At 74.3% G+C, this 52652-nt stretch carries 44 protein-coding genes (1 of these 44 only partly in view); 31 read left to right on the top strand and 13 right to left on the bottom strand.

From position 1 onward, the window contains the following. Nucleotides 1-87: 87 nt before the first annotated feature. Both serC and ACQRUO_RS01715 read right to left on the bottom strand, forming a co-directional pair. Nucleotides 88-1209, bottom strand: a complete 1122-nt coding sequence (gene serC / locus ACQRUO_RS01720) for a phosphoserine transaminase (protein ID WP_428313836.1) — start codon at nt 1207-1209, stop codon at nt 88-90. Between the two features lie 110 nt (nt 1210-1319). After that, on the bottom strand, nt 1320-2420 hold the full coding sequence (locus ACQRUO_RS01715) for a citrate synthase 2 (protein WP_428313835.1): 1101 nt from the start codon (nt 2418-2420) through the stop codon (nt 1320-1322). Nucleotides 2421-2826: 406 nt separating this feature from the next. On the opposite strand from ACQRUO_RS01715, the gene pdxH reads away from it, so the two are divergent. The 7 genes from pdxH to fxsT (ACQRUO_RS01680) all read left to right on the top strand — a co-directional run bounded on the left by pdxH (nt 2827) and on the right by fxsT (ACQRUO_RS01680) (nt 16774). Then, nucleotides 2827-3450, top strand: a complete 624-nt coding sequence (gene pdxH / locus ACQRUO_RS01710; RefSeq protein WP_428313874.1) for a pyridoxamine 5'-phosphate oxidase — start codon at nt 2827-2829, stop codon at nt 3448-3450. Between the two features lie 111 nt (nt 3451-3561). Beyond that, nucleotides 3562-7059, top strand: a complete 3498-nt coding sequence (gene fxsT, locus ACQRUO_RS01705) for an FxSxx-COOH system tetratricopeptide repeat protein (protein ID WP_428313834.1) — start codon at nt 3562-3564, stop codon at nt 7057-7059. A gap of 384 nt (nt 7060-7443) precedes the next feature. After that, a complete protein-coding gene (locus ACQRUO_RS01700; protein ID WP_428313833.1) occupies nt 7444-7617 on the top strand; it encodes a hypothetical protein in 174 nt (57 codons plus the stop codon). Between the two features lie 94 nt (nt 7618-7711). Beyond that, complete coding sequence (locus tag ACQRUO_RS01695; RefSeq protein WP_428313832.1) at nt 7712-10153, top strand: FxsB family cyclophane-forming radical SAM/SPASM peptide maturase; 2442 nt, start codon at nt 7712-7714, stop codon at nt 10151-10153. An 11-nt stretch (nt 10154-10164) separates the two neighbouring features. Beyond that, on the top strand, nt 10165-11019 hold the full coding sequence (locus tag ACQRUO_RS01690; RefSeq protein ID WP_428313831.1) for an aminoglycoside N(3)-acetyltransferase: 855 nt from the start codon (nt 10165-10167) through the stop codon (nt 11017-11019). A gap of 189 nt (nt 11020-11208) precedes the next feature. Beyond that, nucleotides 11209-12714: a TIR-like protein FxsC gene (locus ACQRUO_RS01685; protein ID WP_428313830.1), complete on the top strand. Its 1506-nt coding sequence runs from the start codon at nt 11209-11211 to the stop codon at nt 12712-12714. Further along, the gene (fxsT, locus tag ACQRUO_RS01680; protein ID WP_428313829.1) at nt 12704-16774 is read left to right on the top strand and encodes an FxSxx-COOH system tetratricopeptide repeat protein; all 4071 of its coding nucleotides are present in this window, start codon (nt 12704-12706) and stop codon (nt 16772-16774) included. The genes ACQRUO_RS01685 and fxsT (ACQRUO_RS01680) overlap by 11 nt, the downstream gene beginning before the upstream one ends. A 33-nt stretch (nt 16775-16807) precedes the next feature. Here fxsT (ACQRUO_RS01680) and ACQRUO_RS01675 read toward each other — a convergent pair whose 3' ends face one another. The 3 genes from ACQRUO_RS01675 to ACQRUO_RS01665 all read right to left on the bottom strand — a co-directional run bounded on the left by ACQRUO_RS01675 (nt 16808) and on the right by ACQRUO_RS01665 (nt 19626). After that, nucleotides 16808-17671, bottom strand: coding sequence for an alpha/beta fold hydrolase (locus ACQRUO_RS01675; RefSeq protein ID WP_428313873.1), 864 nt, complete (start codon nt 17669-17671; stop codon nt 16808-16810). Nucleotides 17672-17762: 91 nt separating this feature from the next. Further along, nucleotides 17763-18689 carry a DUF4231 domain-containing protein gene (locus tag ACQRUO_RS01670; protein ID WP_428313828.1) on the bottom strand — a complete coding sequence of 309 codons (927 nt, stop codon included), beginning with the start codon at nt 18687-18689 and terminating at the stop codon, nt 17763-17765. A 187-nt stretch (nt 18690-18876) separates the two neighbouring features. Then, a complete protein-coding gene (locus ACQRUO_RS01665) occupies nt 18877-19626 on the bottom strand; it encodes a sugar isomerase domain-containing protein (RefSeq protein WP_428313827.1) in 750 nt (249 codons plus the stop codon). 175 nt (nt 19627-19801) lie between these two features. Here ACQRUO_RS01665 and ACQRUO_RS01660 point away from each other — a divergent pair, with 175 nt between their 5' ends. Continuing rightward, nucleotides 19802-20494: a metal-dependent transcriptional regulator gene (locus ACQRUO_RS01660; RefSeq protein ID WP_428313826.1), complete on the top strand. Its 693-nt coding sequence runs from the start codon at nt 19802-19804 to the stop codon at nt 20492-20494. Continuing rightward, nucleotides 20491-21060 carry a hypothetical protein gene (locus ACQRUO_RS01655; protein WP_428313872.1) on the top strand — a complete coding sequence of 190 codons (570 nt, stop codon included), beginning with the start codon at nt 20491-20493 and terminating at the stop codon, nt 21058-21060. Before ACQRUO_RS01660 ends, ACQRUO_RS01655 begins: the two co-directional genes overlap by 4 nt. Here the strand turns inward: ACQRUO_RS01655 and ACQRUO_RS01650 are convergent. Next, nucleotides 20963-21691: a bifunctional DNA primase/polymerase gene (locus ACQRUO_RS01650; RefSeq protein ID WP_428313825.1), complete on the bottom strand. Its 729-nt coding sequence runs from the start codon at nt 21689-21691 to the stop codon at nt 20963-20965. The two genes, ACQRUO_RS01655 and ACQRUO_RS01650, sit on opposite strands and share 98 nt — an antisense overlap. A gap of 491 nt (nt 21692-22182) precedes the next feature. On the opposite strand from ACQRUO_RS01650, the gene ACQRUO_RS01645 reads away from it, so the two are divergent. After that, entirely contained in the window at nt 22183-23559 is a 1377-nt protein-coding gene (locus ACQRUO_RS01645; RefSeq protein WP_428313824.1) for a transcriptional regulator, read from the top strand. Nucleotides 23560-23842: 283 nt separating this feature from the next. Then, nucleotides 23843-25075: a hypothetical protein gene (locus ACQRUO_RS01640; protein ID WP_428313823.1), complete on the top strand. Its 1233-nt coding sequence runs from the start codon at nt 23843-23845 to the stop codon at nt 25073-25075. 54 nt (nt 25076-25129) lie between these two features. Here ACQRUO_RS01640 and ACQRUO_RS01635 read toward each other — a convergent pair whose 3' ends face one another. Next, entirely contained in the window at nt 25130-26470 is a 1341-nt protein-coding gene (locus ACQRUO_RS01635; protein ID WP_428313822.1) for an ABC transporter substrate-binding protein, read from the bottom strand. Nucleotides 26471-26626: 156 nt separating this feature from the next. On the opposite strand from ACQRUO_RS01635, the gene ACQRUO_RS01630 reads away from it, so the two are divergent. Both ACQRUO_RS01630 and purU read left to right on the top strand, forming a co-directional pair. Beyond that, nucleotides 26627-27145: an SCO4402 family protein gene (locus tag ACQRUO_RS01630; RefSeq protein WP_428313821.1), complete on the top strand. Its 519-nt coding sequence runs from the start codon at nt 26627-26629 to the stop codon at nt 27143-27145. 92 nt (nt 27146-27237) lie between these two features. Continuing rightward, nucleotides 27238-28116: a formyltetrahydrofolate deformylase gene (gene purU / locus ACQRUO_RS01625; protein ID WP_428313820.1), complete on the top strand. Its 879-nt coding sequence runs from the start codon at nt 27238-27240 to the stop codon at nt 28114-28116. Nucleotides 28117-28184: 68 nt separating this feature from the next. On the opposite strand, the gene ACQRUO_RS01620 is transcribed toward purU, so the two are convergent. Continuing rightward, the gene (locus ACQRUO_RS01620; RefSeq protein WP_428313819.1) at nt 28185-29324 is read right to left on the bottom strand and encodes a zf-HC2 domain-containing protein; all 1140 of its coding nucleotides are present in this window, start codon (nt 29322-29324) and stop codon (nt 28185-28187) included. Nucleotides 29325-29361: 37 nt separating this feature from the next. Further along, entirely contained in the window at nt 29362-29859 is a 498-nt protein-coding gene (locus ACQRUO_RS01615) for a sigma-70 family RNA polymerase sigma factor (RefSeq protein ID WP_428313818.1), read from the bottom strand. A gap of 220 nt (nt 29860-30079) precedes the next feature. Between ACQRUO_RS01615 and ACQRUO_RS01610 the strand changes: the two genes are divergently transcribed. From ACQRUO_RS01610 to ACQRUO_RS01595, 4 genes are all read left to right on the top strand, one after another. Continuing rightward, complete coding sequence (locus ACQRUO_RS01610) at nt 30080-30520, top strand: ATP-binding protein (protein ID WP_428313817.1); 441 nt, start codon at nt 30080-30082, stop codon at nt 30518-30520. A gap of 337 nt (nt 30521-30857) precedes the next feature. Further along, the gene (locus ACQRUO_RS01605; protein ID WP_428313816.1) at nt 30858-31424 is read left to right on the top strand and encodes a GNAT family N-acetyltransferase; all 567 of its coding nucleotides are present in this window, start codon (nt 30858-30860) and stop codon (nt 31422-31424) included. A 130-nt stretch (nt 31425-31554) separates the two neighbouring features. Continuing rightward, nucleotides 31555-31920, top strand: a complete 366-nt coding sequence (locus tag ACQRUO_RS01600) for a DUF4229 domain-containing protein (protein ID WP_428313815.1) — start codon at nt 31555-31557, stop codon at nt 31918-31920. Between the two features lie 5 nt (nt 31921-31925). After that, nucleotides 31926-32939 (top strand): LacI family DNA-binding transcriptional regulator, encoded by a 1014-nt coding sequence (locus tag ACQRUO_RS01595; protein WP_428313814.1) that lies wholly within the window; start codon nt 31926-31928, stop codon nt 32937-32939. Nucleotides 32940-33010: 71 nt separating this feature from the next. On the opposite strand, the gene ACQRUO_RS01590 is transcribed toward ACQRUO_RS01595, so the two are convergent. Continuing rightward, complete coding sequence (locus tag ACQRUO_RS01590) at nt 33011-33862, bottom strand: alpha/beta fold hydrolase (RefSeq protein WP_428313813.1); 852 nt, start codon at nt 33860-33862, stop codon at nt 33011-33013. Nucleotides 33863-33966: 104 nt separating this feature from the next. Here ACQRUO_RS01590 and ACQRUO_RS01585 point away from each other — a divergent pair, with 104 nt between their 5' ends. The 3 genes from ACQRUO_RS01585 (at nt 33967) to ACQRUO_RS01575 (ending at nt 38149) form a co-directional block, all read left to right on the top strand. Then, nucleotides 33967-34242, top strand: a complete 276-nt coding sequence (locus ACQRUO_RS01585) for a hypothetical protein (RefSeq protein ID WP_428313812.1) — start codon at nt 33967-33969, stop codon at nt 34240-34242. Then, a complete protein-coding gene (locus tag ACQRUO_RS01580) occupies nt 34239-34667 on the top strand; it encodes a PIN domain-containing protein (protein WP_428313811.1) in 429 nt (142 codons plus the stop codon). Before ACQRUO_RS01585 ends, ACQRUO_RS01580 begins: the two co-directional genes overlap by 4 nt. A gap of 92 nt (nt 34668-34759) precedes the next feature. After that, the gene (locus ACQRUO_RS01575; protein WP_428313810.1) at nt 34760-38149 is read left to right on the top strand and encodes an SdrD B-like domain-containing protein; all 3390 of its coding nucleotides are present in this window, start codon (nt 34760-34762) and stop codon (nt 38147-38149) included. A gap of 165 nt (nt 38150-38314) precedes the next feature. On the opposite strand, the gene ACQRUO_RS01570 is transcribed toward ACQRUO_RS01575, so the two are convergent. Beyond that, complete coding sequence (locus ACQRUO_RS01570) at nt 38315-39532, bottom strand: MFS transporter (RefSeq protein ID WP_428313809.1); 1218 nt, start codon at nt 39530-39532, stop codon at nt 38315-38317. Between the two features lie 417 nt (nt 39533-39949). On the opposite strand from ACQRUO_RS01570, the gene ACQRUO_RS01565 reads away from it, so the two are divergent. Both ACQRUO_RS01565 and ACQRUO_RS01560 read left to right on the top strand, forming a co-directional pair. Further along, nucleotides 39950-41287: a dicarboxylate/amino acid:cation symporter gene (locus ACQRUO_RS01565; RefSeq protein WP_428313808.1), complete on the top strand. Its 1338-nt coding sequence runs from the start codon at nt 39950-39952 to the stop codon at nt 41285-41287. 131 nt (nt 41288-41418) lie between these two features. Next, nucleotides 41419-41697 (top strand): hypothetical protein, encoded by a 279-nt coding sequence (locus ACQRUO_RS01560; protein ID WP_428313807.1) that lies wholly within the window; start codon nt 41419-41421, stop codon nt 41695-41697. A 299-nt stretch (nt 41698-41996) separates the two neighbouring features. On the opposite strand, the gene ACQRUO_RS01555 is transcribed toward ACQRUO_RS01560, so the two are convergent. Then, entirely contained in the window at nt 41997-42200 is a 204-nt protein-coding gene (locus ACQRUO_RS01555; RefSeq protein ID WP_330338421.1) for a cold-shock protein, read from the bottom strand. Nucleotides 42201-42631: 431 nt separating this feature from the next. Here ACQRUO_RS01555 and ACQRUO_RS01550 point away from each other — a divergent pair, with 431 nt between their 5' ends. The 7 genes from ACQRUO_RS01550 (at nt 42632) to ACQRUO_RS01520 (ending at nt 50187) form a co-directional block, all read left to right on the top strand. Then, entirely contained in the window at nt 42632-43483 is an 852-nt protein-coding gene (locus tag ACQRUO_RS01550; RefSeq protein ID WP_428313871.1) for a menaquinone biosynthetic enzyme MqnA/MqnD family protein, read from the top strand. Between the two features lie 136 nt (nt 43484-43619). After that, entirely contained in the window at nt 43620-45299 is a 1680-nt protein-coding gene (locus ACQRUO_RS01545; protein ID WP_428313806.1) for a serine/threonine-protein kinase, read from the top strand. Nucleotides 45300-45412: 113 nt separating this feature from the next. Next, nucleotides 45413-46633, top strand: coding sequence for a cyclic dehypoxanthinyl futalosine synthase (gene mqnC / locus ACQRUO_RS01540; RefSeq protein ID WP_428313805.1), 1221 nt, complete (start codon nt 45413-45415; stop codon nt 46631-46633). Between the two features lie 13 nt (nt 46634-46646). Then, nucleotides 46647-47246, top strand: coding sequence for an imidazolonepropionase-like domain-containing protein (locus ACQRUO_RS01535; protein ID WP_428313804.1), 600 nt, complete (start codon nt 46647-46649; stop codon nt 47244-47246). A 206-nt stretch (nt 47247-47452) separates the two neighbouring features. Next, nucleotides 47453-48016, top strand: a complete 564-nt coding sequence (locus ACQRUO_RS01530) for a hypothetical protein (RefSeq protein WP_428313803.1) — start codon at nt 47453-47455, stop codon at nt 48014-48016. Between the two features lie 104 nt (nt 48017-48120). Further along, the gene (locus ACQRUO_RS01525; RefSeq protein WP_428313802.1) at nt 48121-48819 is read left to right on the top strand and encodes a demethylmenaquinone methyltransferase; all 699 of its coding nucleotides are present in this window, start codon (nt 48121-48123) and stop codon (nt 48817-48819) included. Nucleotides 48820-48903: 84 nt separating this feature from the next. Continuing rightward, complete coding sequence (locus ACQRUO_RS01520) at nt 48904-50187, top strand: geranylgeranyl reductase family protein (protein WP_428313801.1); 1284 nt, start codon at nt 48904-48906, stop codon at nt 50185-50187. A gap of 67 nt (nt 50188-50254) precedes the next feature. On the opposite strand, the gene ACQRUO_RS01515 is transcribed toward ACQRUO_RS01520, so the two are convergent. After that, on the bottom strand, nt 50255-50701 hold the full coding sequence (locus ACQRUO_RS01515; protein ID WP_428313800.1) for a MarR family winged helix-turn-helix transcriptional regulator: 447 nt from the start codon (nt 50699-50701) through the stop codon (nt 50255-50257). 81 nt (nt 50702-50782) lie between these two features. Here ACQRUO_RS01515 and ACQRUO_RS01510 point away from each other — a divergent pair, with 81 nt between their 5' ends. Together ACQRUO_RS01510 and ACQRUO_RS01505 are read left to right on the top strand one after the other, a co-directional pair. Next, the gene (locus tag ACQRUO_RS01510) at nt 50783-51226 is read left to right on the top strand and encodes a hypothetical protein (protein WP_428313799.1); all 444 of its coding nucleotides are present in this window, start codon (nt 50783-50785) and stop codon (nt 51224-51226) included. Beyond that, on the top strand, nt 51223-52652 hold the 5' portion of the coding sequence (locus tag ACQRUO_RS01505; RefSeq protein ID WP_428313798.1) for a multicopper oxidase family protein. 133 nt of this gene lie beyond the right edge of the window; the window shows 1430 of its 1563 coding nt (coding positions 1-1430); the start codon lies at nt 51223-51225; the stop codon falls past the right edge of the window. Before ACQRUO_RS01510 ends, ACQRUO_RS01505 begins: the two co-directional genes overlap by 4 nt.

Below are 52652 nucleotides of genomic sequence, written 5' to 3'. Positions count from 1 at the left end.
CCCCCCCCCCCCGACACCGATCAGGCCCTCTTCCCCGCCTCCCCCCCCCCTTCGCCCTTCTCCCGGGAGCGGTCCCGGGCGGGTTCGTCAGAGCTGCTCGACCACGTGGTCGATGCAGGCGGTCAGCGCCTGCACGTCGGCCGGGTCGATCGCCGGGAACATCGCGATCCGCAGCTGGTTGCGGCCCAGCTTGCGGTACGGCTCGGTGTCCACGATGCCGTTGGCCCGCAGCGCCTTGGCCACCGCGGCGGCGTCGATCGCGTCGTCGAAGTCGACGGTGCCGACCACCTGGGAGCGCATCGAGGGCTCGGCGACGAACGGGCGGGCGTACCCGGACTTCTCGGCCCAGCCGTAGAGGTGGCCCGCCGATTCAGCCGTACGAGCGACGGCCCAGGAGAGCCCGCCGTTGCCGTTCAGCCAGTCCAGCTGGTCCGCCAGCAGGAACAGGGTGGACAGCGCGGGGGTGTTGTAGGTCTGGTCCTTCGAGGAGTTGTCGATCGCGGTCGGCAGGTCGAAGAACGGCGGGACGTACCGGTCGGAGCCGGCGATCTCGGCGGCCCGCTCCAGCGCGGCCGGCGAGAAGGTGGCCAGCCAGAGCCCGCCCTCGGAGGCGAAGGACTTCTGCGGCGCGAAGTAGTACACGTCGGTCTCGGCGATGTCCACCGGCAGGCCGCCGGCGCCCGAGGTGGCGTCCACCAGGACCAGCGAGCCGTCGCCCGCGGTGCCCTCGGGGCGGCGGATCGGCATCGCCACGCCGGTGGAGGTCTCGTTGTGGGTCAGCGCGTAGACGTCCACGCCGGCCTCGGCGACCGGCAGCGGGTGGGTGCCCGGCTCGGTCTTGATGACGCTCGGCTCGTCCAGCCACGGCACGGCCTTGACCGAGGAGGCGAACTTCGAGGAGAACTCGCCGAAGCTCAGGTGCTGCGACTTCTGCCGGACCAGGCCGAGGGCGGCGATGTCCCAGAAGGCGGTGGAGCCGCCGTTGCCGAGCACCACCTGGTAGCCCTCGGGGAGCGAGAAGAGCTCGGCGACGCCCTCGCGGACGCGCTTCACCAGGTTCTTGACCGGTGCCTGCCGGTGCGAGGTGCCGAGCAGCGAGGTACCGGTGGCGGCGAGGGCACTGAGGGCCTCGGGGCGCACCTTGGACGGGCCGCAGCCGAAACGGCCGTCGGCGGGCTTGAGGTCAGCGGGGATCTGAATCTGGGCCACCCGCGCAGCCTACTGGGTCCGGATGCCCGCCGTCCGCCCCCGTCCGGCCGCTGAGATGCTGCTGGGGCGGCATGTCGGGGGCCGGACGGCGGGCGTGGGATGACGGTCGGTCAGTGCGCGATCGACTCGTAGCCCTCGACCTCGCGCGGGCTGCGCGGGCCGGGACCGATGTAGCGCGCGGACGGGCGGACCAGGCGGCCGGTGCGCTTCTGCTCCAGGATGTGCGCGGACCAGCCGGCGGTGCGGGCGCAGGTGAACATCGAGGTGAACATGTGCGCGGGGACCTCGGCGAAGTCCAGCATGATCGCGGCCCAGAACTCGACGTTGGTGGCGAGCACCCGGTCGGGGCGGCGGTTGTGCAGCTCCTCCAGGGCGGCCTTCTCCAGCGCCTCGGCGATCTCGAAGCGCGGCGCGCCGAGCTCCTTGGCGGTGCGGCGCAGCACCCGGGCGCGCGGGTCCTCGGCGCGGTAGACGCGGTGGCCGAAGCCCATCAGGCGCTCGCCCTTGTCGAGGGCGTTCTTGACCCACGTGACGGCGTCGCCGGTGCGCTCGATCTCCTCGATCATGCCGAGCACCCGGGAGGGCGCCCCGCCGTGCAGCGGGCCGGACATCGCGCCGACCGCGCCGGACAGCGCGGCCGCCACGTCGGCGCCGGTGGAGGCGATCACCCGGGCGGTGAAGGTGGAGGCGTTCATGCCGTGCTCGGCGGCCGAGGTCCAGTAGGCGTCGACGGCCTTGACGTGCTTCGGGTCCGGCTCGCCGCGCCAGCGGATCATGAACCGCTCGACCACGGTCTCGGCCTTGTCGATCTCGCGCTGCGGGACCATCGGCAGCCCCTGGCCGCGGGCCGACTGGGCCACGTAGGACAGCGCCATCACGGCGGCCCGGGCCAGGTCGTCGCGGGCCTCCTCGGCGGAGATGTCGAGCAGCGGCTTGAGGCCCCAGACCGGGGCGAGCATGGCGAGCGCGGACTGCACGTCGACCCGGATGTCACCGGAGTGCACCGGGATCGGGAACGGCTCGGCCGCGGGCAGGCCGGGGTTGAACTTGCCGTCCACCAGCAGGCCCCAGACGTGGCCGAAGGAGACGTGGCCGACCAGCTCGTCGATGTCCACGCCGCGGTAGCGCAGCGCACCGCCCTCGCGGTCCGGCTCGGCGATCTCGCTCTCGAAGGCGACGACTCCCTCAAGCCCGGGTACGAAATCGGACATCACGCGCTCCTCAGTGACGTGGCGGCCCGCCGCCTGGGTGGGGCGGAGCGGGCCGTTGACCGTTGTGGTGTTTGGCACTCGGTGCCAGAGTGACAGGCACTGGGTGCATTTCGCCATACACCACCGCGGTGATGTTTCCCCTATCGGGCCGCTCGACCTTACGTCGTACCCGGAGAAATCCGTGGACCTTCCGGTGGGTTCCGGGTGTTTCCGGACAAACCGTTGGACTGCTTCGGGCAGAGCGTGGCGAGCCACCATATCTCTCGACGTCGAGAATTCCAGCAGGTGCGGGCCCGGTCACGGCGTCCGGCACCGCCCGCCGCTTGTCGTACGGGATGATGTTGGCGTGCAGACTCCGGAACGCGCCCAGCCCGCGCACCAGACCGCCGTCCCCGATCTCGCCCGGATGCGCCGGCAGTACGCCGAGGAGGGCCTGGCCGAGCCGGACCTGGCCCCCGACCCGGTGACCCAGTTCTCGCGCTGGTTCGCCCAGGCCGAGCGGGCGGGGGTGGCCGAACCCAACGCCATGGTGCTCTCCACCGCCGACGCGGCCGGCCGGCCGAGCGCCCGCACCGTGCTGCTCAAGGGCTTCGACGAGCGCGGCTTCGTCTTCTTCACCAACTACGGCTCCCGCAAGGGCAGCGAACTGACGGCCAATCCGCACGCCGCGCTGCTCTTCCCGTGGCATCCGATCGAGCGTCAGGTGATCGTCACCGGCACCGTCGAGCGGACCGGCCGGGACGAGACCGCCGCCTACTTCCGCACCCGCCCGCACGGCTCCCAGCTGGGCGCCTGGGCCAGCGAGCAGTCCAGCCCGGTCGCCTCCCGCGCGGTGCTGGAGCAGCGTTACGCCGAACTCGCCGCCCGCTACCCGGAGGGCGAGGGGGTCCCGGTGCCGCCGTTCTGGGGCGGCTTCCGGGTGGTCCCGACCAGCGTGGAGTTCTGGCAGGGGCGCCCCAACCGCCTGCACGACCGGCTGCGCTACACGGCGCAGGAGGGCGGCTGGACGGTGCAGCGCCTCTGCCCGTGACGGCACCGCCGGCGCACGCGGGTGCGCGCGCCGGCTCCGTGGTGCGCCGGTCGAAGCTCTACGCAAAAGCGGTGCGCACGCGGCACACTGGTCGCTCGACCGCTCGACCGCATGTGCGGGGGTGCCGTGGAGTCGTACTTCTTCCTCAGCTACGCCCGGGTGGACGACGGCCCGCAGGTGGCGGCCTTCTACCGTGACCTGGCCGCCCGGCTGGTCGTCCGCGACCCGGCCGCCGCCGAGCTGCCGCCCTTCCGGGACGTCGAGCGGATCCGGCTCGGCGCGGACTGGGCCCGGGTGCTGGCCGAGGCGATCGCCGGCTGCCGGGCGCTGGTGGCGCTCTACTCGCCCGGCTACTTCGCCAGCAGCTACTGCGGCAAGGAGTGGACCGCCTTCCACCGCCGGCTGACCGCCTTCCGCGCCGAGACCGGCTGGGACCCCGGGGCCCTGGTGCCGGTGCTCTGGCGGCCGCTGCCCGGCGCGCTGCCCGCCGCGGTGGCCGAACTCCAGTACCGCGAGCCGGCGATGGGCGAGCGGTACGCCCGGATCGGGCTCTGCGCCCTGCTCGCGGAGGACCCGCAGGGGGAGGAGTACCAGCGGGTGCTCGACGTGCTGGCCGCCCGGATCGCGCTGGCCGCCGGGCGGGCCCGGCTGCCCGGCCTGCCGGGGCTGGACCTGCGTGAGGTCCCGGGCGCCTTCCCGCAGCCGGTGACCGAGCCGCCGCCGGTCCGCCTCAGCTACGCCCCGGCCGACCGCCTGTGGGCCGAGTGGACGGCCGCCGAACTCGCCGCCGCGGGCCGCCCCGCCGCCCTGCACGGCCTCGGCACCGCCGGCTCCGAACTGACGCTGCACCGGGCGCTGGACGGCCGGGCCCGGGTGCTGGCGCTGCTCTCCCCGCACTACCTGGAGCACCCGGAGGGGGCGGCGCTGTGGAGCGCGCTGGCCGGGCACGAGTGGGCCCCCGGGCAGCGCGTGCTGCACGCCGTCCGGATCGCCGACCCCACCGGGCCGCCGCCCGCGCCCTTCGCCGACCAGCCGCTGGGCGAACCGCTCGCCGCCACCGCCGCGGCGGCGGCCGAGCAGCTGGCCGCCCTGCTGCCCGGCCCCGCGGCGGCGCCCCGGACCGGCCGGGGGCCGCGTCCGCGCTTCCCCGCGCAGCCCCCCGCGGTCTTCGCGGCACCGGCGCCCACCTCGCACTTCACCGGGCGGGACGAGGAGCTGGAGTGGCTGCGCGCGGGCTTCCTGACCGGCGGCGGGTCGGCCGTCCAGGTGCTCCAGGGCCTGGGCGGGGTGGGCAAGACGCAGACCGCCGCCGAGTACGCCCGGCGGTTCGCGGCGGGCTACGACCTGGTCTGGTGGATCACGGCCGAGCAACCCGAGTTCATCGCCCCGCGGTTGGCCCGGCTGGCCCCGCAGCTCGGCCTGGCCGCCACCGACGACAGCGCCGACACGGCGGCCCGGGTGCTGGCGGCGCTGCGGGCCGGGCAGCCCTACCCGCGCTGGCTGCTGGTGTTCGACAACGCCGGTGATCCGGCCGCGCTGCGCGGCTGGCTGCCGGAGGGGGCGCCCGGCGGCCACCTGCTGGTCACCACGCGCGATCCGGCCTGGGCCCGCCGCGACCGGGTGGTCGAACTCGGCGTGCTGCGGCGCCCGGAGAGCCTGCGGCTGCTGGCCCGGCTGAACCCGGAACTGCCGCCGGGCGCCGCGGCCGAGCTGGCCGCCGCACTGGGCGACCTGCCGCTGGCGCTGGTGCCCGCGGCGGCCTGGCTGCGGGAGACCGGCATGCCGGTCGCCGGCTACCTGGAGCTGCTCGCGGCCACCGCCACCGAACTGCTCGAACGCAGCTGGCTGCCGGGCGGGGACTACCCGCGCTCGGCCGCCGCGACCTGGCTGCTGGCCCTGGCCGAGCTGCGCCGCGGCAACCCGGCGGCGGCCGAACTGCTGGAACTGTGCGCCCACTTCGGCCCCGCGCCGATCCCCACCCGGCTGCTCTTCGCGCCGCCGCAGGCGCCGCTGGCGGTCGGCGAGCTGATCAAGGCGATCCACCGCAGCGGGCTGGCCCGGGCGGGCACCGGCACCGGGACGCTCACCGTGCACCGGCTGGTCCGGGAGGTGATCCGCGAGCAGGTGGCGGCGGAGCGTCGGGAGGGACTGGCCGGCACGGTGCAGACGCTGCTCGCGGGAGCCGGTCGGCCGGCCAGCGAGTCGGTCGACGGCTGGCCGGTCCACCAGGAGCTGCTGCCGCACCTGGGGCCCAGCGGTGCGACCCGCAGCACCGACCCCGCGGTGCGGCGCTGGTTGACCGACTCGGTCCGCTACCTGGGTCAGCGCGGGCTCAACCAGGCGGCGTGCGACCTGGCCGAGCGCATCCTGGCCCGCTGGTCGGAGCCGGGCGCGAGCCCGGACGGCACCGCGCAGCTCCAGTTGCTGCGGCTCCGGCTGCAGTACGCCAACTCGCTGCGCGTGCTGGGGCGCTACCGGGAGTGCCAGGAGCTCGACCGCGCGGTGTTCACCGAGCTGACCAGGGAGTTCGGCGAGGACCACCCGCAGACCCTGGCGGCCGCCAGCAGCCTGGCGGCGGACCTGCGCACGCTGGGCCGGTTCGGTGAGGCGTGCGCGTTGGACCGGAACACGCTGCGCGCCGCCGAGCGGGAGCTGCCGCCGGGGAATCCGCAGCGGTTGGCCTGCGCCAACAACCTCGCCGTGGCGCTGTACACGGTCGGCGACCGGGCGGGTGCGCTCGACCTGCACGAGCGCACCTGGCGGCACCGGACCCGGACGGCGCCGACCAGCCTGTACACCCTCAGCTCCGCGGACAGTTACGGCAAGGCGCTGCGCGAGGCGGGCCGGCCGGCCGCGGCCCTGCAGGTGGTGGAGGAGGCGGTGCGCCGCTTCGGCGACCTGGTCGGGGAGCGGCACCCGGTGATGCTGCGGGCCCGGCAGGGCCTGGCGGCGACCCACTACCGGCTCGGCCGGCCGGGCCGGGCCGGGGAACTGGCCGAGGAGGTGCACCGGAGCACCGCGGAGGTGCTGGGCGCGGACAGCCCCGAGGCGCTGACGGCGGCCGCCACGCTGGCCGCCGTCCGGCACGCGCTGGGCGAGCACCTGCGGGCGGTGGCGGTCGGCGAACGGGCTCACCGGGCGGGCCGGGCCAGGTTCGGCAGCCGCCACCCGATGGTGGTGCTGCTGGCCGGCAACCTGGCCCCGCTGCTGCGGGCCGCGGGGCGCGCCGAGGAGGCGGCGGTGCTCGGGCGGGAGGCGGTCGAGCGCTTCGAGGCCGCGGTCGGCCCGGACCACTGCGACCTGGGGGCGCTGCTGCTGAACCGGGCCACCGACGAGGCCGCCGCCGACCCCGCGGCCGCGGTGCACACCGGCACCCGGGCGCTGGAGCTGCTCACCGGGACGGTCGGGGCGGGCCACCACCACGCACTGGCGGCCGGCGCCAACCTGGCGCTCGACCTGGCCGCCCTCGGACGGCGGGGGCCGGCCGCGGAGTTGGCGGGGCGGTGCGCGGAGCTGGCCCGGGCGGCGCTGGGGGAGGGCCATCCGCTGACCCGCGCGGTGCTGGCCCGCGACCGGCTGGACGCCCAGGTCGAGTTGTACTCGCTCTGAGGCGCCGCAGCGCACGCCCCGGGCCGCGTGTTCGAGCGGGCGCACGCTCGAGGGGACGTGGGCGCGCGGGGCGCACAGTGCGGACACACAGCGGACGCAGTGTCAACATGCCGTGAAAATCACTACGCCGAACGGCGGATGGGCAGTTCACTGCAACAGGTGAAACCGATCACCGGGGGGTCCCGAGATCGGGTGGTGGGCCGGGAGATCGAGCAGATCGTGCCGGTCCGAACGACCGGGTGGCCGGAAACGGCTCCCGCGCTGACTGGAAATAGCCAAGCCAGACACTAGGTTGGTGCAAAGGCGCCGTGGGACCCTCCCCAGTGCCCTACTACCCCCGCCCGGCCCGGTTCAACCGCGCCATCCCCGGAAGGATCGTCAGATATGCAGACCGTGATGGACGTCGTCGACGTCGCCCCAGACCAGCCGGCCCGACGGCTCTCGCTGGAGGAACTGTCCGCGCAGGACACCGACCGGCTGCTCGCCCCGCTGTACCGCTCGCTGGCGGGCACCGAGGGTGAGTCCGGTGTCGAGAAGGGCTTCAACTCCTCGATCTGAGGGGGTGGGGAGGCGACGCCCGGTTGACAGCTCCGCCCTGCCGGTACTCCAGTTGTTTCTGGCGGAGTGTCATCTCTCGACAGCAGGAAAGAACATGACGCACCAGCTGGTGCCATTCTCACAGTTCGTGCTGAAGGTCCACAGTCGCTGCGACCTGGCCTGTGACCACTGCTACGTCTATGAGCACGCCGACACCAGCTGGCGCGGCAGGCCGCGGGCGATCAGCGAGCCGGTCCTGGCCCGCACGGCCGAGCGGATCGCGGAGCACGCGCGCACCCACCGGTTGCCCGCCGTCCACGTGGTCCTGCACGGCGGCGAACCGCTGCTGGCCGGGCCGCGGCTGCTGCGCCGCGCCGCCGAGCTGCTGCGCGCCGCACTGCCCCCGGGCTGCGAGCTGGACCTGCGGATCCACACCAACGGGGTGCGGCTGGACCGCGCCTTCTGCGCGCTCTTCGACGAGTTGGACATCAAGGTCGGCATCTCGCTGGACGGGGACGCGGCGGCCAACGACCGCCACCGCCGGTTCGCCGACGGCCGCAGCAGCCACGCCAAGGTGCTCGCCGCCGTGGCGCTGCTGCGCTCGCCCGAGTTCCGCCACCTGTACGCGGGGCTGCTCTGCACGATCGACGTGGCGAACGACCCGATCGCGGTCTACGAGGCGCTGCGCGCGCTGGAACCGCCGCGGATCGACTTCCTGCTCCCGCACGCCACCTGGGACCAGCCGCCCAAGCGCCCCGCCGAGCTCGGCGAACACCCCTACGCGCACTGGCTGCTGGCGATCCACCGGCGCTGGGAGCAGCAGGGCCGGCCGTTCCCGGTGCGCACCTTCGACTCGGTGCACCGCACCCTGCACGGCGGGGCCAGCCTCACCGAGGCGCTCGGCCTCGACCCCGCCGACCTGGTGGTGATCGAGACCGACGGCAGCTTCGAGCAGGCCGACAGCCTCAAGACGGCCTACGACGGCGCCCCGGCCACCGGCTTCGACGTCTTCACCGACACCCTCGACGAGGTCGCCCGGCACCCGGGCATGCAGGCCCGGCAGTCGGGCCTGGCCGGCCTGAACGCGACCTGCCGGGCCTGCCCGGTGGTCCGCAGCTGCGGCGGCGGCCTCTTCGCCCACCGCTGGCGCACCGGCGCCGGCTTCGACAATCCGTCCGTCTTCTGCGGAGACCTGATGCGCCTGATCACCACCATCCGGGATCGGATCGCGCCGACCGCCACCGCCCCCCTCGGCGGCCCCAGCACCGAACAGTCCGGTACCGAACAGCCCGGCACCGAACAGCCCGGTACCGAACTGCCCGGCACCGACCGGCTCGGCCCCGACCAGCTGGGGCAACTGGCCCGCGGCCACGGGGACGCGGCCACCGTCGCGGCGCTGGCCGCCGGACAGCTGGACCTGACCCGACGCCTGCTGGCCGCGGTCGGCCGGCAGGCGGGGGAGGCCTGGCAGCTGCTCACCGAGCTGGACGCCACCGCGCCCGCCGCGGTGGACGCGGTGCTCGCCCACCCGTACGTCCGCAGTTGGGCGGTCGGCCTGCTGCGCGCCGAGCCGGGCGACCCGGCGGCGGAGCCGGACACCCTGGCGGAGATCGCCGCGGCGGCGCTGATCCGCGCCGGGCGGGACGCCGAGCTGCCGGTCCCGGTGCGCGGCGGGGCGATCCAGCTGCCCACCCTCGGCCGGGTGCTGGTCGGCGGGGCCGGGCCGGCCGTGCTGCGCGGCGGCGCGGACCGGTTCACCGTGCGCAGCGCGGCCGGGGTGACCCGGGTGGTCGGCTTCGACCAGCCGACCGACCCGGGCTGGCTGCCGGTGCGCCGGCTCGGCTTCGCCGGCGGCTGGTCGGTGGCCGTCGAGGACACCGACCCGCAGCGCGACTGCCACCGGTGGCCGGCCGAGCAGCGCCTGACCGAGGCCGCCTTGGGCGACTGGACCGGTGCACTGCGCGAGGCCTGGGAGCTGCTGCTGCGCGACCTGCCGCAGTACGCGGCCGGGATCGCCGCCGGGCTGACCACGATCACCCCGCTGCGTCCGGGCCCGGGCGGCCGGCAGCTGGGCAGCACCGCCCGGCAGGCCTTCGGCGCGGTGGCCCTCGCCCGCCCGCGGACCGCGCCGGACCTGGCGCTGCTGCTGGTGCGGGAGTTCCAGCAGGTGAAGCTGGGCGCGGTGGTGGACTTCCACGACCTGTACGACCGTGCGGACCGGCGCCTTCACCCCGCCCCCTGGGCGGCGGACCCGCAGTCGGTGGCGGAGCTGTTCCCCGGGGCCTACGGCCGGCTCGCAGTGACCGAGTTCTGGGGCAGCCGGGTGGCGGCCTACGCCGGGGTGGGCGGCGAGGCGGCCGAGCACGCGCGCGAGCGGTTCCGGGTGGAGCGCGAGCGGACCGACCGGGCGATCGACACGCTGCTCGGCTCCGGTTCGCTCACCCCGCTCGGCGAGCGGTTCGCCGCGGGGCTGCGGGAGTCGCTGCCGGACGGGGGCGCCGAGGCGCCCGCCGACCGGCCGCTCGGCGCGGACCGGCCCGCGCCCGCCGGACGCTGAGGAGGCCCGTCATGCCCGCCATGCCCGCCGTGCCCGGCTCCGCGGAACTCGGCGTCGCCGAACTCACCGACCGGCTGCGCCGGCTCGGCCTCTCCCCGCGCACCGGAACCCTGCTGGTGCACGCCGCCCTGCGCACGCTCGGCCCGGTGCAGGGCGGTTCGGCCGGCGTGCTCGACGCCCTGCGGGCCGCGCTCGGCCCGGACGGCACGCTGCTGGCCTTCACCGCCACCCCGGAGAACTCCGACACCTCCCGGCTGGACGCGGCGGCCACCGCCGGGCTCGACCGGGCGGACCTGCAGGCCTACCGCCGGTCCATGCCGCCCTTCGACCCGGCCACCACCCCCGCCTCGCCCACCATGGGGCGGCTCTCCGAGGAGCTGCGCAACACGCCGGGGGCGCTGCGCAGCACCCACCCGCAGACCTCCTTCGCCGCCCTCGGGCCCAAGGCCGCCGCCCTCACCGCGGACCACCGGCTGGACTGCCACCTGGGCGAGGAGTCCCCGCTCGGGCGGCTGTACCGGGAGCGCGGCTGGGTGCTGATGCTGGGGGCCTCGCCGGAGCGCTGCACCGCGCTGCAGCTGGCCGAGTACCGGGTGCCCGACGGGCCGGTGAAACGGTACGGCTGCATGGTGCGCGGCCCGGGCGGGCACCCGAGGTGGGAGCGGTTCGACGGGCTGGACCTGGACGACCAGTACTTCCGGCAGATGCTGCCCGAGATCCTGCCGGGGCTGTTCCGGCTGCCGGGGCCGGTCGCGGCCCGCACCGCCCGGATCCGCGGCGCCGACTGCCTGCTGCTGCCGGTGGTCCAGGCGGTGGACGCGGCCCTGGGCTGGCACCAGCGCCGGCCGGCGGGCGCGCTGCGCTGACCTCCGCCGGTCCGTTTCGGGGTCAGCCGTCCCGATTCGGGTAAACCGCTGACACCGACCCGACAACTGACGCATGATCAGAGGGCCGGGTGGCAGAGGTATTCCACCGGGGTATTCCACTCGGGAAGCGGAGCTTCCTACACTGTGGGTGCCCTGAGCGGGGCGGCACAGGCCCCTGGGGAGGCGCGTGTGAACGACGCTGCGGGCAGGCAGAAGGCCACGGCGAAGCCGCATTTCTTCCTCAGCTACGCGCACATGCCCGCAGTCGGCTCGCGCAACCCCAACCTGCGGGTCAGCCAGTTCTACGAGGACCTCTGCGAGGCGGTGCTGCAGCTCACCCCGCTGCCCACCGCCGACCCGGTGGGCTTCATGGACCAGACCATGCACCAGGGCGACAACTGGGCGGCCAAGATCTCCGAGGCGCTGGCCACCTGCCGGGTCTTCGTCCCGCTCTACCACCCGCGGTTGTTCCGCAGCACCCCGTGCGGCCAGGAGTGGTACACCTTCGCCCAGCGCGCCAACAGCTCGCCCGGCGGCCCGGCGCAGAACAGCGCGATCGTGCCGGTGCTCTGGGTGGGCATGCAGGACAGCGCGCTGCCGCCGGTGGCCCAGGCGGTGCAGTACAACCACCCGACCTTCCCGCAGGCCTACGCCGAGGACGGGCTGTACGCGCTGATGGCCCAGCGGCACCACCAGGGGCTGTACGAGAAGGTGGTCTACAAGCTGGCCCGGCGGATCGTCGAGGTGGCGCTGGAGACCGTGGTGCCGGTCGCGGAGCCGGTCGACTTCACCACCAACCCCTCGGCCTTCCCGGGCCGTTCGCCCGCCGACGAGCTGACCATCGCGGTGCTCGCGTACAAGCGCAGCGAGGTGCCGCCGCACCGCGACCGCAGCTACTACGGCGCCGGCCGCACCGACTGGCAGCCCTACGACCAGGACGGCGAGGGCGCGCTGGCCGAGAAGGCGATGCAGCTCGCCCGCCAGTGCGACCTCAACCCCACCGTGCACGAGTTCGACCTGGCGGCCGGCCGGCTGATGGAGCTGGAGCGGCCGCAGGGGCCGGGCGTGGTGCTGTTGGACCGCTGGGTGCTGGAGGACACCGCCCGGCGCGAGCTGGTGCGCGAGTTCGCCCGCCGCAACCCGGCCTGGGTGACCATGGTGGAGCCGTGGAGCCGGGACGACCCGCAGTGCGTGGCGCGCGCGGCCGAACTGCTGCTGCTGGCCAACCAGGTGCTCGGCCGCGGCCGGGGGAGCAGCCGGCCCTCGTTCCGGCCCACCGCCGGCGGCCTCGCCGACCCGGACGGGGTGCCCACCGAGCGCGAGTTCGGGGTGACCTTCCAACTGGCGGCGCTGCGCGCGCAGAAGGCCTTCAAGGAGCGCGGCCTGACCCGCCCGCCCGGCACCGGCGAGGTCCGGCCGCGGCTGACCGCCGCCTTCGAGGACCCGCAGCCGCCGGGCGGCCGCCGCCACGACTTCGACCCGGCTCCCAGGGAGCCCGACCAGCCACCCGACCAGCCACCGGACCAGTCGCCGGACCAACAGTCGCCGGACCAGTCGCCGGCCCCGCAGCCTGACCGCCCGGTCGACCCGCGCCTGGACCTCGGCTTCGGCCCGGGGTCCGGCCGCCGGGCCGACCCCCCGCTCGACCGCTCGACCGACCCCGAGGACGACGAAGGAGGAGACCATGGCCGCTGACACGACGCGCAACCTCCGGCAGGGTGGCCGCAGTGCGGCCGAGCCGGTGACCGAGGGCGAGCGGGCCGCCGGCCGCCTCGCGGACGAGGACCGGCAGGGCCGGATCGTCACCTTCTACTCCTACAAGGGCGGCACCGGGCGCACCATGGCGCTGGCCAACACCGCCTGGATCCTGGCGGCCAACGGCTTCCGGGTGCTCACCGTGGACTGGGACCTGGAGGCCCCGGGCCTGGCCAAGTTCTTCCACCCGTTCCTCGACGCCAACGAACTCGCCAACGCCTCCGGCGTGATGACGCTGATCAACGACTACCGCGAGGAGGCGCTGCGGGAGACCGAGCTGCACGCCGACGCGCTGCTCGAACCCGAGCTCTATCAGGAGGAGCTGCGCGAGATCGGCCACCACCCGGGCTGGCACCTGGACTTCGCCAAGGTGGCCGGGCACGCGCTGCCGCTCTCCTGGAACGGCTTCCCGAGCGGCGGCAGCATCGACTTCCTGGCCGCCGGGCGGCAGGACCGGGACTACTCCGGCACCCTCAGCAGCCTGGACTGGGACCTGTTCTACGAGCGCTTCGAGGGCGGCCAGTTCTTCGACGCGCTGCGGGCCGACATGCGCCGGCGCTACGACTACGTACTGATCGACAGCCGCACCGGGCTCTCCGACACCGCCGAGATCTGCACCGTGCAGATGCCCGACGACCTGGTGGTCTGCTTCACGCTGAGCGATCAGAGCATCGACGGCGCCTCCCGGATCGCCCAGCACATCGCGGACCGCTACCGGGACCGCGGCATCCGGATCCTGCCGGTGCCGATGCGGATCGACGACTTCGAGAAGGACAAGGCCGACGCCGGGCGCTCGCTGGCCCGGGTCAGGTTCGACGGCCTGCCCTCCGAGCTGAGCGGCGAGGAGACCGCCCGCTACTGGGGCTCGGTGGAGATCCCGTACCGGCCGTTCTACGCCTACGAGGAGATCCTGGCCACCTTCGGCGACAAGCCCGGCACCCCGACCAGCATGCTCGCGGCCTGCGAGCGGCTCTGCGAGATGATCACCCAGAGTCGGGTGGGTTCGCTGCCGCCGATGGAGGAGGAGGTCCGGCTGCGCTACGTGGAGGCCTTCACCCGGCGCCGGCCCACCGTGCCGGCCGACATCTACCTCAGCTACGTGCCCGAGGACCGGATGTGGGCGGACTGGATCGAGTACGTGCTCACCGCGGCCGGCTTCCGGGTGCTGCCGCGGGACGTCGGGGCCGGCACCGACGCCCGGCTGGAGACCGAGCGCTCGGTGGACGCGGCCTACCGCACGGTGGCCGTGCTCTCCCCGGCCTACCTGCGCTCCCCGCAGGCCCGTGCGCTCTGGGAGTCGGTGGCCGGGTCGGACCCGTCCGGCACCCGGCGCCAGTTGATCCCGGTGCGGGTCGGCAACACCCCGCTGTCCGCGCCGTTCAGCAGCCGCAACCCGGTGGACCTGGCCAACCTCAAGGAGCCGCAGGCGCTGGCCGCGCTGGTCCGGGCGCTGGGCCGGGAGGAGACGCCGAGCGTGGACCCGACCAACGGGCCGCGCTTCCCCGGTACCCAGCCGGAGATCTGGAACGTGCCGCCGCGCAACAGCTACTTCACCGGCCGGGCCGAGATGCTGGAGCGGCTGCGCAACCAGCTCGGCGGCGGGGCCACCGCGGTGCTGCCGGTGCCGCAGACCCTGTACGGCCTCGGCGGGGTCGGCAAGACCCAGGTGGCGCAGGAGTACGCGCACCGCTTCATGGCCGACTACGACCTGGTCTGGTGGGTCTCGGCCGAGCAGGAGGAAGAGATCCAGGGCCAGCTGGCCGAGCTGGCCCGCCGGATGGGCCGGGCCACCAGCGAGCCGGTGGCGCTGGCCGCCGAGATCGCGCTGGAGGCGCTGCGCCGCGGCGAGCGGGCCAAGCGGTGGCTGCTGATCTTCGACAACGCCGACGAGCCGGGCGAGATCCGCCGCTACTTTCCGGGCGGCAACGGGCACATCCTGGTCACCTCGCGCAACCAGGCCTGGGCCACCCAGGCCGAGGTGCTGGCGATGGACGTCTTCACCCGCGGCGAGAGCATCGACCACCTGACCCGGCGCACCGGCGGCGCGCTCAGCCGCCCGGACGCGGACGCGGTGGCCGAGGCGGTGGGCGACCTGCCGCTGGCGGTCGAGGTGGCCGGCGCCTGGCTGAAGGCCACCGGCACCCCGGTCGCGGAGTACGTGGCGGCGCTGCAGACCGAGGCGGCCCGGGTGCTGGAGCTCGGCCGCCCGGTGGACTACCCGATGACGGTCGGCGCCACCTGGCGGGTCTCCATCACCCGGCTGCGCCAGCAGTCCCCGGCCGCCGCCCGGATGCTCCAGCTCTGCGCCTACTTCGCGCCCGAGCCCATCTCGATGAACCTCTTCTACAGCGACCAGATGATCCGCGCGCTGGTCCCGTACGACCCGGGCCTGAGCGACAAGTTCCTGCTCGGCCGGGTGATCCAGGCGATCGGGCGGTACGCGCTGGCCAAGGTGGACGCGGGGGCGAACAGCATCCAGGTGCACCGGCTGGTCCAGGAGGTGATCCGCTCGGAGATGACCGTCGAGGAGCAGACCGACACCGCGCACGAGGTGCACCGGATCCTGACCGGCGCCCGCCCGGTGGTCGGCGACACCGACGACCCGGCCAACTGGCCGGCGTTCGAGGAGATCTGGCCGCACCTGTCGCCCTCCCGGGCGCACGACTGCGACGAGTCGGACACCCGGCAGCTGATGATCGACCGGGTCCGCTACCTGTGGAAGCGCGGCGAGTTCGGCCAGGCCCGCCGGCTCGGCCACCTGCTGGACGAGGCGTGGACCGCCAAGCTCGGCGGGGACGACCGGCAGACCCTGCTGCTGCGCTTCCAGCTCGCCAGCGTGATGCGCTCCCAGGGCCAGTACGCGCTCGCGGTGGAGCTGGACCAGGACACCCTGGAACGGCAGCGGCTGCTGCTCGGCGACCACCACCCGTACACCCTGATGACGGCCGGCTCGCTGGCTGCCGACCTGCGCGCGGTCGGCGAGTTCGGGCGGGCGCTGGAGCTGGACAAGGAGGCGCTGGACCGGTTCCGCGAGCAGTTCGGCGAGGACAACCCGCGCACCCTGTCCTGCGCCAACAACCTGGCCATCGACTACCGGCTGGCCGGGAACAGCCGGGCCGCCCTGGAACTGGACCGGGACACCCTGGACCGGCGCGCCCAGGTGCTCGGCCCCAAGCACCCCTACACCCTGACCACCAAGTCCCAGCTGGCCCGCGACCTGCGCGAGATCGGCGACTACGAGGCCTCGGTGGCGCTGCACCAGGAGGTCACCGAGGCGTTCGCCGAGGTGCTGGACATCGACGTGCCGGAACTGCTCCGCAACGCCAAGTCGATGGCCGTCTCACTGCGCAAGGCCGGCCGCCAGTCCGAGGCCCGGCGGCTCACCAAGGAGACCTACGAGCGCTACCTGGAGCGCTACGGCGAGAACGCCCCGGACACCCTGGCCTGCGCGCTCAACCTGGCCGCCGACTACAGCGCGGGCGGCGACAAGGACGCGGCCCGCGACCTGGCCCGCCAGGTGCACATCGGCTTCCAGCGGCTCTTCGGCCCCTCGCACCCGTTCACCCTGGCCTGCGCCAACAACCTGGTGATCTACCTGCGCGGCAGCGGCGGGGTGGTGGAGGCGGCGGAGCTGGGCCGGCAGACCGTGACGAGCCTGGGCCAGGCGCTCGGCCCCGAGCACCCGTACACCCTGAACGCGCAGATCAACCTGGCCAACGCGCTGGCCGACCTCGGCGAGGTCGAGGAGGCGGAGCGGCTGGAGCAGAGTGCCTACCGGGGCCTGCGCGAGCGCTTCGGGCCCCGGCACCCGGACGTGGTCTGCTGCCAGGCCAACCTCGCCATCACGCTGCGCGCGGCCGGCCGGGTCGGCGAGGCCGCCGAGCTGCGGGCCCAGGTGGTGAACGAGCTGATCCGCCAGTTCGGCGAGGAGCACCCCAACACCATCTCGGCCCGCGGCTGGAAGCGGATCAACCGCGACCTGGAGCCCCAGCCGGTCTGAGCGACCGGCCAGGGCCCGGGCCCCGGGAACCGGCTAGGCCGGCTCGGCCGCCGCCCACTTCAGGGCGGCGGTCATCACCCGGAAGGCGCCGAAGTGCGCCGCGCCCGGCTCCAGGAAGAGGGTGGCGCCCGGGACGTGCTCGGCCAGCCAGCGGGAGTGGTCGACCGGCGAGAACATGTCGTCGGTGCCGTGCCAGAGCCAGGTGGGCACGGCCACGTCCTGGGCCTTGAAGCCCCAGTCGGTGGTGAAGGCGAGCACGTCGTCGATCCAGCCGTCGGCGTTCTGCCGGAAGGCCTCGCGGTAGTTGCGCTGCAGGATCCGGCGCATGCCGGCGTCCGAGACCACCACCCGGTCGGCGCCGGACAGCTCCCGGCGCAGCCCGGCGAGCAGGGTGGCCGGGTCGTCGCGGATCCGGCGGGCCCGCTGCGCCATCGAGGCGGCGATCCGCAGGTGGTCGCGCTCGGCGGCCTTGTAGTCGCGGATGTTGGACGGGGTCATGCCCGCGTACCAGTCCAGGCCCTCGGCCCCCCAGGGCGCCAGGCAGACCAGCACCGCCACCCGGTGCACCCGGCTCGACAGCAGCGCGCCGCAGGCGAGTGCGTGCGGGCCGCCGCCGGAGCGGCCCACCACGGCGAAACGTTCCAGCCCGAGTTCGTCGGCGATGGTCTGCACGTCGACGGCCGCGGCGGCGACCTGCCGGCCGGGCAGCCGCTCCGAGGCGCCGTAGCCGGGGCGGTCGAAGGAGATCAGGTGGACGCCCAGGTGGTAGAGCACGGTGCTGCGGGGCAGCGGGCCGAGCCGGCTGCCCGGGGTGCCGTGCAGCAGGAAGACGGGGCGGCCGGCCGGGTCGCCGAAGGTCTGCACCGCGAGCTTCCGGCCGTCGGCGGTCTTCACCATTCGGGGCTGCACGCGGGAACCTCCAGTGATGTCGGGCGGATGCGTCCGGGACGGACGTCGGCCGCCGCCGGCGGCCGCCGACGGGGTGGGGCTACAGGGCCGGACCGCGGACCTCGCGGCGGGCCTGCCAGGTGGTGTGCTCGCGCGAGACGGCGTCCTCGGCGTCCCGGGCGAGCCTGGCCCAGAGCTCCTCGGAGTCCGCGGCGGCCAGGTCCAGCCGGGTCAACTGGGCTCTGATCAACTCCAGCTCGTCGGCGGCCAGCCGGTAGGCGGCGGCCAGCGGCCGGTACTGGCGCAGCTGGGCCCAGGCCGCCACCGAGGCGCCGACCGCGGAGACCGTGCCGAGCGCGTCGTAGGAGTGCCAGCCGAGCGCCCGCAGCACGGCCAGCAGCAGGCCGATCGCCGGCACCACCATGCCGAGCACCTCGGTGGCCCGCCCGGCCCGCTCGCAGTACGCCGCCTTCTCCCGGTACCAGCCGTGCTGCACCTCCACCCGCTCGCGCAGGTAGACCTCGCGCCGCACGCTCAGCGGCTGCTCGCGCAGGCGGCGCATCGCCGCGGTCACCTCCGCGCTGCGCTCGGCGTCGCCGGGCAGCACCGCGCTGTCCCGGAAGCCGCGCAGGATGCCGCCCAGCTGCAGCCGGTAGAGGCCCTCGGCGTCCGGCAGGGTGGTCGGCGGTGGCTGATAGGCGTCGGCCCGCACCGCGAACTTCCAGGCCAGGGTCTTGACCGACTCGGCGGCGGCCCGCCCCTCGTACCAGCGGCCCTGCGGGTTGTGCCGGCTGATCTGGGCGGCCAGGCAGACGGTGGCCAGGTAGCCGGCGGCGGCCGCCCAGGCCCAGGGCCGGCCGGTCGCGGCCCCGCACGCCGCCGCCGCGACCAGCAGCAGCAGCTCCCAGCGGAACAGCTGGACCGAGCGCTGCTGGGCGCGCAGCGAGGCGGAGTCGGCCTGTCGGAACAGCTCGGGGAGCAGCTCGGTCTCGCGCACCGGGCTGGTGCCTCCGCTGCCGGCTGCCATCGAGTCCGCCCCCGTCCGACTGATGCCCATAGGACCCCTGGACACTGGAGTACTGCCCGCGGCGGAGCCCGGATACGCCATTGCCCGGGCCAGTATGGGCGCTGCCGGACGCCGCGGACAGGCCGGTACGCGCCGTTTCCCCGGGCCGGCCGCCGCCGGCGGCCGGGCCAGTGGGCGTGGAAACGGGTCAGTAGGCGTAGAAGATGCGGTCGGCGTGCTCGGCCATCAGCTTGGCGTTCCAGTCGGTGCCGCCGTCCACGTTGCCCGAGCGGAACAGCGGGGGAGTGATCCCGCGGTCCGCCAGCTTCCCGACCGCGGCGGCCACCACCGCCTGCATCAGCGCACTGGTCACGATGGTGGAGACCGAGCCGAAGCCGGTGTCGGCGCCCGGGTGGGTCAGCTCGGCGTCACCGACCGCGATCTTGCTGTCCAGCACCACGTCGCAGTGGTCCTTGAGGTAGGTCCCGGAGGGGTGCTTGGCCGAGACCCGGCCCGGATAGGCCAGCGAGGTGACCCCGACCACCTGCAGGCCGCGCTCGCGGGCGTGCAGGGCCAGCTCCACCGGCATCACCTGGCGGCCGGAGAGCGAGATCACGAAGAGCAGGTCGCCGGCGGCGGCCGGGGTCAGGTCCAGGGTGGCGGTGGCCAGCCCGGAGACCCGCTCCAGCGCGCTGCCGAGCGGCGCCGGCATCACGTTGACCCCGGTCATCCCCGGCACGTTCAGCAGGTTGAACACGACCAGCCCGCCGGCCCGGTAGACCACGTCCTGGGCGGCCAGCGAGGAGTGCCCGGCCCCGAAGGCGAAGATCCGCCGCCGGTCGGCCACCGCGTCGGCCAGCAACTGCGCGGCCCGGTCGATCGACTCCGCCTCCTCCGCGTGGACCCGCCGCAGCGTGCTGACGGCCGCCTCGAAGTACTGCCCGACCAGGTCATCCATGAAGATCTTCCCTAACCGCCAGTGGAGAAAGCTACGGCGAGCACGGTGGGGCTTCTCGGGGGCCGCTGTCAACAGGGACGAAACCGTGCGGGAAGGCACTCGCGGCGGGCTCGGTTGTCCCTGCCGTACGTCAGAATTGGCGGTGAGGACACCGACACGAACGGAGCCGGCGGCGATGTCTGGGCTGATCGACACGACTGAGATGTACCTTCGCACCATCCTGGAGCTGGAGGAAGAGGGCATCACGCCGATGCGCGCCCGGATCGCCGAGCGGCTGGAGCAGAGCGGCCCAACAGTCAGCCAGACGGTCGGCCGGATGGAGCGCGACGGCCTGCTGCGGGTGGCCGGCGACCGCCACCTGGAGCTCACCGAGGAGGGCCGCCGGCTCGCGGTGCGGGTGATGCGCAAGCACCGGATCGCCGAGTGCCTGCTGGTCGACGTGATCGGCCTGGAGTGGGAGCAGGTGCACGAGGAGGCCTGCCGCTGGGAGCACGTGATGAGCGAGACGGTCGAGCGCAAGGTGCTCGCCATGCTCGGCCACCCGACCCAGTCGCCCTACGGCAACCCGATCCCCGGCCTGGACGAGCTCGGCGACACCAAGGCCGAGGGCGAGGGCTACGACGCCGCCCTGGTCACGCTGGACGCGCTGCGCCCCGACGAGGAGGGGTCCAGCGTGGTGGTCCGCCGGATCGGCGAGCCGATCCAGACCGACGAGGAGCTGATGCGGACGCTGCGGCGGGCCGGGGTGCGGCCGGGCGCCACCATCCAGGTCGCGCCGGCGGTGGGCGGGGTGCTGGTGGGCAGCGGCACCGACTCGGCCGAGCTCGGCAAGGAGATCGCCGCGCACGTCTTCGTCGCGCACGCCTGAGGCGCGCACGTCTTCGTCGCGCACGCCTGAGGCGCGCACGTCTTCGTCACGCACGTCTTCGGCGGCCGGGCCTGAGGTGCCCGGACCCGGGTCGCCCGGGCCCGAGCCGGGGCGCGGTCGCAGGGCCCGGCACGTCCCCACGTGCCGGGCCCTGCGATTCCCCACCCCGTTCCCCACCCGGATCCCCACCTGTTTCCTCCTGCCCGCCGCCCGGCTTCCCCGTCCAGGCGTCCCCTCCGGCTCCCCCGGTCTCGGTGCCGCCGCGGCTGCCGACCCGCCGCTGCGTGCTGTGCCCCTTTCGTTCCGTGCTGTCACTGCCTGCCTCATTCATCCCCCGGGCACCGCGGGCCAATCCCGGCCCCCCGTCACCCGTCCGAGCGGCTTGCCCGGTCGACGGCCGGGTATGCGGCATGCCGGAGAGCGGGTCCGGCCGGCCGGACCCGCTCGGTTCGCCGAACCGCCGTCAGGTCACCGGGTGGGCGCCGACTGCGGCTGCGGCTTGGCCGCCGCCGGGATCCGCCGGGTGCTCTGCGCGTCCCGGCCGCAGGCGTAGGCCAGCGGGTTGATCAGCTCGGCCGCGTCCGGCAGCCAGCGGTTGCGCTCGGAGGGCGGCAGCGCCCACTGGGCGAAGCTGTAGTGCCCGATCCGGGACGGCGGCGCGACGATCCACTCGCCCTCGCCGCGGCCCACCAGGTCCAGCCGGCCGGGCGTCCAGCCGAGCTTGCGCAGCATCTCCGGCAGCTTGGCCAGCGCGCCCGGCAGCACCAGGAAGAGCAGCCGCCGACCGCGCTGCCCGGGCGCCACCGGCACCGAGACCACCGGGCCCAGCTGGAGCTGCATCCGTTCCATCCGGGCCAGCGCCAGGCAGCCGGCCTGCTCCGGCACGTCCAGCACGTCGAAGGTGCGGCCGAGCGGCAGCAGGATCGAGGCCTGCGGGGTCTCGCTCCACCAGCGGCGGACCGTGCCGGGGGCGGCGCTGGCCCGCCGCCGCCAGTCCTGGGTCGTCGGGTGCGCCCCGGGCAGCGGGCAGTTGGGCGTGCCGCACGAGCAGCGGGCCGGGCCGTCGTCCTCGACCAGGTGGGCGCCGGGCACCACCTCCCAGTGCCGCTCCTCGGCGTACCTGACCGCTTCGATCAGCAGTTGGGAGATCGGCTTTCCGTCACTGCCCTGCTGCGGGGCTCCTGGGGTCTCTTCCACGTGCTGCACAACTACCGGCCGTGGGGCGGGTTACGGGGTGATCAGGTGGCAGCGGGCGGGAGCGGCCAATGTCACCCGTACCGGTGAGCTGCGCTGCGCGGTGCCGCGCCGGGCGGGTGGTGCCCGCCGGTCCCGCCGAGGTCGGTGCGGTGGCGCGCCGCAGCCCGTCGAGGTGGCGCACCCTGGCGCGGAACCAGGCGCTCCGGAGGCGTCCAGGCGGTGTTGGCGTGGCGTTCGCCCCCCGTCGACCGGGTGGGCGCAGCGGGGGCGCACGGGAGCATTTAGCCGGGCGCGCACGCTGATCCGGTCGTCCGCATGGGTATCCCGATGGTGTTGTTGATCGCTAACCTGGCCTCAAGTTCCGTCACTGGCCGGGTAGTCGGTGCGCCGTCCGGGTCGCCCTTCGGGGCCCCGCCCCGGCGGTCCGGCACCAGAGCAGCAGAGTCGACGCCCGCCGGCCGGAACCCGGGGGCGCTGGGGAGGCGAAGCCCATGGCCGCGAGACCACCCGTCGCACGACAGCCCAACGAGCGCCTGCAGTCGCTGATCCAGGAGGCGAGCTGCTCCAACGCGGGTCTCGCCCGCCGGGTCAACCTCTGCGGCGCCGAGCACGGGCTCGACCTGCGCTACGACAAGACCTCGGTCGCCCGCTGGCTGCGCGGCCAGCAACCGCGCGGCCAGGCGCCCGCGGTGATCGCCGAGGCGCTCGGCCGCAAGCTCGGCCGCGGGGTGACCGTGGACGAGATCGGCATGGCCGACGGCAAGAACCTCACCTCGGGGGTGGGCCTGCAGTTCGCCCCCACGCTCAGCGGTGCGCTGGAGCAGGTGTGCGAGCTGTGGCGCAGCGACGTCAGTCGCCGCGACTTCCTCAACGGCGCCTCGGTGGCGGCCTCCGCGCTGGTCGAGCCCAGTCGGGACTGGCTGATCACCCCGCCGGACCCGACGGTCGCCCGCAGCGGCGGCCCGCGGGTGGGGCCGGCGGACGTGGCGGCGATCCGGGCCACCACCGAGATGCTGGTCGACCTGGACCACCGGTTCGGCAGTGGGCACGTCCGCCCGGTGGTGGTGCACTACCTGAACAGCGTGGTCTCCGGGCTGCTCAGCGGCGGCTACCGGGAGGAGACCGGGCGCCGGCTGTTCGCCGCGGTGGCCCGGCTGACCGAACTGGCCGGCTACATGGCGGTGGACACCGGGCAGCCCGGGCTGGCCCAGCGCTACTACATCCAGGCGCTGCGGCTGGCCCAGGCCGCCGACGACCGGGGCTACGGCGGCTACGTGCTGGCGGCCTCGATGAGTCACCTGGCGGCCACCCTGGGCAACCCCCGGGAGATCGCCCAGCTCGCCAGGGCCGCGCAGGAGGGCGCGCGCTCGGTGGCCACCCCGACCGCGATGGCGATGTTCTACGCCGCGGAGGCGCGCGGTCACGCGCTGCTGGGCGACGCCCGCTCCTGCGAGCTGGTGGCGGCCAGGGCCGTGGCGGCGATGGAGAAGCGCAACCCGGAGGACGACCCGGACTGGATCCGGCACTTCGACGAGGCCTACCTCGCCGACGAGTTGGCCCACTGCTACCGGGACCTGGAGCTCTCCAAGCAGGCCGAGCGGCAGGCCCGGATCGCCCTCGAGCTGCACCCGGTCACCCGGGTCCGGCGGCGGGCGGTGGACCTGGTGCTGCTGGCCACCGCGCAGTTGCAGCAGCGCGAGATCGAACGGGCCTGCGAGACCGGGACCCAGGCGATGCGGCTGCTGGGCGGGCTGCGCTCCAACCGGGGGGTGGAGTACCTGGACGACTTCCGCCGCCGGCTGGAGCCGTACCGGGACCACCGGGTGGTGCGGGAGTTCCAGCAGAGGGTGGAGGTGGAGGCGGCATGACGGTGGCCCCGCGGTAAACGGGGCTTGATGCGGCCGCGTGCGAACGGAGGGAACGGGCCGCCCGCGTGGTCACCCGCAGCGGTGAACCGGTAGCGTGGGCGGGACGTTCCGAGGAACTCCAGCAGAAGTGTGGTCCGCCGTCAGCTGCGCGTGCGGCAGAACCGAGGAAGGCCCGGGTGCTCATACCGGACAGACAACGTGGGCGGTCCGCCGGCAGACGGACCGCTCCTCGTGCGTCGGTCGTACCGGTGGGGCCGCGGCCGAGCACAGGTGAGGAATCGCGTTGAGCCAGCGCCGCTCGTACCCCAGCAACGGTGACTTCAACCTGGACGACCTGTTCCGGCCGGAGCCGGCCGCCCAGGGCCAGGCACCCCAGCCGCCGATGCCGCAGCCGCCGGTGCCGCAGCACCAGGCGGAGCAGGCGATGCCGACCCAGCAGCTGCCGGCCCAGCCGGGCGGTCCCGAGTACGCGGCGGGCCCCGACTACGCGGCGGGCGGGGACTACCTGGCGGGCGGCACGCCGTGGGGCGAGCAGCCGGCGCACTACGCGGCCGAGGTGGCCCCCGAGCCGGCCGCCGAGACGCAGTACCTGCCGCCCTACCCCACCGGCGCCCCCACCGCGGGCACCTTCGGCGGGCAGCAGAGCTTCACCGCCCCCGCGGGCTACCCGACCGAGCCCGGCTACCCGGAGCAGGGCTACCGCAGCCCCGCCGGCTACGCGGAGCAGGGGTACGGCGAGCAGCAGGGCTACGGCGAGCAGCAGCAGGGCTACCCCGGGGCGGGCTACCAGGCCGGCTACCGGTCCGAGCGGAACGAGCAGACCACCCGGCTCGGCCGCGCCTCCTACGACGACGACCGGGGCTCCTCCCGGCTCTCCCGCAAGGCCGTGGTCGGCGGTGTGGTGGCGCTCTGCGCGGTCGGCGGCATCCTGGTCGGCGTGCTGGCCAGCGGCGGCAGCGACAGCAGCGGCAAGGCGAAGCCCAAGCACACCGCGGCCCAGGGCGGCACCGACGGCTCGCCGAGCGCCCAGGCCTCCGGCTCGCCGGCCGCCGGCACGCTGAGCCCGGCCGCGACGGCCCAGGCCCAGGCGGTCGCCAGCCTGCTGGGCACGGCCAACGCGAGCCGCCAGGCGGTGGTCAACGCGGTCGACGCGGTCAAGAAGTGCGACAACCCGGGCAACGCCCAGGCCACGCTGACCCAGGCCTCGGCCCAGCGCAAGCAGCTCATGACCAGCCTGGCCGCGCTCAAGGTGGACCAGCTGCCGACCGGCTCGCAGCTGGTCACCCAGCTCGACGCGGCCTGGCAGGCCTCGGCCAACGCCGACGACGCCTACGCGGCCTGGGCCGGGGACTTCGCGCAGAGCTGCGACCCGACCAAGGTCAGCCAGGACCCGAACCTGCAGACCGCCAACCAGGCCAGCGGCTCCGCCACCACCGCCAAGGGCCAGGCCGCCCAGACCTGGAACGCCATCGCCCAGCAGGCCGGCCTGACCACCTTCCAGTCCGGCCAGCTGTAACCGGACCCGCCGGGTGGGCCCGCCCACCGGGCCCGGGCTCCCGCCGGACCGGCCCTAGGGGGTCGCCGGCGACGGGGTGTTCGGGCCGGCCGGCCGCGGCCCGCCGGTCAGCACCCAGCGCACGTCCACGAAGCCCGGCTGCGGCTCGGCCAGCCGGCCGTTGACCACCTGCTGGAAGGTGACCGAGGTGTTCACCAGCCGCGGGGCGTCGGCGCTGGCCAGCATGTCGGTCAGCGCCCAGCTCAGCGGCGGGGTGACGCCGCCGGTGTCGATCGCGGTGCCGCTCTCCAGCTCGTTGCGCAGCGCCTTGGCGGTCACCGGCTTGCCACCGAGGCGCTGCACGGCCTGCAGGAAGACCTGGTAGGCGACCCAGGTGGTCTCCACCCCGGGGTCGGAGTCGTCGATGCTGGTCAGGCCGGCGGCCGCCGTGGAGTTGATCACGGCGCGCAGCGGGGCCCAGACCTTGGAGGCCTCCGGCGGGTACCAGCCGGTCGCGTAGGCGCCGGCCAGCGGGCCCGAGTCGCCGCCGGTGGAGTCCACCACGGACTGCTGGAAGCTGCCGATGACCGAGGCCAGCCGGGTGTTCTGGCGCGGCTGGCGGCGCAGCGCGTCCAGCAGGTTGAGGGTGGGGGTGGGGCTGAGCGCGGCGGTGATGCAGTTGCCCGGCTGGTCGGTGCCGATCGCCTGCCGGGCCTGGGCGGTGTAGTCGGTGGAGGTCTCCTTGGCCCGGATGTCGGTCAGCTTGAGCCCCTCGGGGGCCAGCGCGGCGGCCAGTTCGCCGACCAGGCCGTCGCCGGCCGGGGTGTCCGGGCGGATCAGCGCCACGGTCCGGCAGCCGGCCGCCACCAGCTGCCGCCCGCTGCCGGCGATCAGCGCGGGGGTGCCGCCGGCCACCGGGTAGGAGACCGGGCTGGTGAACTCCGGGCTGGAGAGGCCGTAGCCGCCGATGTACGGGATGCCCTGGGCGGCCAGCAGCGGCATGAAGGCGTCGCCGTACTGGCTGTAGGAGCCGATCACGGCCACCGCACCGGCGTCCACGGCCTGCTGGGCGCAGGCCGTGGCGCCGTCGGCGGTGTTGTGCTCGTTGCAGGTGAGCACCCTGAGGTGGTGGCCGGTCGCGCCGCCGGTGGCGTTGACCTGGTCGCCGATCGCGGTGGCCAGCGCGGTCATGCCCGGCCGGTCGGTCGAGCCGGTGCCGGAGGGGGCCCAGGTCATCACGGTGAGCGTGGCGTCGGAGCTGTCGGCGCCGGCCGAACCGCCGCAGCCGGCGGTGCCGAGCAGGACGGGGAGCAGGGCCGCGGCGGCCGCCAGGGCGGCGCCGCGGCGTGCGGTGCCGCCCCGCCGCGGTGCGGTTCCCCCGACGGGCCCTAGGCCGGACTCCGGTGCGTTGGTCATCTCGGCTCTCCCTGCCGTCGACTGCGTCGGCCAACAGCCTTGAGGGGGGTTCACACACACAGTGGGCAGAAGAACGAACATTTGGCCAACCGGCGATGAACTCAGGATGCGGACGCGTGTAGATCCCGTTCGGACGGAAACGTACGATCGTTGCCCATGGCGGTCAGCACAGAATCTTCGAACAGCTCTCCACGAAACCCTTCTCGTCCGGGGCGTCGCTCCAGCACGATGGGCAGCATGCCGCTCAACGATCTGCCCTGGTGGCGCTGGCGCGCCCGGTTGCGTTCCGCCCTGCACATGCTCGGTGACCCCGTCTTCCAGCAGGAGTACTGGGCTGCCGGCCGGCCGGGCTACGGTGACGTGACCGATGCGGTGTACCGCCTGGTCGAGGACAGCTGGCTGGACCGCTGGTCGGCCGAGAAGTACGTCGGGACCGTGGTGCGGGACGCCACCGAGGCGGCCGCGGTGGACGCCGCGGTGCTGCGGGTGCTGCGGATCCTGCACGAGGTGGGCGCGGACGCCCCGGTGGCCGCCTACCTCGGGCACCCCGACTGGCCCGACGCGGTGGCCGCCGCGCAGGCCGCCCACCAGCTGCTGGCGGTCAACGACGGCGAGGACCCGCAGGCCGCCCCGCGTTCGCTCGAAGTGCTGAGGATCCTCACCCGGATCGGCTGACCACCGTCGAGGGTGTGCAACCCTGGACGGATTCCCCGCCGGCAGGTCCCGAGGGCCGCGCGGCGACCGAAGGACGGAGCGAAGGACAAGTGGTGGAGCAGCAGACCGCGACCGAGCCGACCCAGTACGTGCTGACCCTGTCGTGCCCGGACAAGCAGGGCATCGTCCACGCGGTCTCCAGCTACCTCTTCATGACCGGCTGCAACATCATCGACAGCCAGCAGTTCGGCGACCGGGACAGCGACAGCCGGCGGTTCTTCATGCGGGTGCACTTCTCGGCCGAGGCGCCGGTGAGCGTGGAGAGCATGCGGGCCAGCTTCGCCGCGATCGGTGCCTCCTTCGGGATGGAGTGGGAGATCCACCCGGCGGAGGCCAAGATGCGGGTGGTGCTGATGGTCAGCAAGTTCGGGCACTGCCTGAACGACCTGCTCTTCCGCACCTCGATCGGCGCGCTGCCGATCGAGATCGCCGCGGTGGTCTCCAACCACACCGACTTCGAGGAGCTGACCGGCTCCTACGGCGTCCCCTTCGTGCACCTGCCGGTCACCCGGGACACCAAGCCGCAGGCCGAGCGGCAGCTGCTCGAGCTGGTCGAGGCCGAGGGCGTCGAGCTGGTGGTGCTGGCCCGGTACATGCAGGTGCTCTCCGACGACCTGTGCAAGGCGCTGGCCGGGCGGATCATCAACATCCACCACTCCTTCCTGCCGAGCTTCAAGGGCGCCAAGCCCTACCACCAGGCGCACGCCCGGGGCGTGAAGCTGATCGGCGCCACCGCGCACTACGTCACCGCGGACCTGGACGAGGGCCCGATCATCGAGCAGGAGGTGGCCCGGGTGCAGCACGACGTCACGCCGGACCAGCTGGTCGCGATCGGGCGCGACGTGGAGTGCCAGGCGCTGGCCCGCGCGGTCAAGTGGCACAGCGAGCACCGGGTGCTGCTGAACGGCACCCGGACCGTGGTCTTCGCCTGACACCCTTGGCCTGACACCCTCGGCCTGACGGGCCCCGCCCGCTCGCCCGCGTCCGCCCGCCCGGCCGCTCAGGGCCGGGAGAGCAGCGGCACCGCCGTCAGCAGCTCGCGGATCGCCGTCCGGTCGCCGAACTCGCCGACTGGCAGGTGGTCCGGATCCCGGTGGGCGGCCGCGAGCTGGCAGAACTCCACCCCGTCGATCACCAGTTCGGCGACCGGGTCGGCCATCGGCTCGGGCCCCGGGGCGTCCGGCCGCGGCCCGTCCAGCGGGATCAGCCACTCGCCGCTGGCCGGCCCCTCGACCACCAGCCGCACCGTCCGCGGCGCCCCGGCCGGGGCCGGGCCCGCGTAGGCGGCCTGCCGCCGGCCGGCCAGGGCGGTCGGCAGCATCCGGGCGGCCAGGTCGACCAGCTGCCGCAGGTGCGGCGGCGCCGGCGCGGCGTACGGGTAGTCGACCGCGCGGGCCACGTCCTCGCCGTGGATCCAGGTCTCGAAGGCGCGGTCCAGGAAGGCGTCGCGCAGCGGCACGGTGGCGAAGCCGTAGCTCACCGACCGGTCGGCCGCCTGCGGCGAGGCGGCCTGCAGCACCGCCCGGCTCTGCGCCCGCCACAGCTCGCGGACCGCCTCCGGGGTCGCGGCGGCCTGCGCCGCGGTGAGCCGGTCGGTGCGCTCCAGCAGCTCGCGGAACGGCTCGGCCCGGCTGCTGCCCTGCTCGGGCACCCGCAGCGGCGGCTCGGGCACCGCGTCCGGCAGGCCGAGCGCCCGGGCCAGCAGCCCGTCCACCGCCGCCAGGTGGCAGAGCACCTCGGCCGGGCGGCGCTGGAGCACTCCGCCGTGCCACGGCAGCTCGGCCACCTCCTGCCACTCGGCCGGCCCGAGGTCGCGCAGCAGCGCGTCCAGCTTGGCGGTCTCCGCCGCGTACGGGACGGCCCAGGGGGCCAGCGGGTGGTCCGCGGCCCGCCGGGTCAGGCAGAAGTCGAGCACCTGCTGGCGCAGCCCGTCCGGCTGGTCCAGCGGGTCGTCGGCGCGCAGTCGGGCGGCCGCCCGGCGCAGCCGCTCGCCCTCCTCGGTGCACTCCGGGCAGCCGGCCAGGTGCCGCTCCAGCTCGGCGCCCTCCTCGGGCGGGCAGGCCCGCAGCGCCCAGGCGCCGAGCAGGCCGCGCAGCGTCTCGTGCTCCTGCTCGGTCAGCACGAGTTGAATTCCCGTCACAGCCGAAACCCCCGTCGCAGCCGTCTCTCCGCCCCCATCATGACCCGAACTCCAGCTCGGAAGCGAGCAGTTGCAGGCCGAGGCGGAGGCGTTGCTTGGCCGCCTGCTCGCTGATCCCGAGCCGGCGGGCGGTCTCCCGGTAGGTCTGACCGTCCAGCCAGGTGGTCTCCAGGGTCTCCCGCAGCGGCGGCGGCAGCGCGGCCACCACGTACTGCACCTGCGCGTCGGCGGTGCGGTCGTCGATCTCCTCGGGCCGCAGGTCGGTCCCGCGCAGTCGCTCCACCGCGCGCCGGTGCGTGAGTTCGCCCACCCAGGAGCGCAGGGAGCGCAGTTCCGGGTCGAACTCCTCCGGATGCTCCCACAGGTGCCCGAACACCTCGCGGGTGAGCTGCGCCGCGGCCTGCTCGTCGCCCAGGATCCGCCCGGCCAGTCCGTGCACCAGCGGGGAGAGCCGGTCGTAGAGCTCGCCCAGGGCGCTCTCCTCGCCGCGGGCCAGCCGCGACCGCATCTGCTGGTCCCAGTCCGGTGCGGTCATGGCACCACGGTATAGCCGCCGTTCACCCTCCGAGGGAGTTTTATCTGAAGAACCGTGGGGCTGTTCGAGGGCGGCTGGACATATGTCGCACGGGTGGTTTCGCCGCGTGGCCGCCGCAGGTCACCCGGGCCGGAGCGGTAGGTTTCGTCACGCCGGTGCGAAGGCAGCCGACGTCGTGGAAGTCCTACCGGTAGCTCGTCAGGCAGCAGGTGGTGGAGCGGTGCAGGTGCTTCAGGTACAGCTGGCGGTGGCGGCCGACCCCGCGGAGGTCGGCCGGGCCCGTCGATGGGTCCGCGCGCAGGTGCTCGCCCTCGGGGCGGACCCGGACGCGGCGTTCACCGAGACCCTGGTGCTGGTGGTCTCCGAGCTGGTGACCAACGCGGTGGTGCACACCGGGCGGCCGGCCGTGCTGCGGCTGCTCTGGCCGCCGGACGCCGCGCCGCTGCGGGTCGAGGTGGTCGACGCCAGCGGGGTGGCGCCCGCGCCCCGGCACGCGGCCGCCTCGGCGACCAACGGGCGCGGCCTGGAACTGGTCGAGCTGCTCTGCGCGCGCTGGGGGTGGTACCCGCAGGGGGCGGGGAAACTGGTCTGGTGCGAGATCGAGCGCGGCACGGGCGACGGCGGGGCCGCGGTCTGCGCGGCGGGGGCGCTGTCGGCCTGACCGGGGCGCTGTCGGCCTGACCGGGGCTGGTTTCGATTGGTTCGCAGGCCGAAATGGAACGCAACCATTCCGAATTTCGGACAAACCATTGACGTGACGTATCCGGCTGATCACTCTTGGGTCAGCTCTCCGTCGCGAGGGGACGCCAAGGCCGCGGGGCCAGGGGAGACCCGGTCGCCGGCCGGGCCCGCCGTGGAGCCTTGGCGAGTGCGGAGCGCCGCTGTGCGGGTCAGGGCCCGTACCGGCGGCCGACCGGGCTGGGGTGCCCGGCGGCCGCCGCTGCGCTGCGCGGACGTCCCGCCCGGCACGTCCCCGGTGCCCAGTAGCATCCGGGAGCATGACCCCGAGCACCGCCGCCCCGACCGTCCCCGGCCTGGACTTCACCCTCGACCCCGAGCTCACCGACCGGCTGCGGGCCGAGATCGTCACGCTCTGGACCGACGTCAGCAACGCCGGCGGCTCGGTCGGCTTCGTGCCGCCGGTCACCGAGCAGCGGGTGCTGCCGACCGCCGTGCAGCAGTTCGCCCACGTCGGCGGGCCCGCGGACCCGGACGCCGACCGGCTGCTGATCGCCCGGGCGGGCGGCGAGTTGGTGGGCGTGCTCTTCTTCGAATCGATGCGCTTCGACCTGATGGACCACTGGCGCCTGCTGAAGCGGGTCATGGTCTGCCCGACGATGCAGGGCCGCGGCTACGGGGCGGCGCTGCTGGCCGAGGCGGAGCGGATCGCCCGCTCCTGGGGCCTGGCGGGCCTGCGGCTGACCGTGCGGGGCGGGATGGGGCTGGAGCGGTTCTACGGGCGCTGCGGGTACCAGGAGGTCGGGCGGGTGCCCGGGGCGATCCGGGTCGGGCCGGGGGACGAGCGGGACGACATCACCTTCTGGCTGGAGCTGCGCGAGGGCTGAGCCGCCCGCCCCGCGCCCGGGCTCCGGTGGCGGGGACGGCCCGCTCGGAGCGGCATGCTTCACTGGGAGACCGAGTCCGGCCGTCCCCGGCCCGCTCCCGCCGTACCGCCCGTCACGAAGGAAGCCATCCGTGAGCAGCAGCAAGAACCACGCCACGCTCCGTTACACCTCGCTGCGGGCCAGCATCTTCCTGGGCTGCCTGCTGGTCACGCTGCTGCTGGGGCACTTCGGGATCATTCCGGTGGTCGGTGCCACCGGCATGGTCTTCCTGGTGCTGTTGGCCGGCCTGGTCTCGGCCCCGATCAGCTACGTGGTGCTGAGCAGGCAGCGCGACGAGATGTCCGCGCAGGTGGTCGAGAAGGTCGCCGGCATGCGCGCCAAGGCCGGGCAGCGGGTGGCCGACCAGAACGCCGCGGAGGACGAGGCGGACGACGCGGCCCGCGCGGTCGCGCAGGCCCGGGCCGCCGCCGAGGCCGCCGCCCCGCAGCAGTCCTGACCACCGTGCCCCCCTCCGTCGAGCCGGGCGCTCCGGTCCGCCGCCCCACCGGGCGCGACGTGGCCCAGCTGGCCGGGGTCTCCCAGGCCACCGTCTCGCTGGTCTTCTCCGGGAGCGAGGCCGGCCACCGGGTCTCGGCCGCCACCCGGCAGCGGGTGCTGGAGGCGGCCCGCGGCCTCGGCTACCGCCCGCAGGCGGCCGGCCGCCAGCTGCGGCTGGGCCGCAGCGGCCTGGCCCTGCTCGCGGTGCCCAACCTGCAGGGCCCGTTCTTCGGCCGGGTGCTGGAAGGCGTGCACGAGGAGGCCGCCCGGCACGGCCTGGAGGTGGTGGTCAGCTCCGGCTGGAGCGCCGCCACCCTGGCCGACGCCGCCACCACCAGCCGGTTCGACGGCCTGCTGATCTGCTCGCCGGACGACAGCCAGCTCGGCGAGCTGCCGCCGGGCACCCCGGCGGTCTTCCTGGACGCCGACCCGGTCGCCGCCGGCGGGGCGCCGACCGTCGAGCTCGACCTGGCCGGTGGCATGGCGGCTGCCGTGGCGCACCTGGTGGAGCTGGGCCACCGTCGGCTGGGCCGGCTGCGCTCGACCCACAGCGCGCACACCTTCCGGGTCCGCCAGGCCGCCTTCGAGGCCGCTGCCCGGGGGCTCGAGGTGCAGGAGGCGGGCGTCTCGCTGAACCGCGGGGAGTCGGCCGCCCGGGCCGCCGCCGGCGAGCTGCTCGGCCGCCCGGACCGCCCGCACGCCGTGGTCTGCGACGACGACGTGGTGGCCTCCGGGGTCTACCAGGCCGCCGCCGACCTCGGGCTGCGGATCCCGCAGGACCTCTCGGTGGTCGGCATCGACAACGTCTCGGTCGCCGCGCTGCTCACCCCGCCGCTGACCACCGTCGACCTGCCCGGCGAGCAGCTGGGCCGGGTCGGGGTGGCCGCGCTGGCCGCCCGGCTGGCCGGGCGACCGGTGCCGCCGACCGAACCGCTGGCGACCTCGCTGATCGTCAGGTCCTCGACCGCGTCGGCCTGAGCCGGCCGCCCGCCCGCCCGCTCACGCCGCTCGGTTCACTCGGGCAGGGCGGTTCACTCGGCCCGCTCTGTTCACTTGGGCAGCGCGGCCAGGAACTCCGCGACCGCCGCGCTGAAGGCCGCCGGGTCGTCCAGCCACGGGAAGTGACCGGCCCCCGGCTGCACGGCGAGCCGCGCGTTCGGCAGCAGCGCCGCGTACTCGGCCGCGATCGCCGGCGTGGTGGCCCAGTCCAGCTCCCCGGCGAGCAGCAGCACCGGCGCCGCCAGCTCGGCCAGCGCCGCCCGGGTCGCCGGCGGGTCGAAGGAGCCCGCGCCGAAGAACACGTCGCCGGCCTCCTCGTTCTCCTGCTCGAGCGCGGCCGCGTCGAACGCCTGCGCCGCCGCGTCCCACCGGCCGTAGTGGAAGGGCGCGATCGCGTCCCAGTCCTCGTCCGACTCCTCGCCGGCCTCGATCGCCTCGAACGCGGCGTAGGCGGCCTCGAACCACGGCTCGCCCGCGCGCAGCTCGGCCGCGGCCCGCCGGGTCTCCCCGGTCACCGGGATGTCCACGGCCCGGGTGCTCGGGGTGACCAGCACCAGGCTCGCCACCCGCTCGGGGTACCGCTCCGCGTACCGCACCGCGAGGTTGGCCGCGGCCGAGTGCCCGAGCAGCTCCAGCCGCTCCAGGCCGAGGTGCACCCGCAGCGCCTCGACGTCGGCCACCTGCCGGTCGCACCGGTACGACTCGGCGTCCTCGGGCACCGCGGAACCCCCGGTGCCCCGCAGGTCGAGCACCACCAGCTCCCGGTGCGCGGTCAGCCCGCCCAACTCCCCGAGGTACACGGCGTCCCGCATCGGCCCGCCCGGCAGGCAGACCAGCGGTGCCCCGGCGCCGGTGCGGCGGTAGGCGAGTTTGGTTCCGTCGGGCGCGGTGAAAGTCGGCATGGCGGAGGAGCCTGGCAGGGCGGTGACGGCGGGGGCAAGGGGTTTTTGGTGCCGCTACGCTGGTAGCCGACCCGACCTTGCGTGGTCCTGTGGAGGAGCAGACCATGAGCACCGCTGCCACCCCGCCGCTGCCGCCGACCCGGCCCGAGCAGTCGCACCCGCTGCGGACCATCCGGGAGATCCGCGCGGCCTTGCCGCCCGATCAGCGGGCGCACTTCGACGCGGAGCTGGGCGACACGGACATCGACGCACTGCCCGCCATACTCCACCGGTGGGCCACGCTCGGCAACGACGGCTTCCTTGATTTTCTGCTCTCGACCCCTTTCGAGGGGCTGTCGTTCGGTGAGCGCTCTTACGACGAACCGGCGGACGCCGAATGATCTTCCTGCTCGACACCAATGTGGTTGCCGAGTTGACCACCCGACCGAGGCCGGACCCTGCAGTGATCGGCTGGGCGAGATCGGTCCCGGCCACGTCCTTCCAGCTGAGTGTGATCACGATCGCCGAGATCGAGGCGGGTGCTGCGGCCCACCCCGAGCCGGCCCGGCAGGCGTTCCTGGATCGGGTCCTGCGGGGCCTCCGACATGAGTACCGGGACCGGACCGCTGCCATCGGAGTCCGGGAGGCCGCGGCCTATCTCGCCGTTCACCGGCGGCTGAAGCAGGCCGGGCAGAGCATCGATCCGCCGGATGCGCTGATCGGTGCTACCGCCCTGGCGAACGGCTGGACGGTGGCCACCCGCAACACCAAGCACCTGGCCCGCACCGGCGCCCTGGTGTTCGACCCTTGGACCCATCGCGGCTGACAACATCGCTGCTACGCCGCCCGACTGAAAAACCGTTACTCCGCTCTCGCGCCGTCCGCTCGCCGGGCAGGTAGTCGGATGAACTGCTCAGCATGCGGATCCCCCACCTGCGGGCGCCCAGTCGGGTGGCCCGATCCAGACCCGACGGCCGGCCGGGCCGGTACGCACTGGCGCGCTTCTCGGCGGTGCTCGCGCTGCTCGCGGGCTCGCTCTTCGGCAGCGGGGCGCTCGCGCCGCCCGCGCAGGCCGCGATCTCCTTCACCAAGAGCGTGGACCACCCCAACCCCGCGCCCGGTGAGAACGTCACCTACACGCTGCGGTACACCTGCTCCCTCACCGAGTGCGACAACGGCCTGATCACCGATCAGCTCCCGCCGCAGATGGAGTTCGTGGGCTGGACCCCGGACCCCTCCTCGGTGGACGTGGCGGCCTCCACGGTGCCGACCCAGGGCAGCACCGGCGGCACCATGACGATCAAGCTCAAGGAGCTCAGTCCGGGCACCACGGCGACCATCACCGTGGTCCTCAAGTACCCCAACTGGACCACGCCGGACGGCACCAAGGCCACCAACACGGCCACCATGACCGCCGACAACGAGACCCCGCAGACCGCGACCTCGGACACCACGGCGCACGTCCAGCCGACCTACGCGGTGACCAAGGGGGTGCAGAGCTCCAGCCGGGACGGCCGCACGGTCACCTACCAGTTCAGCGCCTGCTCGGCCGACGGGGTGCCCAACGTCGACCTGGACGCCAGCCGGCTGCTGGACACCCTGCCGCCCGGCGCCGTGGTGGACACCACCCGCTCGCCGGGCTGGACCCAGGTGCCGCCGGGGCCCAACACCTGGGGCTTCGACATCGGCGCCTTCCGCTCCGGCAACGGCCACGCGGGTTGCCGCACCCCGGGCGTGCTGGTGGTCGACTACCCGGAGAGCGCCTTCCCCAACGGCACCACCTCGAAGAACACGGTGGACCTGAAGGGCGACCCGCTCGGCAGGCCGGAGCAGCAGCTGGACTCCGCCGAGGCCACCACCCCCACCTTCCAGCCGTCCACCGGCGGCCTGAACGTGCACGCGGCCAAGACCTGGCCGTCCCAGACCGTCTCCGGTGACCTGAACGGCTTCAGCCTCTACGCGGTCAACACCGACGCCCCGGCGACCAGCCTGACCATGACCGACCCGGGCGGCGGCACCACCGGCGGCCTGTACAACTGGTTCGCCCCGCAGTCGATCCAGCTGGACGCCTGGAACCCGACCGGCATCGGGCTCACCCTGCAGTACCGGCTGAACGGGGACCCGAGCTGGCTCACCTTCACCCCCGGTAGCCCGTTCAACGGATCGAGCCAGCGCCGGGTCAGTTTCGCGGTGGGCGCCGGCGACCCGGCCAACGACGTGCTCGGCATCCCGGCCGGGCGCTGGCTGGACGGCCTGCAGTTCACCTGGAACGGCCCGATCCCCAGCGGCTGGAGCCCGGGCAACTCGGTGCAGGTGCTGGTGCAGGTGCTCGCCACCGGGCACGACGGCAGCACCGCGCCGACCCCGCTGAAGAACTGCGTGGACGTCACCGCCTCGGACGGCACCAACCAGGCCGCGGACAACGCCTGCGCCACCACCACCGTCACGGCCGCCACCAACCTGGGCACCGCCAAGACCACGGTGGCCGGTTCGGTGAACTCGCCCGGCGGCAACGCGACCTTCCAGGTGATCGCCTACAACCGGAGCGGCCGCACGCTGGACCGCCCGCTGGTGCTCTACGACGTGCTGCCGGTCGGCCTGGTCTACGTCGACGGCTCGGCCCGCCCCGACCCGGCCTACTCCGACGCCAAGGCCCCGCAGTCGATCGAGGTCACCCCCGGCCCGGACGGCCGCCAGATCGTCAAGATGACCTGGCCCGCCGGCGCCCCGGACATGACCTACCTGCACGACCAGCTCGCCTACCGGATGCTCTTCGACGTCCAGGTGGCGGGCAGCGTCCGCGGCGGCACCCTGACCAACGACAGCTACGTCACCGTCGACCAGCCGACCGCGCCGGTCACCTGCCTGTACAACCACTCCGACAGCGGGGTGCCGGACAGCCTGGACCTGAACGGCAACGGCAACACCAACGAGACGGTCTGCCACGCCTCCTCGGACGTGCAGGTGCAGGTCCCGGCGGTGCTGCGGTCCTACAAGGAGGTCAAGGGCGACCTGGACGGCGACTACGGCGCGATGGGCACCGCCTCGCCGGGCGGACAGCTCTCGTACCGGATGACCGTCCGCAACGACTCGCCCGATGCGGTGCACGACTTCGTCGCCTCCGACCGCCTGCCCACCCCGGGCGACGGTTACGTGCTGCACCCCGACGCCCCGCGCGGCAGCGCCTGGGCGCCCTCGCTCAGCCAGCCGCTGAGCAGCAGCGACCCGACCGTGGTGATCGAGTACACCACCTCGAAGAACCCCTGCCTGCCGGACGACCTGCGCACCCCCGCGCAGAACGCCGGCTGCGACGCCTCGGCGACCTGGAGCACCACCTTCCCCGGGCCCGGCCAGGCCGCCTGGTTCCGGGTCAGCCGCCCGGGCGAGCTGGCCGCCGGCGCCGCGTTCACGCTCACCTGGCCGATGGTCGCCTCGTTCGATGCACCGGAGGGCGAGTACGCCTGGAACAGCTTCGGCTACACCGCCACCGACGCGAACGGACAGCAGCTGCTGCCCGCCGAGCCGGCCAAGGTCGGGGTCGGCGTCAAGTACCCGAAGCCGTCGAACAACGCGCTGGGCGACCGGGTCTGGCAGGACCTGGACAGCAGTGGGATCCAGCAGCCGGGTGAGCCCGGGATCCCCGGGGTGAAGGTCGCCCTGCTGGACGGCAACGGCCAGCCGGTCCGCGACCGCAACGGCAACCCGGTCACCACGGTGACGGACGCCAACGGGATGTACCTCTTCGACAAGCTGCCGGACGGCTCGTACGCGGTGCGGTTCGACCTGTCGACGCTGCCCGCGGGCGCGACGGTGACCAAGCAGCACGCCGGGACGGACCCGGCGCTGGACTCGGACGCGGACCCGACGACGGGCCTGACCCAGACGGTCCGGCTGAGCGGCGGGCAGCGGTACCTGGACCTGGACATGGGGGTGGTGGTGCCGTGTCCGACGCCTACGCCGACTCCCACGCCTACGCCTACGCCTACGCCGACGCCGACGCCGACGCCCACGCCGACCCCCACGCCGACACCTACTCCGACCCCCACGCCTACCCCCACGCCTACCCCCACCCCCACACCCACCCCCACACCCACCCCGACGCCCACTCCCACCGTGACCCCCACCCCCACGCCGACCGTGCCGCCCACGCCGACCGTGCCCCCCACGCCGACCACGAAGCCGCCGCTGCCGGACACCGGCACCGACGTGCCGACGGGGACGCTGGCCGCGATCGCGGGCGTGCTGGCCCTCGGTGGGCTGGTGCTGCTCGGGGTGGCCGCCAACAAGCGGAAGGGACGCCACGGCTGACCGACCGAGCGACGGCTGACCGGACCGCGGTAGCCGAGTGACGGCCGCCCAGGACTCCTCACGGGGAGCCTGGGCGGCCGTCGCCGTCCCCGCCCGAGCGGCCGTCCCCGCCTGGGCCGCCGTCCTGGGTCGACCCGCCGCCGGCCCGCCGGCCCGGTCAGTCCGTCAGCCCGCCAGTGCCGGCTCCGGTGCCCCGGCGCCGGCCGGGGCCGGGAGCGGCTGCAGGCGCCGCCGGGCGGCGAAGAGCAGGACCCCGCCGAGGGTGATCCCGGCGACCGAGCACCAGGCCACCGCCGCCAGCGAGGTGGCCACCAGCGAGCCGGAGACCGCGTACCCCAGAGCGTTGCCGGTGGCGAACAGGGTGACCAGCCAGGCGAACGCCTCGGTCACGGTGCCCACCGGCGCCAGTTCGGCGACCAGCACGAAGGCCGCGGCCAGCAGCGGGGCGAGGCCGAGGCCGGAGACGAAGGCGAGCACCGCCATCGGGCCGGCCGCGGGGAGGGTGAGCAGCGGCAGGTAGCAGGCGCCCATGCCGAGGGCCATGGCCCAGGTGCGGGTGGCGGTGCTGCTGCGCCAGCGGACCGCGCCGTAGCCGAGCGCGCCGAGCAGGCCGGCCAGGGCCGCCAGGGCGAGCAGCGACCCGGCACCGCCCGGGAGTTGGTGCGGGTGCCGCTCGGCGTAGGCGATGAAGAGCACGTTCTGCGAGCCGACGGTCCACCCCGCGCCGGCGAGTCCGATCAGCAGCAGCACCAGGCCGGGCGAGCGCAGCGGTCCGAGCAGCCCGGCGCCGTGGTCGCGCGGCGGGGCCTGCCAGCGGCGGGCGGGGCCGGCGGTGGCCACCACCAGGGCGCCGAGCAGGCCGAGTCCGGCCGCTGTCCAGAGCGCGGCGACCGGGCTCGCGACGGCGGCGATGCCGGCCACCGCGAGCGGTCCGGCGACGTAGAGGATCTGCTGCGAGGCGGAGTCGAAGGCGTAGGCGGTGTCCAGCTGCTCCTCGGCGACCACGTCCGGCCAGAGCGCGCGCAGGCAGGGTTCGAGCGGCGGCATGCAGAGCCCGGCCACCGCGGCGCCGGTGATCGCCGCCGCCGCGTTGCCGGGGGCGAACGCGAGCAGCGCGTAGCCGCCGCCGGCCAGTACCGCGGAGCCGAGCAGCACCCGGGGCTGCCCGGTGCGGTCCACGATCCGTCCGAGCACCGGCCCGCCGATCGCGGCCGAGATCGCGTAGGCGGCGGTGGCCAGGCCGATCCTGCTGTACGGCGCGCCGGCCTCGCGCAGCGCGAGCGCGACGACCAGGGCGGTCATGCCGGCCGGCAGTCGGCCGAGCAGGGTGCCGAGGAGCAGCCGGGTGACGTGGGGGGCGCGGAGCAGGGCGAGGTAGCCCATGGGGGTCTCCCGGGCGGTGGGGATCGGGGGTGTAGTGAAGTTATACGTATAACCACACCGGCGCGTCAATCTGGCCCGGTCCGCGCTCGCGCCACCTCAAACAACAACTTTGAACATCTCAAATCTTTACTGTTAGTGTGTCGACCATGACCACCCCAGACGCGCCCCGGCAGCAGGACATGAGCGGCCCGCTCATGCCGTGCGTGCTGCCGGTCCCGGCGTGTCCGGTGCGGGTCGGCTCGTGTCGCGTTCCGAGCTGTAGCTAGGCGGCGTACCCCTCGCTCCTTCCGCTGCGAACTGTCCGCCCGGTCGGTTGACCGGGCCCGGGCACGTCCCGTGCGCCGCCGTCCCCCCGCTCCCGTCCCGCCCTGCGGGCTGCCCCCGCTCTTCCGCACCACCCCTCGGAGTCGCACACCCATGTCCGCCACCGCTCCCGCCCCCGCGCCGACGGCCCTGGCCCGGCTGCGCCGCACCCCGTTCTGGGTGCAGATCGTCGCCGGCCTGGTGCTCGGCGTCGTGCTGGGCTTCGTCGCCCGGCAGAACGACGTCTCCTGGCTGACCACCACCCTGGACACCGTCGGCAAGACCTTCGTCCAGCTGCTCAAGCTGGCCGTGCCGCCGCTGGTCTTCACCGCGATCGTGGTCTCGATCGCCAACCTGCGGAACGTCACCAACGCGGCCCGGCTGGCCGCCCGCACGCTGCTCTGGTTCGGCATCACCAGCCTGATCGCGGTCAGCATCGGCCTGACCATCGGCCTGGTCACCGACCCCGGCCAGGGCACCGCGCTCTCCACCCACGGCCTCAAGGCCCCGGCCGACTCCGGCTCCTGGGTCGACTTCCTGACCGGGATCATCCCGACCAACATCGCCGACGCCTTCCTCAAGGTGAACGTGCTGCAGATCGTCTTCCTGGCGATCGTCGCGGGCGCGGCCATCCTGAAGGCGGGTGAGAAGGCCGCCCCCTTCCTGAAGTTCAACGAGTCGCTGCTGGAGCTGGTGCAGACCGCCCTGTGGTGGGTGATCCGGCTCGCCCCGCTCGGCACCCTCGGCCTGATCGGCAAGTCCGTGGCCGAGTACGGCTGGGACCTGCTGCGCCCGCTGGCCACCTTCACCGCCGACGTCTACCTCGGCTGCGCGCTGGTGCTGTTCGTCGTCTACCCGGTGCTGCTGCGCTTCGTCGGCGGGCTGAACCCGCTGCGCTTCTTCCGGGGCGCCTGGCCGGCGATCCAGCTGGCCTTCGTCTCCCGCTCCTCGGTCGGCACCCTGCCGCTCACCCGCCGGGTCGCCGAACGCCTGGGCGTCCCCGCCGAGTACGCCTCCTTCGCCGTCCCGTTCGGCGCCACCACCAAGATGGACGGCTGCGCGGCGATCTACCCGTCGATCGCCGCGATCTTCGTCGCCCAGGTGTACGGCATCCACCTCGGCATCGGCGACTACCTGCTGATCGCCTTCGTCTCGGTGATCGGCTCGGCCGCCACCGCCGGCCTCACCGGCGCGATCGTGATGCTGACCCTGACCCTCTCCACCCTCGGCCTGCCGCTGGAAGGCGTGGGCCTGCTGCTGGCGATCGACCCGATCCTGGACATGATGCGCACCGCCACCAACGTGGCGGGTCAGGTCGTGGTGCCGATCCTGGTCTCGGCCCGGGAGCGGACCCTGGACCGGGCGGCCTACGACGACCTGCACAGCGACCTGATCGCGCAGCCGACCGCCGCGCAGCCGGAGTCGGCCCGGCCGGAGCCGGCGGCCGTCTGACGGGTGGTCACCCGCGAGAAGCGCCGACAGAACGCCCGGCCGGGGTTTCCCGGTCGGGCGTTCTGCGGTGGCGGCGGAGCCGGTACTGTCCCGGGCTCAGGGAGCTTCGGAGCGGGCGGGGGGACGGTCGGGTGCCGGCGGTGGGGGCGGGGCGGGCGGTGCCCGGGCACGGGCGGGCGGTGCTCGCGAGCCGGCGGGTGCGGCGGGTGGGGTGGCCGGCGGCCGTGCTGGTGGCCGTGGTGGGCGGGGGCCGGGGCGCGCAGGGGCTCGCCTGGTGCCTCGCCGCGCTGGACGGCCGCTGGCTCCTCGTCGCCCTGGTCGGCCTGGGGCTGCTCGGCCTGGTGCTCGTGCTGGTGGCGATCGGACTCGGCTGCCCGACGGAACGGCTGCTGGTCGGTCCGGTGGACTGACGCACCCTGCCGGACCCGGCCGGCCGATGCCTTCCGGCCGCCTCGGTGGTCGCGGTCGCCGGAGGTGAGAGGGGAGCACCTCGGGGCGCGCGCTGCGCAGTTCGCGCGGGTGGCTGGAAATGAGTGCAGGGTTTCCCGGCGAGCGTGGGTGTTTCCCGGGGAAACGGCAGGGGGCCCGCCAGTCTGCCGACGTGGCGGGCCCCCTTGGGTACTGCAAGTCATGCTCGGCGACCCGGGTCGGGACGCGGGTGGACCCGCTGTGGAGGGGGCCCTTGAGCGATCAGGTGATCAGAGAATGATCAGATGGCGGTGACGTTCTCCGCCTGCGGGCCCTTCGGGCCCTGGGTGACGTCGAAGCTGACCGCCTGGTTCTCCTCCAGCGAGCGGAAACCGGTCGCGTTGATGGCGGAGTAGTGGACAAAGACGTCGGGGCCGCCGCCCTCCTGGGCGATGAAGCCGAAGCCCTTCTCAGCGTTGAACCACTTGACGGTTCCCGTGGCCATGCCGTTCTCCTTGCGAGGGACGTGGTGGACGCCACACCGTGTGGCGTCCGGTCCGCTGCGCTGATCGCCCCGCCTCCGAGCAGGCCCGGAGTTTTTCGCACAATGCTGCAATGCTGAAAAACTACAAAAAGCCCGCGGTTACATGCTCCGCAGGCTTCAAGTACTGCAAGGGGAATCAAACTGCAACTGGTTGAAACCGTAGCACGCAGACGCGGGCTCGACCAGGGGTGTCTCAAGGTGCCGGAGGGGCGTGTCGGAGTTGGCTTGAAGTGTGTCGCACGGGGGTCGCGCGGGGCTGCCGACACGGCGGGCATACGCTGCGGAGACCGGACGAACGGGCAGCACGGGCAAAGGAGCACACGGTGGCTGATCTGGTGGAAGACGCGGTGGGAACCGGTGCGGTCAGCGGTCCCGGCGGCCCCCGCGGCCCGCTGCGGACCCGGCCCCGGGTCGGGCACATCCAGTTCCTGAACTGCGTCCCGCTCTACTGGGGCCTGGGCCGGACCGGGAGCCTGCTCGATCTGGACCTCACCAAGGACACCCCGGAGAAGCTCAGCGACCTGCTGGTGAGCGGCGCCCTCGACGTGGGTCCGATCACCTGCGTGGAGTACCTGCGGCATGCGGACGAACTGGTGGTGCTGCCGGATATCGCGGTCGGCAGCGACGGGCCGGTGATGTCCTGTGTGATCGTCAGCAAACTTCCGCTCGGCAAGCTGGGCGGCCGCAAGGTCGCCCTGGGGTCCACCAGCCGCACCTCGATCCGGCTCGCCCAGCTGCTGCTGGAGGAGCGCGAGGGCGTCCGCCCCGAGTACTACAGCTGCCCGCCCGACCTGGACGCGATGCTCGCCGAGGCCGACGCCGCGGTGCTGATCGGCGACGAGGGCCTGGCGGCCACCCTGGCGGCCCGGCCGGACAGCGGCTGGCAGGTGCACGACCTCGGTCAGATGTGGCGGGACTGGACCGGCCTGCCGTTCGTCTTCGCGGTCTGGGCGGCCCGGCGCGACTTCGTCGAGCAGCGGCCGGAGGCGGTGGCGGCGGTGCACCGGGCGTTCCTGGAGTCCCGGGACCTCTCGCTGGTCGAGGCCGACCAGGTGGCCGCGCACTCGGCCCGCTGGGAGCCGTTCGAGGCCGCGGTGCTGGAGCAGTACTTCCGGGAGGCGCTGGACTTCTCGCTCGGCGAGCGGCAGTTGGCCGGCATCGCCGAGTTCGCCCGCCGGGTGGCCCACGACAGCGGCTTCGCCCCGGACGTGCGGGTCCGGCTGCTGGCGCCCGTCGTCGGCTGACCTGCCCGGCTGACCTGCGCCGCTGATGCGGCATCAGCTCCCGTTGGTCGAACGGGATCCGCTCGGTCACCCCAGCACGGTACGGTCGTGCCGAGCCGCGCACCGGGTGGGGGCCGGCCGGGGAGGGGAGCGGGCGATGGAGCCACTGGAGCCGGGCGATCCGCGGCAGGTCGGCGAGTACCGGTTGCTGCGGCGGCTGGGCGCGGGCGGCATGGGCCGGGTGTACCTGGGGCGGACGGCCGGCGGCCGGACCGTCGCGGTCAAGCTGGTCCGCAGCGAGCTGGCCGAGGACGCCGAGTTCCGCGCCCGGTTCCGGCAGGAGGTGGCGGCGGCCCGGCGGGTCGGCGGCCGCTGGACGGCGGCCGTGCTGGACGCGGACACCGAGGGCCGCGACCCGTGGGTCGCCACCAGCTACGTGGCCGGCCCGGCGCTGGCCGCCGCCGTGCGCGAGTCCGGGCCGTTGCCGCCCGACGCGGTGCGCGCGCTCGGCGCGGGGCTGGCCGCCTCGCTGGCGGCGGTGCACGCGCTCGGGCTGGTGCACCGGGACGTCAAGCCGTCCAACGTGCTGCTCACCCTGGACGGGCCGCGGCTGATCGACTTCGGGATCGCCCGCGCGCTGGACGCCACCGCCGCGCTCACCCGCTCCGGCTTCATGATCGGTTCGCCCGGCTTCATGTCGCCCGAGCAGGCCCAGGGCGCGGTGGTCGGGCCTGCGTCCGACGTCTTCACGCTCGCGGCCGTGCTGGCCTTCGCGGCGAGCGGGACGGCGCCGTTCGGCGAGGGCGGCAGCGTGCCGCGGCTGATGTACCGCGTGGTGTACGAGGAGCCGGACCTCAGCGCACTCGACCCCGACCTGCGGGCGATCGTGCAGGACTGCCTGGCCAAGGACCCGGCCCAGCGCCCCACTCCGGCCGCGCTGGCCGAGCGGCTGGACCAGGACGGCGCGGCGGCGGCCCGGATGCGCGAGGGGGTCTGGCTGCCGCCGGCGCTCTCGGCCTCGGTCGGGCGGCGGTTGCAGGAGCTGGTGGACCTGGACCACGAGGTGCGGCCGACCCACCCGGGGACCGTGCTCGACCCGGGGACGCAGCAGGCGCCGCCGCACACGCCGTACGCGCAGCACGTGCCGCCGCCGCCCGCGGCACCACCCACCGGGGTGTTCGGGGCGCCGCAGCCCGCGGCGCCGACGTTCGCCGCACCCCTACCCACGCCCGCCCCCGCCCCCACCCGCCGCTGGCCGGCGATCCTGGGCGCGGCGCTGCTGGTCGCCGCGGTGACGGCCGGAACCACGCTGTGGCTCACCCGCAGTGACGGCTCCTCGGCCAAGGACGGCAGCCCCGCCGCCGGTGCCCCCGCCCCCGGCGCCGCCGTCACCACCACCGTGGCGAACCCGCCGGCCGGCCCCGCCCCGCAGCAGAGCACCCCGCAGCGGAGCGCCCCGGCCGCCTCCTCGGCCCCCGCGCCGCAGTCGTCCGGCAGCGTGCCCACCGCCTTCCTCGGCACCTGGCACGGCTACCTGGGAATGCCGGGCCTCGGCAGCTCCGTCGAGGTCCAGATCACCATCAAACAGGGGACCAAGGGCGCCGTCGTCGGCCAGAGCACGGTGAGCTACGGGCCGACCGTGCCCACCTGCCACGCGGAGGACTTCCTGGTCTCCGCCTCGGCGGACCAGTTGGTGCTGGGCGCCGGCCAGGTGACCGGTGGTCCCTACTGCACCTCGGACGGCGGGCAGCGGCTCTACACCTGGAACTCCGACGGCAGCCTGCACCTGAGCGTGGACAACGGTCAGGCCCAGGGCGACCTGACCCGGACCTCCTGACCCGGCTCCTGACCAGCGTAGGCTGGTTCGGTCATGTCGCCGGGCCACCCCGTCCTGGCAGCCCGGGGGCGCTACCCGGGGACAACACGTGGACAAGGAAAGAAGGCCACCAGGTGTCCGAGCTCGCCGCGAACCCCGATGCGCCCAGCACCGACCTGCAGGCCGCCCTCGACCGGGCCGCGGCCGGCGGGCGGATCTCCGCCGAGGAGGCCCTGGAGCTCTACCGCTCGGCGCCGCTGCACGCGCTGGGCGCCGCGGCCGACGCGGCCCGCCGCCGGCGCTACGCCGGCACCGAGCACATCGCGACGTACATCATCGAGCGCAACATCAACTACACCAACGTCTGTGTGACGGCGTGCAAGTTCTGCGCCTTCTACGTGCCGCCGAAGAGCGACCAGGGCTGGTCCCGCGACCTGGACGAGATCCTGCGCCGCTGCGCCGAGACCGTCGAGCTGGGCGGCACCCAGGTGATGTTCCAGGGCGGCCACCACCCGGACTACGGGGTGGAGTACTACGAGCGCGCGTTCTCCGCGATCAAGGCCGACTTCCCGCAGCTGGTGATCCACTCGCTGGGCGCCTCCGAGGTCGATCACATGGCCCGGATCTCCGGCGTGACGATCGAGGAGGCGATCACCCGGATCCACGCGGCCGGCCTGGACTCCTTCGCCGGCGCCGGCGCCGAGCTGCTGCCGGAGCGCCCGCGCAAGGCGATCGCCCCGCTCAAGGAGTCGGGCGAGCGCTGGCTGGAGATCATGGAGACCGCGCACCGGCTGGGCGTGGAGTCCACCTCCACCATGCTGATGGGCACCGGCGAGACCAACGCCGAGCGGATCGAGCACCTGCGGATGATCCGCGAGGTGCAGGACCGCACCGGCGGCTTCCGCGCCTTCATCCCCTACACCTACCAGCCGCAGAACAACCACCTGAAGGGCTCGACCCAGGCGACGGTCTTCGAGTACCTGCGGATGATCGCGATCGCCCGGCTCTTCCTGGACAACGTCGCGCACATCCAGGGCTCCTGGCTGACCACCGGCAAGGAGGCCGGCCAGCTCTCGCTGCACTACGGGGCCGACGACCTCGGCTCGGTGATGCTGGAGGAGAACGTGGTCTCGGCGGCCGGTGCCAAGCACCGCTCCAACCTGACCGAGCTGATCCACCTGATCCGCACCGCGGGCCGGGTGCCGGCCCAGCGCTCCACCACCTACCAGCACCTGCGGGTGCTGGACGACCCGGCGAACGACCCGGTCGACCCGCGGGTGGCCTCGCACATCGCCTCCACCGCGATCGAGGGCGGCACCGCGCACCCGGAGCTGACCATCCTCTCCACCACCTGAGCGGCCGCTCGCCGTGCTGACCCTGCACCGGGCCGCCGTGCTGACGCCCGCCGCCACCGCCCCGCCGGACGACTCGGTCGCCGACGGGGCGGTGCTGGTGCGCGGTGACCGGATCGCCGCGCTCGGTCCGTACGCCGAGCTGGCGGCGGCCCACCCGGAGGCCCGGCTGCGCGAGTGGAGCGGGGCGCGGCTGACCCCGGGGGAGGCGCACCCGTACGGCGCGCTGCTGTTGGAGGGGTACTACCACCCGGACCCGCGCGAGGGACTCGGCGTCACGCCCCGGCCGCTGCCGGTCGGCGGCGTCCCGGCGGGGCAGTACGGCGGCCTGGGTGGCAGCGCCCGGCGCGGGCTGCAGCTGCTGCTGCGGCACGGCGCGGTGGCGCTGGCCGGCCCGTTCGAGAAGCCCGAGGTGCGGGCGGCGGTGAGCCGCTCGGGGCTGCGGGTGCTGGCCCCGTTCGAGCCGGCGCAGGCCGTGCCGATGCCCGGGTTCGACGGGGTGCCGCAGGGGGCGCTGACCGTCGGGGAACGGGCGGATTTCGCCATCTTCCAGCGGGAGACCGGTGAGTGCCTGGGCACGGTACTCGCCGGTAGGTTGGTCTACCGCGGGCGCTGATCCGGCGCGGCCCAGTGGCGGGAAGGGCCGTCGGTCGACGAACTCATCGATCGTGCACCCGTTCTGATCCCGGCTCGCCGTGACCTGAGGGCCGGTCAGCGGTTACGATCCCGGTCGGCCCCCCACCACCCGTCCCCGGTGGCAGCGGGTCCGCGTCCGCCATGCCTAGGGAAGCCAGGTCAGTCCCGCCCATGCGATCCCCGTCCGTGTCCGCCGTCCCGAGGATCGGCCGTGGCTGGTACCTCGCGGCCGTGCTCAGTGCCGTGCTGGCGCTCGGCATGTGCCTGCTGGGCTGGCGGCAGGCCGAGCTGGCCGACAAGATCGCCGCCGACCCGGTCCGGGTGCAGGGCACCATCACCCGGCTGCCCGACGGGAGCACCACCTACAGCGGCGTCCGCTACCAGGCGGGCCCGCAGCAGCGCACCGCCACCGACCTCCCGCTGCCCGACAAGGCCCGGGTCGGCGACCCGATCTGCCTGGACTACGCCGCCAGCGACCCGGGTGCGGTGCGCCCCTGCGACGAGCACTACCCGCAGGTGGTCGGGGTGCGGCTGGCCCAGATCAGCGTGCCGCTGGCGCTGCTGCTCTGCCTGCTCTGCGTGTTGCGGATCACCCGGCACCGGCGGTTCGTGAACACCCGGTTCCGGTCGGCCAAGGTGGTCGCCACGGTGGCGCTGGCCACCGAGGCGCTGGCCGAGGGGATGCCGGCGATCACCCACGGCAAGCGGTCGCGCCGGCGCCGCAAGGGCGGGCGGCGCGCGGCGCGCTGACCCCGCGGACCCGGCCTCCTGGCGGCGCCCGCGTCGCGCCCCCGGTTACCGGCCGGTCGAGCCCCGGGGCCGGGCACGGTGGCGCAGGGTGAACAATGGGGTCCGTGACCCGAGCCAATCTGGACAAGCAGCCGCACGAAGTCGCCGCCATGTTCGACGACGTCGCGGCCAAGTACGACCGGACCAACGACGTGCTCTCGCTCGGCCAGGCCCGCGCCTGGCGCCGGGCGGTGGCCGAGGCGGTCGAGGCCGGGCCCGGCGACCTGGTGCTCGACCTCGGGGCCGGCACCGGCACCTCCTCGCTGCCGTTCGCCGCGGCCGGCGCCAAGGTCGTCCCGTGCGACTTCTCGATCGGGATGCTCGCCGAGGGCAAGAAGCGCCACCCCGAACTGCCGCTGACCGCGGGCGACGCCACCCGGCTGCCATTCGCCGACGACAGCTTCGACGCGGTCACCATCTCCTTCGCGCTGCGCAACGTGCACGACACCGAGGCGGCGCTGAGCGAGCTGCACCGGGTCACCAAGCCCGGCGGCCGGGTGGTGATCTGCGAGTTCTCCACCCCCACCTGGACCCCGTTCCGCACGGTCTACACCGAGTACCTGATGCGGGCGCTGCCGCCGGTGGCCAACCGGGTGAGCAGCAACCCGGACGCGTACGTCTACCTCGCCGAGTCGATCCGCGAGTGGCCCGACCAGCCCGCGCTGGCCGCCAAGTTGCAGCAGGCCGGCTGGACCAAGGTGGCCTGGCGCAACCTCACCGGCGGGATCGTCGCGCTGCACCGCGGGACCAAGGCCGCCGGCTGACCTGGCCGAGCCGCCCGGGTAAGGCGCCGTAGACTGCTCGGGATCGTCCGCCAGCCGTTGCCCGCCCCCAGGAGAGTGCCCGCCGTGACCGAGACCGCCGTCGAGAGCTCCGCTGACGTCATCGTGGTCGGGGCCGGCCCGGCGGGTTCGACCACCGCCTACTACCTGGCCCAGGCGGGCCTGGACGTGCTGCTGCTGGAGAAGACCTCCTTCCCGCGCGAGAAGGTCTGCGGCGACGGGCTGACCCCGCGCGCCACCAAGCAGCTGGTGGACATGGGCATCGACGTGTCCACCAAGAACGGCTGGCTGCACAACAAGGGCCTGCGGATCATCGGCGGCGGGGTCCGGCTGGAGCTGGACTGGCCCGAGCTGGCCTCCTTCCCGGACTACGGCCTGGTCCGCAAGCGCGCCGACTTCGACGAGCTGCTGGCCCGTCAGGCCGAGAAGGCCGGTGCCCGGCTGTACGAGCGGTGCAACGTCAGCGGCCCGGTGCTGGACGACCGCACCGGCCGGATCATCGGCGTGACCGCCAAGCTCGGCGAGGAGAAGCGCGAAGTCTCCTTCCACGCGCCGCTGGTGGTGGCCGCCGACGGCAACTCCACCCGCCTGTCGCTGGCCATGGGCCTGCACCGGCGCGAGGACCGGCCGATGGGCGTGGCCTACCGGACCTACTTCACCTCGCCCCGCAGCAGCGACGACTACCTGGAGTCCTGGCTGGAGCTGTGGGACACCCGCGGCGGCGAGCGCAAGCTGCTGCCCGGCTACGGCTGGATCTTCGGCATGGGCGACGGCACCTCCAACGTGGGCCTCGGCATCCTGGACTCCTCGCCGGCCTTCGGCGAGCTGGACTGGCGCGAGGTGCTCAAGTCCTGGTGCGCGAGCATGCCGGCCGAGTGGGGCTACACCCCCGAGAACATGACCGACCCGATCCGCGGCGCCGCGCTGCCGATGGCCTTCAACCGCCAGCCGCACTACACCCGCGGCCTGCTGCTGGTCGGCGACGCCGGTGGCCTGGTCAACCCGTTCAACGGCGAGGGCATCGCCTACGCCATGGAGTCCGGGCAGCTCGCGGCCGGGGTGATCGTGCAGGCGATGGCCCGGGTCACCACCGGCGGCCGGGAGCGGGCGCTGCAGGCCTACCCGGCCACCCTGAAGGACGTCTACGGCGGCTACTACTCGCTGGGCCGCGCCTTCGTGAAGCTGATCGGCAACCCCAAGGTGATGCAGCTCGCCGCCCAGCGCGGGCTCACCCACCCGATGCTGATGCGCTTCACCCTGAAGCTGCTGGCGAACCTGACCGACCCGCAGGGCGGGGACGCGATGGACCGCATCATCAACGGCCTGGCCAAGGTGGCCCCGAAGGCCTGACCCGGCGCGACGGCCCGGGCGGTCGCGCCCGGGCGGTCGGTCAGGGGCAGCCGGCCCGGGCGGTCGGTCAGGGCAGGTCGCAGGGCAGCGTCTCGGCCAGCGCGAACCGTTCCAGCAGCGCGCCGAACTGCCGCTGCTCGGCCGGATCCAGGCATGTCAGCAGCCGGCCCTCGGCCCGCTGCGCGGCACCCAGGATGCCGGTCAACAGCTCCTCGCCGGCCGGGGTGAGGGCCACCGCGTGCGCCCGCCGGTCGGTCGGGTGGGGTGTGCGGACGGCGAGGCCGCGCGCCTCCAGCTCGTCGACGCTGCGCACCATGGCCGACTTGTCGGCGCCCACCCGGACCATCAGCTGGCGCTGGGACTGCGGCCCGTAGTGGCCGAGTTGGAGCAGGATGCCGGCCAGCCGGTTCTCGATGCCCAGCGGCTCCAGTTCCTCGGCGAAGGCCAGGGCGGCCCGCCCGTGGGCCCGGCGGAGCATCATGCCGAGGGCGGGGTACTCGTCGTGTTCGTTCATGGGATCCCTGAGTATAGTGCTCGCACGAGACAGTCTCAGATGGGACTATCTCATGTGACACGACACTAGGGGGAAGTTCGCATGTCGCACAGATGGCCGCTGCTCGCGTTGCGCGGAACGGCGATCGCCGTCGCCCTGCTGGCCCTCGCCCAGCCGTTCCTGGCCGGCGGCTTCCTGCAGGGCTACTACCCGATGCTGAAGGCGCACCAGATCGCCGCGATGATCCTGGCCACCTTCGTGCTGCTGGCGGCGCTCGCCGGGGTGCTGGTCTGGCGGCTGGTCCCGGGGGCGAAGGCCGGGGCGGCGATCCAGTACACGGTGCTGCTGGTGCTCGTCACCGCGCAGATCACCCTCGGGTTCTCCCGGGTACTGCTGCTGCACGTCCCGCTGGGCGTGGGGATCTTCGTGATGGCGGAGAAGTTCGCCGTCGACGCCTTCAAGGTCGGGGCGGCCGGGCCGGTCGAGCCCGCCGAGCCGGTCGGGTCCGCCGAGTCGGTCGAGCCCGCCGCCGAGGTGACCACGTGAGCCTCGACCGGCGGCGGTTCCTCGCGGCGGGCGCAGGGGTGCTGGGCGCCGGCGTGGTGCTCGGCGGCACGCCGTTCCTCGGCAAGCTGATCCCGGGCGGCCAGCCGGGCGTGCTGATGCGGAGCGGGCTCCCGCTGCCGCCGCGCTACCAGGCGCAGCTGCCGATCCCGCCGGTGCTCCGGCCGACCCGCAGCGACGCCACCACCGACTACTACGAGATCACCGCCCAGGTGGGCCAGGTCCAGCTGCTGCCCGACCACCTGACCGAGGTCTGGGGCTACCAGGGCAGTTTCCCCGGCCCCACCATCGAGTCCCGCTCCGGGCGCCGCACCCAGGTCACCCACCGCAACGCGCTGCCCCACCCGACCGCGGTCCACCTGCACGGCGGCCACACCCCGCACGACAGCGACGGCTACCCGCTGGACCTGATCACCCCGGCCGGCGGCTCGCCCACCGCGCTGGGCACCATGGCCGGGATGCCCGGGATGGGCTCCGCCACCGGGCAGCCGCAGCGCGACTACGTGTACCCGATGAACCAGCGGGCGGCCACGCTCTGGTACCACGACCACACCATGGGCTTCACCGGCCCCAACGTCTACCGCGGGCTGGCCGGCTTCCACCTGGTGCGGGACGACGAGGAGGCCGCCCTCGCCCTGCCGCAGGGCCCGCGCGAGCTGCCGCTGATGATCACCGACCGGGCGTTCACGGCGGACGGCGGCTTCGCCTACCCGGCCCTCGACCCCGACCAGGGCCGCCCGGGCGTCACCGACGCGTACATGGACGGCGTGCTGGGCGACGTGATCCTGGTCAACGGCGCGCCCTGGCCGGTCGCCGAGGTGGACCGGGCCCGCTACCGGCTGCGCCTGCTGAACGCCTCCAACGCCCGCCGCTACCGCCTCGAACTGGACCCGCAGCCGCCCGGCGGCGGTGGCCTGGTGCAGATCGGTTCGGACGGCGGGCTGCTGGAGCGGGCCGTGGCGCAGGACGCGCTGGAGCTGGCGCCGGCCGAACGCTTCGACGTGGTGGTGGACTTCGCCCGCTACCGGCCCGGGACCCAGGTCCGGCTGGTGAACCGGCTGGGCAGCGGCTCGACCGCCGAGGTGATGCGGTTCGACGTCGGCAGCGCGGCGGTCACCGACGACTCCCGGGTGCCCGGCGCGCTCACCCCGCTGGAGCGGCTCGACCCGGCCCGGGCGAAGGCCACCCGCACCTTCGTCTTCCAGCGCGGCGGCAGCGGCTGGACCATCAACGGCGAGAGCTACCGCCCCGGCCACTCGCTGGCGCAGCCCCGGCTGGGCGACGTGGAGATCTGGCGCTTCGTCACCGACGTCCACCACCCGGTCCACGTCCACCTCGACCCCTTCCAGGTGCTCGGCCGCGACGCCGGCGCCCCGGGCCGCTACGACCGGGGCTGGAAGGACACGGT

This window comes from Kitasatospora sp. LaBMicrA B282 (genome assembly GCF_050325825.1).
GTDB lineage: Bacteria > Actinomycetota > Actinomycetes > Streptomycetales > Streptomycetaceae > Kitasatospora.
The sequence above is the reverse complement of the archived record's forward strand: the minus strand, read 5'-3'. Positions and strand labels throughout refer to the sequence as shown.

Coding starts and splice junctions, on each gene's coding strand:
- ACQRUO_RS01715 (WP_428313835.1), bottom strand. CDS start 2,420: ATGTCCGATTTCGTACCCGGGCTTGAGGGAGTCGTCGCCTTCGAGAGC.
- pdxH (WP_428313874.1), top strand. CDS start 2,827: ATGCGCCGGCAGTACGCCGAGGAGGGCCTGGCCGAGCCGGACCTGGCC.
- fxsT (WP_428313834.1), top strand. CDS start 3,562: ATGTGCGGGGGTGCCGTGGAGTCGTACTTCTTCCTCAGCTACGCCCGG.
- ACQRUO_RS01700 (WP_428313833.1), top strand. CDS start 7,444: ATGCAGACCGTGATGGACGTCGTCGACGTCGCCCCAGACCAGCCGGCC.
- ACQRUO_RS01695 (WP_428313832.1), top strand. CDS start 7,712: ATGACGCACCAGCTGGTGCCATTCTCACAGTTCGTGCTGAAGGTCCAC.
- ACQRUO_RS01690 (WP_428313831.1), top strand. CDS start 10,165: ATGCCCGCCATGCCCGCCGTGCCCGGCTCCGCGGAACTCGGCGTCGCC.
- fxsT (WP_428313829.1), top strand. CDS start 12,704: ATGGCCGCTGACACGACGCGCAACCTCCGGCAGGGTGGCCGCAGTGCG.
- ACQRUO_RS01675 (WP_428313873.1), bottom strand. CDS start 17,671: ATGGTGAAGACCGCCGACGGCCGGAAGCTCGCGGTGCAGACCTTCGGC.
- ACQRUO_RS01670 (WP_428313828.1), bottom strand. CDS start 18,689: ATGGCAGCCGGCAGCGGAGGCACCAGCCCGGTGCGCGAGACCGAGCTG.
- ACQRUO_RS01665 (WP_428313827.1), bottom strand. CDS start 19,626: ATGGATGACCTGGTCGGGCAGTACTTCGAGGCGGCCGTCAGCACGCTG.
- ACQRUO_RS01660 (WP_428313826.1), top strand. CDS start 19,802: ATGTCTGGGCTGATCGACACGACTGAGATGTACCTTCGCACCATCCTG.
- ACQRUO_RS01645 (WP_428313824.1), top strand. CDS start 22,183: ATGGCCGCGAGACCACCCGTCGCACGACAGCCCAACGAGCGCCTGCAG.
- ACQRUO_RS01635 (WP_428313822.1), bottom strand. CDS start 26,470: ATGACCAACGCACCGGAGTCCGGCCTAGGGCCCGTCGGGGGAACCGCA.
- ACQRUO_RS01630 (WP_428313821.1), top strand. CDS start 26,627: ATGGCGGTCAGCACAGAATCTTCGAACAGCTCTCCACGAAACCCTTCT.
- ACQRUO_RS01615 (WP_428313818.1), bottom strand. CDS start 29,859: ATGACCGCACCGGACTGGGACCAGCAGATGCGGTCGCGGCTGGCCCGC.
- ACQRUO_RS01605 (WP_428313816.1), top strand. CDS start 30,858: ATGACCCCGAGCACCGCCGCCCCGACCGTCCCCGGCCTGGACTTCACC.
- ACQRUO_RS01590 (WP_428313813.1), bottom strand. CDS start 33,862: ATGCCGACTTTCACCGCGCCCGACGGAACCAAACTCGCCTACCGCCGC.
- ACQRUO_RS01585 (WP_428313812.1), top strand. CDS start 33,967: ATGAGCACCGCTGCCACCCCGCCGCTGCCGCCGACCCGGCCCGAGCAG.
- ACQRUO_RS01580 (WP_428313811.1), top strand. CDS start 34,239: ATGATCTTCCTGCTCGACACCAATGTGGTTGCCGAGTTGACCACCCGA.
- ACQRUO_RS01575 (WP_428313810.1), top strand. CDS start 34,760: ATGCGGATCCCCCACCTGCGGGCGCCCAGTCGGGTGGCCCGATCCAGA.
- ACQRUO_RS01570 (WP_428313809.1), bottom strand. CDS start 39,532: ATGGGCTACCTCGCCCTGCTCCGCGCCCCCCACGTCACCCGGCTGCTC.
- ACQRUO_RS01565 (WP_428313808.1), top strand. CDS start 39,950: ATGTCCGCCACCGCTCCCGCCCCCGCGCCGACGGCCCTGGCCCGGCTG.
- ACQRUO_RS01555 (WP_330338421.1), bottom strand. CDS start 42,200: ATGGCCACGGGAACCGTCAAGTGGTTCAACGCTGAGAAGGGCTTCGGC.
- ACQRUO_RS01545 (WP_428313806.1), top strand. CDS start 43,620: ATGGAGCCACTGGAGCCGGGCGATCCGCGGCAGGTCGGCGAGTACCGG.
- ACQRUO_RS01515 (WP_428313800.1), bottom strand. CDS start 50,701: ATGAACGAACACGACGAGTACCCCGCCCTCGGCATGATGCTCCGCCGG.
- ACQRUO_RS01510 (WP_428313799.1), top strand. CDS start 50,783: ATGTCGCACAGATGGCCGCTGCTCGCGTTGCGCGGAACGGCGATCGCC.